Below are 56805 nucleotides of genomic sequence, written 5' to 3'. Positions count from 1 at the left end.
GGGACCCGGAAGCCCTCGGTGACCAGCTTGAAGTGGTGGATCAGGGCCTCCATCGAGGTGCCCATGATCTTCCGGATGTGGTCGAGCGAGTTGCCCATCCCGTCCGGGCCGACGGCCAGTTGGGCCGGCCAGGCGATCTTCTTGTCGGCCACCATGACCGGGCCCGGACGCAGCCGGTCCAGGCACTGCTCGACGATCCGCAGCGACTGCTTCATCTCCTCCAGGCGGATCAGGAAGCGGCCGTAGGAGTCGGCGCTGTCCGCGATCGCGACCTCGAAGTCGTAGTCCTCGTAACCGCAGTACGGGTCGGTCTTGCGCAGGTCGTGCGGCAGGCCGGTGGCGCGCAGGATCGGGCCGGTGGCGCCGAGGGCCAGGCAGCCGGGCAGGTCCAGGAAGCCGACGTCGACCAGGCGGGCCTTGAACACCGGGTTGCCGGTGGCGAGTTTGTCGTACTCGTGCATCCGGGAGCGGATCGTCCTGACCGCCTCGCGGATCTGGTCGACGGCGCCGGGCGGCAGGTCCTGGGCGAGACCGCCGGGGCGCACGTACGCGTGGTTCATGCGCAGGCCGGTGACCAGCTCGAAGACGTCCAGGATCAGTTCGCGGTCCCGGAAGCCGTAGATCATCAGGGTGGTGGAGCCGATCTCCATGCCGCCGGTGGCCAGGCAGACCAGGTGCGAGGAGATCCGGTTGAGCTCCATCATCATCACCCGGATGACGTTGGCCCGGTCCGGGATGTCGTCGGTGATGCCGAGCAGCTTCTCGACCGCCAGGCAGTAGGCGGTCTCGTTGAACAGCGGGGTCAGGTAGTCCATGCGGGTCACGAAGGTGGTGCCCTGGACCCAGTTGCGGAACTCCATGTTCTTCTCGATGCCGGTGTGCAGGTAGCCGATGCCGCAGCGGGCCTCCTTCACCGTCTCGCCGTCGATCTCCAGGATCAGCCGCAGCACGCCGTGGGTGGACGGGTGCTGGGGGCCCATGTTGACGATGATGCGCTCGTCGTCGGCCCGGCCGACCGCCTCGACCACCTCGCCCCAGTCGCCGCCGGTGACGGTGAAGACCCGGCCCTCGGTGGTCTCCCGGGCGTCTGCTTCCGCGGCTTCCCCGCGGCTGCCTTCGTAGTGCCGAGTGTTCATCAGCTGTACGACCTCCGCTGGTCGGGAGCCGGGATCTGGGCGCCCTTGTACTCGACGGGGATGCCGCCGAGCGGGTAGTCCTTGCGCTGCGGGTGGCCCAGCCAGTCGTCCGGCATCATGATCCGGGTGAGCGCCGGGTGGCCCTCGAAGACCAGGCCGAAGAAGTCGTAGACCTCGCGCTCGTGCCAGTCGTTGGTCGGGTAGACGCTCACCACGGAGGGGACGCGCGGGTCGGCGTCGGGCGCGGTGACCTCCACCCGGATCAGCCGGCCGTGGGTGATCGAGCGCAGGTGGTAGACCGCGTGCAGCTCGCGGCCCTTGTCACCCGGGTAGTGCACGCCGCTGACGCCCAGGCACAGTTCGAAGCGCAGCGCCGGGTCGTCGCGCAGGACCCGGACGGTCCTCAGCAGGTGGGCGCGGTCGATGTGGAAGGTGAGCTCGCCGCGGTCGACCACGGTCTTCTCGATCACCTCGACCGGGTCCAGGCCCTGCTCCTCCAGGGCTCCCTCCAACTCGTCGGCGACCTCGTCGAACCAACCGCCGTACGGGCGTTCGCTCGGACCGGGCAGCACCACCGGCGTCGCCAGACCGCCGAAACCGGAGGTGTCGCCGCTGCCCTGGGCGCCGAACATGCCCTGGCGGCGGCCGACCACCTCGACCGGGATCTCGCGGACCGGGTGCTCGCGGCGGGTCTCGGGTACCTGCTCGTTCATCGCAGCTGCCCCCGCATCTCGCTGATCGGGGTGGCCTGCAGGGCGAGCGCCTCGCCGAGCTCCTCGGCCCGGCGCCGGTTCACCCCGAGCGGCTCGTGCTGGATCTTGTCGTGCAGCTTCAGGATGGCGTCCATCAGCATCTCCGGACGGGGCGGACAACCGGGCAGGTAGATGTCCACCGGAACGATGTGGTCGACGCCCTGCACGATCGCGTAGTTGTTGAACATCCCGCCGGAGGAGGCGCAGACGCCCATCGAGATCACCCACTTGGGGTTGGGCATCTGGTCGTACACCTGGCGCAGCACCGGTGCCATCTTCTGGCTCACCCGGCCCGCCACGATCATCAGATCGGCCTGCCGGGGAGAACCCCGGAAGACCTCCATCCCGAACCGGGCCAGGTCGTAGCGGCCGGCACCGGTGGTCATCATCTCGATCGCGCAGCAGGCCAGACCGAAGGTGGCCGGGAAGAGTGACGCCTTGCGCACCCAGCCGGCGGCCGTCTCCACGGTCGTGAGCAGAAAGCCGCTCGGCAGCTTCTCCTCGATTCCCATCAGATCCCTCTCAATGCCCTCAAGTCCTCTGGTACGTCCGGCCCGTTCGGGCTTGTCCGCTCGTTCACAAGGGCGGCGGCCACCCCGCGCTCAGTCCCGTTCCGACAGTCCCGTTCCGAGGGCCGGCCCCACCGCTCCGGGGGTCGGCACCACCGTTCCGGGGTCGGTCCCGCCGGGCTCAGTCCCACTCCAGGCCGCCGCGGCGCCAGACGTAGGCGTACGCGACGAAGACCGTGGCGATGAAGAGCAGCATCTCGACCAACCCGAAGATCCCCAGGGCGTCGAAGGTCACCGCCCAGGGGTAGAGGAAGACGATCTCGATGTCGAAGACGATGAAGAGCATCGCCGTCAGGTAGTACTTGATCGGGAACCGACCGCCGCCCACGGGCTGCGGGGTCGGCTCGATGCCGCACTCGTACGCCTCCAACTTGGCCCGGTTGTAGCGCTTGGGGCCGGTGAGTGAGGCCATCACGACGGAGCCGACCGCGAACGCCGCCGCGATGGCACCGAGTACGAGGATCGGCGCGTAGGCATTCATAGCCCCCGCTCCCTCCGTCCAGTCGTCCTTGACTGCAGATCGGAACCGGCAGGTCACACTCAGGTGAACCCGCCCTCCGGTTCCCGGGATCCACCTCATGTGAGGCAGTTCACAAAGCCTGGAACGAGCGCATCTTATGCCCGTCCGCTTGTGATCTGCGACACGCAGTTCACCGCGATCTTTGTGATCTACGCCACCATGTGAATGATGGCGAATGTGAACATGCCCAGATTTGTCGACGCAAAGGAGTCAAATGATCACAACCAGTCGCATTTACTTGTGAAGCAGCTGGTCAGGGGCGTATTCCTATATCAACTATGCGTCGCCTCGGGCAAATTTAGAGGCGTCATGTTGACGTGTTATAGCGGCTCACTCGGAGGGGTGGCGGGACTCCGAACGCTCGCTTGACCCTTCGTTCACAAGCGCGCGGACTCGGCGTCGGACGGGGTTCGCCTGCGCCGCGGCGGCCGCCCTCCGCCTCCGGCTGCCAGCGGCTGGACGCGCGCCAGGGGGCGGGGGCGGCGAGCGCGGAGGCGGCGAGCGCGGAGGCGGCGAGCGCGGAGGCGGCGAGCGCGGAGGCGGGGGCGGGCGCGGGCGCGGGGCCGCGCTTGTGCGGCCTCCGCCCCGGGAGCTGTTCCCCTCGCCCTGGAGGTGGGGGCCTGTGGGTTGGGGCCTGTGGGTGGTCCTGTCGGTGGGACCTGTAGGTGGGCCTGTCAGCGGGTGCCGGCCGCCTGCTCCCACACCCAAGCCGCGATGCCCACCCGGTTACGGGCACCGAGCTTGCGCTGGATGCTGGCGAGGTGGTTCTTCACCGTCCCCGGTGAGATGAACAGCCCCGCGCCGATCTCGGCATTGGTCGCCCCGTCCGCCACCTGCTCGGCGATCTCCCTTTCCCGTGCGGTCAGTTCCTCCACCGGCCCGGCCGCCGGCGGCGGCCCGGAGGGCCCCGAGGCCGTTCCCGGGCCGGGCCCCGGCTCCCCTCCCGGAAGTGCCATGTGCCGCAGGAGCCGTACGGTGATCTGCGGGCTGATCAACGCGTCCCCGGCCATCGCCGCCCGGACCGCCTCGATCAGGAGCACCGGCCCCGAGCGCTTCAGCAGGAAGCCCGCCGCACCGTTCCGAAGCGCCGTGTGCACGTACTCGTCCAGGTCGAAGGTGGTCACCACGATCACCTTGTGCTGGCCCGCAAGTTGCCGGGTGACCTCCAGGCCGTCGAGCTTCGGCATCCGGATGTCCGCGAGCACCACGTCCGGTCTCAGCCTCCTCGCCTCCGCCACCGCCGCAGCGCCGTCCGCCGCCTCGGCCACCACCGTCATGTCCGGCTGGGCGTCCAGAATCATCCGGAACGCGCTGCGAACGTCCGCCTGGTCGTCCGCGATCAGGATCCGAACCGGCCCCGCGCCACTGCTCATCCCCGCACCTCCCCCGTGCCGACCCGCGTCGGCCCCTGTGATCGTTCCGATCCGGATCGCCCTGGCCCGGACCGCTCTGGCCCTGACCGCTCTGGCCCTGACCGCTCTGGCCCTGATCCTTCCGATCCGCTGACGGTCGCGTCCAGCGGCAGCACCGCCCGTACCCGCCACCCCTCCCCCGCGTACGGACCGGCCTCCAGCGAACCACCGAGGGCCTCCACCCGGGCTGCCAGCCCAGGGAGCCCACTCCCGCCGCCCCGGCGCGGACGTCCCTCCGGGGCCGGCGCCCCGCCGTCGTCCGTCACGGTCAGCTCCAGTCGTCCGTCGCTGCGGCGGGCCCGGATCTCGACAGTCCGCGCGGCCGGAGCGTGGCGCCGGACGTTGGTCAGGGACTCGACCGCGATCCGGTGGACGGTGCCCTCCACCTCGCGCGGCACCGGCCCCTCCGGCAGTTCCAGCCGGACCTCGGCGCCGCCCGATGCGGTGAACTGGTCCGCCACCTGGGCGAGTTCGGCGAGGCCTGGCTGCGGACTGCGGCCGCCCGCCTCCTCGCTGCGCAGCAGCTGCACGGTCCGGTCCAGCGAGGCCAGGGCCCGCTGCCCGGCCTGCTCTATCCGCTCGAACACCTCGGCCGCCCGTGCCGGGTCGATCGCCGCCATGTACGCCCCCGCCTGGGCCTGGGCGACCATGCCGCTGACGTCGTGTGCCACGAAGTCGTGCAGGTCGTGGGCCAGTTCGAGCCGCTGGGCCCGTCTGGCCTCGGCCACCGCGCGGGCCCGGCCGTCGTCGAGCCCCCGCAGGTAGAGCCCGATCAGCACCGTCGGCAGGGACAGCATCGATCCGAAGCCGAAGAGCGTGAGCGTGTCGGTCGGCCCCTCGATGTACAGGAAGCGGGACGGCCAGAGCGTGACCGCGCCGCACGCCGTCCACGCGGCCGCCGCGCACCGCGGGCCGTCCTGGGCGCGCAAGGTCAGCAGCACCGCCAGCAGCAGGGCCGCCACTTCGGCCAGCCCGACCGCCCCGGCCCAGCGATCGCCCTCCACCCAACGGCCGGTGAGCCAGAGGGTGACCGAGACCGCCACCGAGACCGCACCGAGCGCAGTCGTCACGAAGGCCGCTCCGTAGCGCCCGCGGACCGCCCAGGCCGGCAGCAGCAGGGCCGGGACAACCAGCGACAGGGTCTGATTCATCGTCACCACCTCTCTTCGACTGCCGTCACAGTACGACGTGGGTCCGGCGGTGCGCCTGTGCCGATCGGCATATTTCACAGGCGGGTTGAGCAGGGAGAACAGCCCGATCGGCACTGCCGCGAACCCCCGGCTGACCTCCAGTCTTGAGCCATCGCACCGGCCGAGGGGGCCGGGCCGGAGGGGAGTCCACCATGTCGAAGTTCGTGATCAACGCCCAGGGCACCACGCACCGAACCACCGAACGCCGGGCCTGCGCACACGGGACCACGAACCACCGGCCCACCGCGGCCGTTCCTCCCGCCCCGCGCTGGGCCCGGCTGGCCGCCAAGGCCGCCGCCCTGAGCACCGTCCCCTCGGGGGTGTGGCGGATCGCCTTCGGCTTCGGCGCCCCGCTCGGCTTCACCGGGGCCACGGCCGCCGCGTTCGCCGAGCACCAGCCGGGCTGGGGCACGGTCTACTGCGTGGCGCTGAGCGCCCTGGCCGAGGCCCTGTCCTTCCTGACCCTCGGCCTGGTCCGGCCCTGGGGGCAGGTGATGCCCCGCTGGATCCCTTGGCTCGGCGGCCGGCGGGTCCCGCCGCTCGCCGCGATCGTCCCGGCGCTGCTGGGCTCGGCGGTGCTCACCGTCCTCGGTATGGAGGGGCTGTTCGGCCGCTGGGCCGACAACCTGGCCACGCCCGACGCACCGCACGGTTTCGCCGCCCTGGTGATGACCGCCGCCTACCTGCCCCTGGTGGCCTGGGGCCCGCTGCTCGGCGCGGTCACCGTCGACTACGCCCGCCGCACCCTGCGGTGGCGCCGGTGACCACGCCGACGGATCACGCCGAGGCCGGCTCCTTCGTCGGCTCCCCGGCTCGCGCATCCACCCCGGCAGCCGTTCCGTTCCCGCCCCCGGCCGGGCGCGGCGAGGGGGCGGTACGGCGCCCCCACTCGGTCGCGGCCAGCACCAGGGCGCCTCCGAACAGGGCGAGCAGCCCCGGCCGGTTCCCGGCCACGGTGATGCCGAAGACGGTGGCCCACAGCGGCTCGGTTCCGAGCAGCAGGCTCACCCGGGAGGGCGAGGTGGCCCGCACCGCCCACATCTGGACGAAGAAGGCGAACAGCGTGCAGAACAGCGACAGATGCAGCAGCCAGACCCACTGGCCGACCCCGTACGAGCGGGCGACGGTCCACGGCGCCGGCCCCACGGACAGCGCGACGACGGCGAAGACGGCCGTTGCGACGGCGAGTTGGACCCAGGTCACGGCGAGCATGTCGGTGTCGCGCAGGGCCCGGCTCCTGGCCATGGCCAGGACGTACGCGGATCGGACGAGGGCGGCACCCAGCACCAGCAGGTCACCGAGCGAGGGAGCGCGCAGTCCGCCGTCGCCGGTGAGCAGGGCGACGCCGAGCACGGCCAGCCCGGCGGCCGCCAGGAAGGCCCGCGGTGGCGTGGTCCGCCCGAGGGCGCTCTCGCCGAGTGGGGTGAGCACCATCGCGAGGCTGATGATCAGCCCCGCGTTGGTCGCGGAGGTGTGCACGGCGCCGTAGGTCTCCAGCAGGAAGATCCCGCTCAGTACCACTCCCAGCGCGGCACCGCCGAGCCACTCCGCCCGGCTCAACCTCCGCAGGGCCCGCCAGGCGACCGCTCCGAGCAGCGGCAGCACCAGCCCGAACCGGAGCACCAGCATCGCCACGACCGTCCCCGGCTCGGCCACCCGCTGGACGGCGAGGAAACTCGACCCCCACACCACCGCCACGAGCAGCACCGGAAGATCACGAAGGACCGACGAGGACGAGCCCTTGGACAAGGAGGCAGGCATGACGAGGATCCCTCCGAGCGAACGGAACCGGCGGGCGCGAGTACCGTACGGCGTCGGACGGACCCAGCAGCCGGGCGGGAGACCCGGCGGTGGACAGGGCGAAGCGTGGAGCAAAGGGGCGCCAGTCTCGCGCACCGGACCACCGGTGATCAATGCCCGTCCGGACACCGGACGGTCGGCATGATCCGCTCGGTCGGCGCGGTCGAGTCGATCGGCGCGGCAGGCCCCGGTCCGGGCGCGGCAGCCCCCGGCCCGGGCGGCACCGGCGGTCAGCCGGCGAGCAGACCGTTCGCCGCGGCGATCGCCTCGATGTCGGCCGGCGTTCCGGACATGACCACACGAACGTGTTCGGTGACGAGCTCGACCGGCCAGTCCCACCAGGCCGCGCGGAGCAGGCGCTCGATGTCGGCGTCGTCGAAGCGGCGGCGGATCGGGCGGGCGGGGTTGCCACCGACGACGGTGTACGGCTCGACATCGGTGGTGACCATCGCACCGGCAGCGATGATCGCGCCGTCACCGATCCGGACCCCGGGCAGGACGGTGGCTCCAAAGCCGAACCAGACGTCGCTGCCGATCACCGTGTCCCCCCGGCTGGGCAGGCCGGTGACGATGTCGAGAGTCCGCTCGGTCCAGCTGCCGCCGAACATGGTGAACGGGAAGGTGGAGACGCCGACGGCCGGGTGGGCGGCACCGGCCATCAGGAAGCGGGTGCCGGTGGCGATCGCGCAGTACTTGCCGATCACCAGCCGCTCGGGGCCGTACGCGTAGAGGACGTTGCGCTCCTCGAAGCGGGTAGCACCGTCGGGGTCATCGAAATAGGTGTACTCGCCGACCTCGATCCGCGGGTCGGTGACGAGGGGCCGCAGCAGGACGACGCGGTCGTGACCGGCGAGCGGGTGGAGCACGGTGGGGTCGGGGATGGCGGTGGCGGTCACTCGGACTCCTCTCGTAATGCGACTCATGTCGCATTACGATGAGCATGGCACGCCACCACACCCACAGCAAGCCTTAATGCGACTGGAGTCGACTTTGACCGGAACCGCCAACCCCGCACCGCCGCCCCACACCCCGACCCCGCGTCCGGGCGGCCGCAGCGCCCGGGTCCGGGCGGACGTGGTCGCCGCCACGCTCGCCGAGGTCACCGAAAAGGGGTACGACGGCCTCACCGTGGAGGCGGTCGCCGCCCGCTCCGGCGTCCACAAGGCGACCCTCTACCGACGGTGGGGCGGCGTCGACGGCCTGGTCGCCGACGCGCTGACCGCCTCCGCCGACCAGCCCTGGCCCCTGCCCGACACCGGCGACCTCCAGCAGGACCTCCGCCGGATCACCCAGGAGGTGTTCGACGTCTTCACCGACCCCGAGCTGGGCCCCACACCGACCGCACTGATCTCCGCCGCCCAGCGCTCCGACGCCGGCGCGGCCGCCCTGCACGACTTCTTCGCGACCCGCCACCGCCAAGTCGCCGAGGTGGCCGAACGGGCGGTCACCCGGGGCGAGTTGCCGGTCGGAACGGACGGTGCCGAGGTGGTCCGGGCCGCCACCGCGCCGCTCTACTACCGCCTGTTCGTCTCCGGCGAGCCGCTGGACGCCCGCACCGCCGAGCGGGCCGCCGATGCCGCCGCCCTGGCCGCCCGCGCCGGGCTCTTCACCTCGGTCCCGGAAGCCCCCGACCACCCCTGACCCCTCCAGGCCACCCAGACCCCCCGGGGCCACCCGGGCCCGGCAACTCCCGCCGCACCGGCAAAACCGGCAGCACAGGCAACATCCGTAACACCGGCAACATCCGTAACAGGGGAGCCGTCGAGCCGGGCAGAACCGGCAGCCCCGACGGAAACCCGCGCCCCGGCGCTCACCTGACCGACCATCACACTCCCGAACCCTCGGGAGTCGCGGCCGCCCCGACCCCTACCGCATCCCCACCCGGCCGTGGATGATTCCTCCATGACAATCCAGCCGTCCACCACCCCCCGGAAGGCCCGTCACGTGAAGCGCACGCACTGGGCGCTGGTCGCCGCCGCCACCGTCCTCCCGCTCGTGGCCAGCACCGGCACCGCCGTCGCGGACACCTCCGCCGCCGCAGCCACCGCCGGCGCCGGCTGCACCTACACACCGGCCGTCCCGGCCGACAATTTCAAGGGCATCCCGGTCTTCAACGCCAAGAAGGCGGCCCAGCCCTACCGCGCGACTCTGCGTACGAGCCAGGGCCAGATCACCTTCGAGGCGCTGACCGACAAGGCGCCCTGCACCACGTTCTCGTTCCGCTTCCTCGCCGAGCACGACTACTTCGACCGCAGCCACTGCCACCGCCTCACCACCCAGCGGATCTACGTCCTCCAGTGCGGCGACCCGACCGGGACGGGCAGCGGCGGGCCCGGCTACTCCTTCCCGGACGAGAACCTGACCGGCGCCACCTACCCGGCCGGCACCGTGGCCATGGCCAACGCCGGTCCGAACACCAACGGCAGCCAGTTCTTCTTCGTCTGGAAGGACACCAAGCTCTCCCCCGCCTACACCCCGTTCGGCCGGATCACGGCGGGCCTGGACGTCCTGCAGAAGATCGCCGCCGGTGGCGAGGACGACCAGAACAACCCCGGCGACGGATTCCCCAACCTCCCGGTGAACATCCGCAACGTGAGGATCAGCACCCGCTGACCGAGCGGGCCGGGTCGCCCCGGGCGTCCCCGAGCGCCCGCTCCCGTACGGTGGCAGCACCGCCGACACCGCAGGGGAGCAGCGCCGTATGGACAGCCGGATCTGGGAGAGCGTCGATCACATGGTCGCCTGGCTCGACGGGGAGCGCACGCAGTCGCCCCAGGAGGAGCGCCTGCTGCGGATCCTGAAGCTCTCCGAGGAGGTCGGCGAGGTCGGTGCCGCGGTGATCGGTGCCACCGGTCAGAACCCGCGCAAGGGGGTGACCCACAGCTGGGAGGACGTCCAGCACGAGCTCTGCGACGTCGTCTTCACCGCCCTCGTCGCCCTGCGGACGCTCACCCCGGACGCGGCCCGGGTCTTCGCCGACCGTCTGGCCTACGTCGAACAGCGCTCCGCCGCCTCCCGGCGCCCGATCGACGGGCTCCCGGAGGCGGCGGAGAAGAACAGCGGCGCAAACAGCGGCGCAAACAGCACCGCGAACAGCGGCGCGAACGGCAACGCCAACGACGGCGGGGACGCCGCGCGCTAGGCGTTCGGCGCGACCCGGGCGAGCCCGTTGATCACGCGGTCCATCGCGTCGCCGCCCTGCGGGTCGGTCAGGTTGGCGAGCAGCTTGAGGGTGAAGCGCATCAGCAGCGGTCGGGGCAGGCCGTGCTGGGCGGCGAGCTGCATCACCTTCGCGTTGCCGATGAGCTTCACGAAGGCGCGGCCCAGCGTGTAGTAGCCGCCGTACACGTCCTTGAGGATGCGCGGGTAGGCGTGGAGGGCGCGCTCGCGGCCGCCGTCGGTGACCCTGGCGAGGGCCTGCACGATGACCCCGGCGGCGATCTGGCCGGATTCCATCGCGTAGGCGATGCCCTCGCCGTTGAACGGGTTGACCATGCCACCGGCGTCGCCGACGAGCAGCAGGCCGCGGGTGTAGTGCGGCTGCCGGTTGAAGGCCATCGGCAGGGCCGCGCCGCGGATCGGCTCGGTCATGTTCTCGGGGGTGTAGCCCCACTCCTCCGGCATGCCGGCGCACCAGGCCTTGAGGACCTCGCGCCAGTCGAGTTCGCCGAACGCGGGCGAGGAGTTGAGGATGCCGAGGCCGACGTTGGAGGTGCCGTCGCCCATGCCGAAGACCCAGCCGTAACCGGGCAGCAGCTTGCGCTGGCCGCCGCGGGTGTCCCACAGCTCCAGCCAGGACTCCAGGTAGTCGTCGTCGTGGCGGGGCGAGTTGAAGTAGGTGCGGTAGGCGACGCCCATCGGACGGTCCTCACGCCGGTGCAGGCCCATGGCGAGCGAGAGCCGGGTCGAGTTGCCGTCGGCGGCGACCACCAGCGGGGCGCGGAAGGTGACCGGCCGCTTCTCCTCGCCGAGCTTGGCGGTGACGCCGACGATCCGTCCGGTGCGGTCGTCCACGACAGGCCCGCTGACGTTGCAGCGCTCGTAGAGCCGGGCGCCGGCCTTCTCGGCCTGACGGGCCAGCAGCTCGTCGAAGTCGGCGCGCTTGCGGACCAGGCCGTAGTCGGGGAAGGAGGACAGCTCGGGCCAGTCCAGCTCCAGCCGGACGCCGCCGCCGATGATGCGCAGGCCCTTGTTGTGCAGCCAGCCGTTCTCGGTGGAGACGTCGATGCCCATGTCGACCAGCTGCTTGGTGGCACGCGGGGTCAGGCCGTCGCCGCAGACCTTCTCGCGCGGGAAGGCGGTCTTCTCCAGCAGCAGGACGTCCAGCCCGGCCTGGGCCAGGTAGTACGCCGTGGTGGAGCCGGCCGGGCCCGCACCGACCACGATGACGTCGGCCGTGCTCTCCACCGGGCTGTCCGGCTTCGTCAGATCGGCTGCGGTCTCGGACACGTGGACACACTCCTGGAGCTGCGGCGGGGGACGGCGGCTTTTGTCTCCGGCAGTCTAGTTCCGCTCACGCCACCGGAAGCGCCCGTCCCCCACCACGTCGACCGTCGCCCCGCCCCGCGACGAGAACGCGACGATCACGCGATCTTGTACGCCCGGTGCAGCGCGACGATCCCGCCGGTCAGGTTCCGCCAGGCGACCTTCGACCAGCCGTTGTCCTGCAGCTTGGCGGCCAGCCCCGGCTGGTCGGGCCAGGCGCGGATGGACTCGGCGAGGTAGACGTACGCGTCCGGGTTGCTGCTGACGGCCGTGGCGACCGGCGGCAGCGCGCGCATCAGGTACTCGGTGTAGACCGTCCGGAACGGCGTCCAGGTCGGCGTGGAGAACTCGCAGATCACCAGCTTGCCGCCGGGCTTGGTGACCCGCAGCATCTCGCGCAGCCCGGCGTCGGTGTCCTGGACGTTGCGCAGGGCGAAGGAGATGGTCACCGAGTCGAAGGTGTCGTCCGCGAACGGCAGCCGGGTGGCGTCGCCGGCGGTGAGCGCCAGCTCGGGGTGGCGGGCCTTGCCCTCGGTGAGCATGCCGACCGAGAAGTCGCACGGGACGACCTTGGCCCCGGCCTCGGCGAAGGGCAGCGAGGAGGTCCCGGTGCCGGCTCCGAGGTCGAGCACGAGGTCCCCCGGTCCGGCGGCCACCGCCTCTGCCACCGCCCGGCGCCAGGCGCGGGCCTGGCCGAGGGAGAGCACGTCGTTGGTCCGGTCGTACTTGGCCGCGACGTCGTCGAACATGGCGGCGACTTCGTGCGGCTGCTTGTCCAGAGAGGCTCGGGTCACGCCCCCCATTGTTCACCCTCGCACGGACACCCCGGCCAACGGGGCTCACCGGACCGCCGGCACACCCCACCGGAACGCCCACCCGACCACCCACCGGAACCCCGACCCGACCACCCGCCCGACCACCCACCCGACCGCCCACCGGGCCACCGGCGCGACCGCTCGCACAGCCACCCCGGGCCGGCCCCCGTCAGTGCTGCCCGCGCCGCCCGCCCGCGCGCCGCTTCCGGCGGGAGCGCTTGCCGTGGGTTATCGCGGGCATCCCGTCGGCCAGCGTCTCCGCGGCCAGGGCGAGGTTGGCGGCCAGCCGCCCCTGCCCGGCGCGGACGGCGACGGCCTTCCGGTGCCGGCGGATGCGCAGCACGCAGATCACGAAGAGCGCGACGGCGACCGGCACGCTGAACCGGGCCAGGCCCACGCCGACGGGCTGCGGGTAGGTGTCACCGCAGATCCGGACCGCGCCCGCGTCGTCGGCGGCGTGCTCCAGGCAGACCGCGTCGCCGAGCCTGGTGCCGTCCGCGAGCGGCAGCGCGGCCGCGGTGTGCGGCTGGCCGCCCACCCGGTAGGTGACGGCGCTGTAGGTGCCGCCGCCGGTCGGGAGCTGGGTGACGACGCCCTCGACTCTCACCGGGTGCGCCTCGATCCGGTCGGCCTGGTCGGCCTGGCGCCAACCCAGCAGGCACATGCCGACGGCCAGCACGGCGCTGAGCACGGCGGCGAGGTACCAACCACGGCCCAACCGCGGGATGCGCGGCGGGGGAACGGTCGCGGTCTGCATGGTTCCTGTCCTGGCTTGCCTTCGGGGCCGGGGACGCGGCCCCGCCGCCCGCGGGGGCGGGCGGTGGTGTGGTGAGGGTACGGAGTGAGCTGTCCGGGATCGTATCCGCTGGCGGGCCCTCAGGTCACGGCGAAGGGACAATCACTACCGGCCACCGGCACCGGAGTTCGGGTGCACACGAAGGAAGTCCGGTGCACCGCAAGGGAATCCGGCTACTGATGAGTACGTCACACCGGCGCCGCCGTTCCCGGCCGGTCCGCTCAGCGCCGGCGGTACACCAACCGCCCGCCCAGCACCGTGGCCAGGCACCCGCCCGACGCCGGTTCGGCGCGCCCCTCGGCCGCGGCCGCGAACACCGCGAAGTCCGCCCGGCCACCGGCCGCCACCCGCCCGTACACGGCCTCCGCGAACGGCAGCACGGCCAGCGGGTCCAACGGCCCCGCGCCCTCGGAGCCCGAAACCCCCACGGAACCCGCAGAACCTCCAGCACCCCCAGAACCCGCCAGCCCCGCCACCCCCGACCGCGCCACCGCCGTCCGAACCGAAGCCCGCTCGAACGGCCCGTTCACCGCCGTCACCCCGAACCCGAGCATCCGCTGCAGTCCGCGCCGCGCGCTCGCCCCGCAGCGCGCCTCGTCCGTGGACCCGGCCAGCCCGTCGGCCACCGGCTCGACGCCGATCTCCTCCCGCGGATCCGGGTGGTACGCGCGTTCCAGCAGCCAGTGCCCGTACGGATTGCGCAGCCCGGGTGCGAGCACTGCCCGGCCCCAGTCCCGCACCCGCGCCCCGGGGTGCGCCGCGGCGAGTTCGCCGTACGGTCCGACCGCCTCGACGCGGTCGCCGCGCACCACCACCGCCCCGTCCGGGATGGGCGGGGCGGTGGGATCGGCGGGGTCGGGCAGCACGAACGCGGCCCGGTGCAGGGTCAGCACGGCGCGGCGAGCGTGCTCAGTTGTCCAGGATCTTCAGCTCGGGGTGCGCGGTGCCGCCCTCGATCGCCGTGGAGGCGATGTGCGAGGCGACCCGCGGGTCGACCGGGTCGTTGGCCGGGTCGTCCAGCACCCGCAGGTGCTGGTAGGTGGTCGAGCGCTGCGCCGGCACGCGGTCGGCGGCCCGGATCAGGTGGATCAGCTCGGTGAGGTTGGAGCGGTGCTTGGCGCCGGCCGCCGAGACGACGTTCTCCTCCAGCATGACCGAGCCGAGGTCGTCCGCGCCGTAGTGCAGCGACAGCTGGCCGGCCTCCTTGCCGGTGGTGAGCCAGGAGCCCTGGATGTGGGCGATGTTGTCGAGGAACAGGCGGGCGATGGAGATCATCCGCAGGTACTCGAAGACGGTGGCCTGGGTCGAGCCCTTCAGGTGGTTGTTCTGCGGCTGGTAGGTGTACGGGATGAAGGCCCGGAAGCCGCCGGTGCGGTCCTGCACCTCGCGGATCATCCGCAGGTGCTCGATCCGCTCGGCGTTGGTCTCACCGGTGCCCATCAGCATGGTGGAGGTGGACTCCACGCCGAGGCCGTGCGCGACCTCCATGATCTCCAGCCAGCGCTCGCCGGACTCCTTCAGCGGGGCGATCGCCTTGCGCGGGCGCTCCGGGAGCAGCTCGGCGCCGGCTCCGGCGAAGGAGTCCAGGCCCGCCTTGTGGATCCGGGTGATGGCCTCCTCGACGGAGACGCCCGAGATCCGGGACATGTGCTCGACCTCGGAGGCGCCCAGCGAGTGGATCACCAGCTGCGGGAAGTCGGCCTTGATCGCCGAGAACGCGCGCTCGTAGTACTCCACACCGTAGTCCGGGTGGTGGCCGCCCTGGAACATGATCTGGGTGCCGCCCAGCTCGACGGTCTCCGCGCAGCGGCGCAGGATCTCGTCGAGCTCGCGGGACCAGCCCTTGTCGCTCTTCGGCGGCACGTAGAAGGCGCAGAACTTGCACGCCGTCACACAGACGTTCGTGTAGTTGATGTTGCGCTCGATGATGTACGTCGCGATGTGCTCGGTACCGGCGTAGCGACGGCGGCGCACCGCGTCGGCGGCGGAGCCGAGCGCGTGCAGCGGCGCCGAGCGGTAGAGCTCGAGCGCCTCCTCCGGGGTGATCCGGCCGCCGGCGGCGGCCCGGTCGAGCACGGCCTGCAGGTCGGTGCTGGACGCATCGAGGGTGGTCGCTGCGAGCTCGGTCACCTGGCGGCCTTCTCTCTCTCAAGTGCTACTGGGGTACGGCCGAACCAGCCTACGCCAGGCCTTTCGGACGTCCTCAGCCGACTCAGCCGACGTCTTCAGCCCGCCGCCCCGTTCACCTTGCGCAGGGTCCCGGCCGGGTTTCCGCCGGGCGGGTCGGCGGAGGTGAACCGGACCGTCCCGTCGGACTGCAGGGTGAGCGTCTCCGCGTTGGCGCCGCCGGTGCAGGCCCCGGGGATGGAGGAGCGGACCAGCCGGGACCGGAACACCAGCTTGGTGTCGGAGACCGAGGTGAGCGTCCAGGCGCCCTCGCAGCTGATCGGGATCAGCCCGGAGACGCCGTTGCGGCTGGAGGTGGCCTCCTGGCCGACCGCCGACGGGCGGACGGTGATCGTGGTGGTGCCGCCGGGCAGGCCCTTGTCGGTGACCATGTCCCCGCTCCAGGTGCCGAGGAACGCGGCCGGCACCGCGTTCGGCCCGCCCGTCGCGGACGGCGAGGACGCGGCCGAGGCGGCCCCGGACGGAGAAGCGGCACCGGAAGCCGAACCGGACGCGGACGGACCGCCCGGAACGAAGGCCCCCGGCGAGGCGACGGCGTCGCCCGGGTCCACGGACGGAACCGGCAGCGGACCCCCGGTCGCCCCGGTCGGCCCCGACACCACCGGACCGGCACCGGGCCGGTGCCACCACTCGTACAGCCCGTACCCCGCGCCCCCGAGCAGCGCGAGCGCCAGCACCGCCGCCGTCGCGAGCCCGACCGGCCGCTTCCACGGACTGACGGGCTTCGGCGGCTTCGTCCACTCCGGCGGGTAGTAGCCCCGGGGCGCGTAGGTCGGAGTCGGCACCGGCTCCTCCCCCTCGGCCGGGGACGCCTCGGCCGAGGACGCGCCCTCCGGCTCGTCCTCCAGGTCCAGCAGTTCCACCGCGCCGCGTCCCACCCCCGCCGCCAGCGCGGGCGGCAGGAAGGCCCAGAGCCGGGCGGTGCCCACGCCCTCCGGGTCCAGCCTGGCGGCCAGCTGCCGCGGGGTGGGCCGGGCGGCCGGGTCCTTGGCGAGGCAGTCGAGGACGACCGGCCGCAGCCGCTCGGGCAGCCCGGCCACGTCCGGTTCCTCGTGCAGCACCCGGTAGAGCAGGACGGCCGCGCTGACCCCCTCCCCGAAGGGGTGCACGCCGGTGGCGGCGAAGGCCAGCACCGCGCCGAGCGAGAAGACGTCCCCGGCCGGGCCGACCGGCTGTCCGTTCGCCTGCTCGGGTGACATGAAGCCCGGCGAGCCGACCACATAACCCGAACGAGTGAGGCCGCTGGCCGCGTCCAGCGCCCGGGCGATCCCGAAGTCGATCAGCCGCGGCCCGTCCAGGGTCAGCAGCACGTTGGACGGCTTGACGTCGCGGTGCACCAGGTCGAGTCCGTGCACGTGGGCGAGCGCCCCGGCGAGCCCGACCCCGAGGGCCCGGACGGCCGGTTCGGGCAGCGGCCCGTACTCCTGGACGGCCACGGTGAGCGCGGGGCCCGCCACGTAGCCGGTGGCGACCCAGGGCTGCTCGCCCTCGGTGTCCGCGTCCAGGACCGGCGCCGTCCAGGTGCCGCCGACCCGCCGGGCCGCGGTCACCTCCTGCCGGAACCGGGCGCGGAACTCGGCGTCGTCCGCCAGCTCCGGGCGCACCACCTTCACCGCGACGGTGCGCCCGCCCGCGGTCCGCCCGAGGTAGACCCGGCCCATCCCGCCCGAGCCGAGCCGCCGCAACAGCCGGTAGGCGCCCACCTGGCGCGGGTCGTCCGACCCCAGTGCCCGCATGCCCCGCACGCTCCCCTCGCACGCGCACGCGCGTCCCCGGGCGGGTGCCCGGCCGCGTGCGCCGCCGCCGGGGCGCCTCCCGCGGGCCACCGCCGGACGCGCCTCGGGAGCAGACCGTACCGGCCCGCCCCCGTCCGGCCCACCGACGGGACCGCCGCACCGCTCACCCGGGCCCCGACGGCACCGCCCGCACAGCTACCGCCACGGCCGCGAACACCGACGCCGACCACCAACCACCGGCACACCGGCACACCGGCACCGCCGACGCCGCGGCCGCGGCCGCGAACACCACCACCGCCAACCGGCAACCGGCAACCGCTCCCGCCTACAGCGGCAGCTCCGCCGGCTCCAGCAGCCGCACCGCCACGTCCGGCGCGAAGCCGCTGTCGTGCGCGACCCGTCGGGCGAACTCGGCGACGCCCGCGAGCTGCCGCTCGCCGAGCGAGAAGTCGAGCGCCTCGCTGAAGTACCGCTCCAGCACGTCCGCCCCGAAGGCCTCCCAGCGGGCGGCCTGCTCGGCGACCTTGGCGGCCTCCACCAGCGACAGGTCGCGGGACTCCAGGAAGGCCCGGTGCACCGCCGCGGTCAGCTCCGGACGGCGCTCGGCGAACTCCCGGCGCACCGCCCAGACCGCGAAGACGAACGGCAGGCCGGTCCACTCCTTCCACATCTCACCGAGGTCGTGGACGGTCAGCCCGAGATCGGCGGCCTGCCCGAGGTAGGCGCGCAGCGCCGGGTCGCCGATCAGGACGGCGGCGTCGGCCTCAGCGAGCATCGCACTGAGATCCGGCGGGCAGCTGAAGTACTCCGGGCGCACGCCCTCGCGCTCCTCCAGGAGCAGCCGGGCGAGCCGGACCGAGGTACGGCTGGTGGAGCCGAGGGCGACCCGGCGGCCGTCGAGGTCGGCGAGCGGCACCTTGCTCACGATCAGGCAGGACATCACCGGACCGTCGCTGCCGACCGCGATGTCGGGAAGGACCAGCAGGTCATCGGCGTTGCGGAGGTACTCCACGCAGGTGATCGGCCCGATGTCCAGGCCGCCGTCGACGAGCTGGTCGCTCAGCTTCTCCGGGGTGTCCTTGGTGAGGTCCAGATCGAGCAGATTGCCGGTCCTGGCGAGTCCCCAGTAGAGGGGCACGCAGTTCAGGAACTGAATATGGCCGACCCTGGGCCTGACCGGCGTGTTCTCCCCGGCCGGGGTGTTCCGGGGCTCCCGCGTTCGCGCGTCCGGTGTTTGTGCGTCCGGTGCTGCCACTGAGCCGCTCCTTGCTGTTCGTGCGCCTCCCCGCAGCGTATGCCCGCCGTTCACGACGGCTCGCACCGGCCGCCCGACACGCCACCACGCGCCCCCAACACGCCTTTCCGCGCCCGCTCCCGGCCTTACGACACGCGCCTTCCGTGCCGAAAGCGACCTCTGGTCGTCACAGCGGCCGCATGCTAGCGTTGCCCTCAGTTGCAGTTTGATTCCCCTTGCAGTACTTGAAGCCTGCGGAGCATGTAACCGCAGGCTTTTTGTAGTTTTTCAGCAATATCGAAAAACTTCGGACTCGTTCCGGAGGCAGGGCGATCAGCGCAGCGGACCGGGAGCCACACGGTGTGGTCCCCGACACGCATCGCAAGGAGAACGGCATGGCTCAGGGAACCGTCAAGTGGTTCAACGCTGAGAAGGGCTTCGGCTTCATCGCCCAGGAGGGCGGCGGCCCCGACGTCTTCGTTCACTACTCCGCCATCAACGCGAACGGCTTCCGTTCGCTGGAGGAGAACCAGACGGTCACCTTCGACGTCACCCAGGGCCCGAAGGGCCCGCAGGCGGAGAACGTCACCGCTGTCTGACCATCCTCTGATGATCTGATCGCTCGGGACCCCGACGGGTCCACCGGCGGCTCCCGACAGCCGTCACCATGAGCACAAGAGCAGTACCCAAGGGGGCCCGCCTTTCGGTGGGCCCCCTGCCTTTTCCGGACGGGTCTCCGCACGGACGGGTCTCCGCGCGGACACGCCCGGACGGAGACACGGACGGGCCCTCCCCCGTCACCGGGAGAGGGCCCTTCACCGCACGTCGGCCGGAACCGAGCCGAGCTCAGCGGGCCGAGAGACCAGCAGGCCGTCAGGCCGCAGCCGCCCCCTGGACGGCGACCTTCGGGGCGTCCGTGTCGTACAGGTCGCCCGAGGGGCTGTTGTACGCGGCGACGTCGAGGATCTTCTCCCGCGCGGCGACCACGACCGGCACCAGGACCTGGCCGGCGACGTTGGTCGCGGTGCGCATCATGTCCAGGATCGGGTCGATGGCGAGCAGCAGGCCGACGCCCTCCAGCGGCAGGCCCAGGGTGGACAGGGTGAGCGTCAGCATGACGATCGCGCCGGTGAGGCCCGCGGTGGCGGCCGAGCCGACCACCGAGACGAAGGCGATCAGGATGTAGTCCTTGATGCCGAGCTCGATGTTGTAGACCTGGGCGACGAAGATCGCGGCGATCGCCGGGTAGATCGCGGCGCAGCCGTCCATCTTGGTGGTCGCGCCGAACGGGACCGAGAACGACGCGTACTCGCTCGGGACGCCGAGGCGCTCGGTGACGCGGCGGGTGACCGGCAGGGTGCCGACCGAGGAGCGCGAGACGAAGGCCAGCTGGATCGCGGGCCAGGCGCCCTTGAAGAAGTGCAGCGGGTTGAGGCCCGCGGCGAAGCGCAGCAGCAGCGAGTAGACGACGAACAGCACCAGCGCGCAGCCGACGTAGATGTCGAGGGTCAGCGTGGCGAAGGGCTTGAGCAGGTCCCAGCCGTACTTGGCGACGGACTTGCCGATCAGGCCGAGGGTGCCGAGCGGGGAGAGCCGGATGACCCACCACAGGGCGGTCTGGGTCAGCTCCAGCACGGACTCGCTGAGCTTGAGGACCGGCTCGGCCTTGGCGCCGAGCTTGATGATCGCCGCGCCGACCACGACCGCCATGAAGACGATCTGCAGCACGTTCACCTTGGCGAAGGCGTCGACGACGTTGGTCGGGAAGATCCCGGTCAGGAAGTCGATCCAGGTGCCCTTGGAGTCGAGCGCCTTGAGGCCCTCGGTCTTCAGGTTGGTGCCCCGGCCGGGGTTGGTCAGCAGGCCCAGGCCCAGGCCGATGGCGACCGCGATCAGCGAGGTGATCATGAACCAGAGCAGCGTGCGGGTGGCCAGCCGGGCCGCGTTGGTGACGTTGCGCAGGTTGGCGACGCTCACCACGATCGCGGTGAACACCAGCGGCGGGACGGCCAGCTTGAGCAGTTGGACGAAGATCTTGCCGATGGTCTCCAGGGTGGTGGCCAGCCAGGAAATGTCGGCGGCCCGGGCCAGGTAGCCGAGGCCGACGCCGAGCACCAGGCCGGCGACGATCTGCACCCAGAACGGTGTCTTGCGGATACGGGCGAGCACGGACGGCGACGAGGTCGCCTCGGGCGCTGTGGACATGGGGGTGCGACTCCGGGGGAGGGCGTTGCTGAACGGTGAGGTGTGCGGTGGAGCGGGCGGCACGGCGCGGGGCCGGACGGGAGGGTCGGGGCCCCCGGTCAGGGGCGTGCCGCCGCGGTACAGCTCAGGTCGGTGCGGCTCAGGAGGGTGCAGCTCGGGGCGGTGCAGCTCATGGCGCGACAACGGCGCGGACGGTCCACGGCGCCGGTCAGAGCGCACGGGCGGGCGGCGTCGGGCAGCGTGCCCGGGCCGTGCGTCCGCAGTGCGTCTGAGGCTGTCATGGCCGATACGTTAGCAGTAAAGGTTTGAGATGTTCAAAGTACTTGTTTGAGATCGAGCCAACTCTCTCCGCATCCGCACGTCACCCCTGACCTTGACTCCGGGCACGAACGAAGCTGACGCCCCATCAGTCCGGATCGCAGGCCCGGTTGACCGCCGAGCAGTTATACGTATAACTTTGTTGACGTCCCCGCCCCCGCCTGCCCGACCGGAGAAGACACCGATGGGCTACCTCGCCCTGCTCCGCGCCCCGCACGTCACCCGTCTGCTCCTCGGCACCCTGCTCGGCCGCCTGCCCGCCGGCATGACCGCCCTGGTGATCGCCCTCGCCCTGCGCGAGGCCGGCGCGCCGTACGGGCGGATCGGGCTGGCCACCGCCGCGTACGCGATCGCCGCGGCTGTCGGCGGGCCGGTGCTCGGACGGATCGTGGACCGCACCGGGCAGCCGCGTGTGCTGCTCGCCTCGGCCCTGGTGGCCGGCGGCGGGTACGCGCTGCTCGCACTCGCCCCCGCCTCCCCGCTCGCCGCACCGGTCGGCGCCGCGATCGCCGGCCTCGCCATGCCTCCGCTGGAGCCCTGCCTGCGCTCGCTCTGGCCGGACGTCGTCGAGGAGGAGCAGCTCGACACCGCCTACGCCTTCGACTCCGCCTCGCAGCAGATCCTCTACGTCGCCGGACCGCTGGCCGTCGCCGGGATCGCCGGTCTGTTCAGCCCGGTCGCCGCGCTCTGGGTGGCCGCCGGGCTCGGCCTGGCCGGCGCGCTGATCGTGGCCACCGCCGCACCGGCCAAGGCCTGGCGCGCCCCGGTCCGCGCGCACTCCGCCGGGCTGCTCGGCCCGCTGCGCTCCCCCGGCCTGGTGCTGCTGCTGGTCGGACTGGCCGGGGGCGGCTGGGCGGTCGGCGCCCAGAACGTGCTGTTCATCGCCTACGCCGAGCACCACGAGGGCGGGCTGCCGGGCGGCGCGGGCACCCTGCTGGCGCTGGCCGCGCTCGGCGGACTGCTCGGCGCGCTCGCCTACGGCGCGGTCAAGTGGCGGCACACCACCGCCACCCGCACCTGGGTGATGGCGCTCGCGATGGCCGCCTCCTACCTGCCGCTGGTCGCGCTGCCCGGGCCGTACCCGATGGCCGCGCTGGCCTTCCTGTCCGGGGTCATGCTGGCGCCGCTGCTCGCGGCGGCGTTCGTCCTGGTCGCCGAGCTGGCGCCGACCGGCACGGTCACCGAGGCCTTCGCCTGGCTGGTGACGCTCTTCGCCACCGGCAACTCGCTCGGCTACGCGGTCTCCGGCAACCTCGCCGAGGACTCGCTGCGGCCGGTCGCGCTCTGCGCGGCGGGCGGCATCGCGCTCGGCGGGCTGCTGCTGTTCGGCGCCAGGCGCTGGTTCCGCGCGGCGCCCGTCACGCCCGTCGCCGTGGCCCGGCCCGTCCCGGTGGGCTGAGCCCGCCCCATGAACGACCGCGCCCACCGGTGGTCTGGCCGGTGGGCGCGGTCTCTTCCGTTCTGGCTACGGGCCTACGGGTGATCAGCTGTGGCGGCCCCGGCGGCCCCAGGCGATCACGGTGAACAGCACGCCGCAGCCGAGGACGGCGATGCCGAGCACGGCCGGCAGCCATCCGGCCCCACCCGTGCCGGGCAGCTCGCCACCGTGGCTCGGCGACGGGTGCGGGCCGTGCGTCGGTGACCAGGGCTCACCCGTGGTCGGGCTCCAGCTCGGCGACGGGCTGTGGGTCGGGCTGTGGGTCGGGCTGTGCCACGGGCTCCCCGTCGGCGACGGCGAGCCCGTCGGGGACGGCGACGAGGTCGGCGACGGCGAGCTCGTGGGCGACGGCGACGAGGTGGGCGAAGGCGAGCTCGTCGGTGAAGGCGAGGGCGAGTTCGTCGGCGAAGGCGACGGCGAACTCGCCAGGACCAGCCCCATGTCCAGATCCAGGTCCTGCTGCCCGCCCGCGAGCCGCACCGTCTGGGTGAGCCCGGTGGCCGGGTCGGCGTCCGAGTCCAGCGCCGGATCCGTCCCGGCGTGCTGCACGGTGACCTTCGCCCCCTTCGGGATGGTCGCCAGGTCGAAGCGCACCGCGTACTGCCCGTCCGGCAGCTTGTCGAACAGGTAGCGCCCGCCGCCGTCCGTCACCGTGGTGACGGGCTTGCCCATCTTGTCCCGGACCGGCTGCCCGGCCCCGTCCAGCAGCTCCACCCGGACACCGGGCACTCCCGGGTCGCCCGGCTTCTGGATGCCGCTGCCGTCGCGGTCGACCCAGACGAAGTCGCCGAGCGAGTTGTTCGGCGGCACCGGCGCCTGCACGCCGACGCCGACCTTGGCGGGCTCGGCGGGCAGCAGCGGACTGCCGGTGGAGTCGGTCGCGGTGTAGGCGAAGCTGTTCCAGGCGAAGTCGGCGTTGCCGGCGTCCACCGAGGCGACCATCGACCAGGTCAGGGTGAACAGCCCGCCGGCCGGCAGGGTGCCGGGGCGGCGGACCCGGAACCAGGTGGCGTTGCCCGGTCCGGGGAAGGCGGTGCTCCACTGCGCGCCGGCGTCGCACGGCCCGGGCACGGTGATCGCACCGGTCAGGCAGGGGTTCGGCGAGGTGGTGTACTCGATCACCACGGTCGGGTCGTTGGAGGTCAGCGGCTGGGTCAGCGAGGGCGTCCAGGCGGAGCCGCGCGGGACGTCGTTTCGCAGCACGTACGAGTCGCCCGGGGTGGGCAGCTTGTCGTACGCGATGAACTCGGTGACCGGGTCGGGCGAGTCGTTGCGGACGGTCAGCCGGTAGGAGATGCCGCCGCCGGGGGTGGTGGTGCCGGTGCTGGCGTAGTCCTTGTCGAGGTCGCCCTTGACCTCCTTGAAGGAGCGCAGCACGGCCGGGACCTGCACCTCGACCTGGGAGGAGGCGTGGCAGACGGTCTCGGTGGTGTCGCCGTTGCCGTTGACGTCGTTGCTGTCCGGCACTCCGCCGTCGGTGCCGAAGTAGAAGCAGGAGACCGGCGCGGTGGCGCCCTCGGTGGTGACGTACACGTCGTTGGTGAGGGTGCCGGGCTGGGCGCTGCCGGCCACCTGGACGTCGATCAGGGTGCGGTAGGCCCGGTGGTCGTTGAGGTACATCATGTCGGGCGCGCCGGCCGGCCAGGTCATCTTGAGCAGCTGGCGGCCGTTCGCTCCGGGCAGCACCTGGACGGACTGCGGGGCGACGGACTCCGCGTAGGCGGGGTTGCGGCGGGCGCTGCCGTCCACGTAGACGAGGCCGGGCGGCAGCAGGTCGTACAGGACGAGCGGGGTGGCCAGGGTACGGCCGGTGCGGTTGTAGGGGACGACCTCGAAGGTGGCGATGCCGCCGGGGGCGAGGACGGCGCCGGCGGTGGTGGTCTTGGCGGCGCCGAGGTTGGTGGTCGCGGTGACGGTGGTGTCGGCGCAGGCGCTCGCCGAGGAGGTCTCGCCCGCGGCGTCGGTGCCGGTCACGTCCACGCAGTTGTGCAGCGGGGTGGGCGCGGGGCGGCCGTCGTGGCCGGGGGTGACCACCTGGGCGTGGAGCCGGACGGCGTTGCCCGGGGTCCAACCGGTGGGGATCGGGCCGTTCCAGGCGAAGCGCAGCCCGTCCAGCCAGCGGCCGGCCGGAATGCCGATCACGTCGTTGACCGGGTCGCCGGCGCCCTCGGCGAAGGTGATCCAGCGGGAGGTGGAGCCGTTGAACGGGCCGCCGGGGGTGAAGGTCTGCCAGGCCGGGTCGCCGTTCAGCCGGTACTGCAGGGTGAGGACGATGCTGGCGGGGTTCCACTCCGACAGCTGGAGGGCCTGCGGGAACAGCCAGTCGTAGAGGCCCGGGGTGGTGCCGGAGCCGGGATCGGTCATCACCAGGCTGGTGGCGGGCCCGGCGGTGTTGCCGGGGTACAGGTTGATGGAGGCGATGTTGCCGGAGACGACCGTGCTGTCCCACTGCTTGGCCGCGGTGACCTGGATGCCGGTGGCGGGCGGCTGGAAGGTGTTGGTCTGCGCGGTGGCGGTGGACAGGTCGCGGATCGGCTCGGGGCCGAGCGGGTCGCCTTGCAGGACCACGGAGTTGGTGGAGGTGGTGCCGCTGGGGAAGGTCGGGTCGGGGTAGTTGACGACCAGCACGCCGGGGATGCGGCAGCCGGCCTGGCCGTTGCCGGACCGGAACGCGCCGATGTCGTAGGTCCAGCGGTCCGGGTTGTCCGGGTCCTGGGTCCAGCCGGGCGAGCGGCCGGCGTCGACGACCGCGCCGGGCGGCAGGGTGTCGACCAGCCGGCTGGCGTCCAGGTCGACGTTGGGGACGCCGGAGGTGGAGCAGGCGCTGAACTGGTAGGTGACCGAGCGGCCGTCCTGGCTGCTGGTCTGGACGCCCTTGGTGACCTTGTAGTCGGGCTGGACGACCGCGGTGGTGGTGGCCGAGCCGGTCTGCGGGGTCTCCCCGTCGGCGGTCAGCGTGGCCGAGTTGACGGTGCTGGTGTTGTTCGGGGTGGTGAAGTTGGGGAACTTGAGCACGACCTTGACGGTCGCGGTGGTGCCCGGGGTGAGGGTGAGCAGCTTGATGTCGAGGGTGCCGCCGACCGTCCCCGCGGCCGGCACGGTGGAGTCCGCGACGTCCACGGTGGACCCGTCCGGAACCCAGCCGACGAACTCCATCCCGGCGGGGAGGCTGTCGGTGATCCGGCCGTTGGTGCAGTCGGTCACCGAGCAGGTGTAGCGCAGGGTGTAGGTGACGTTCTCGCCGGGCGCCACGGTGGCCCGGTCCACCGTCTTGGTGAAGGTGACGGCGGCTTCGGCGGGCGGGGCGGTGAGGGTGCCGGTGAGCAGGGTGCCCACGAGGAGGCCGAAGGCCGCGGCCGTTCGGGCTGCTCTGGACAGGCGTGGGGTTCGTGGTCGGGACGTCCGCATGCCGGAATCTCACCGTCCGCTCGCGCCGGTGCACCGACGACGCGAGAAGGACTGACCGGTAATCACCTGTTCGAACTAATCCGACAGATGGACGCGGCCCCCGAGGGGTCCCACCGCCCGGAGGACCTGTGCCAAGCGGCCCTGTGCCGAGCGGCCCTGCGCCGAGCGGCCCCGCGCCGAGAGGCCTTACGCCGCGGCGGTGGAGGCCCGGAGCACCAGCGAGGTGGCCAGCGGCGCCACCGGCTCCACCCGTTCCCCCCGCAGCAGGCCCGCCAGCGCGGCGGCGCCCGCCCGGCCCAGCTCCTCGCCGGGCAGGTCGACGGTGGTCAGCGGCGGGGAGAGCAGCGCGGCCACCGCGACGTTGTCCATCCCGACCACGGAGAGGTCCTCCGGCACCCGCAGTCCCAGCGCGGCGGCGGCCTGGTAGACGCCGGAGGCGACCACGTCGTCGTCGCAGATCACCGCGCGCGGCCGGTCCGCCGGGGCGAGCAGCCGGTCGGCCACGGCCCGCGCGGCCCGGTGGCCCTCGTTCAGGCTCACGCCCAGCTCCACCACGTCCAGGCCGAGTCCGCGCACCGCCCGCTCGAAGGCGGCCTGTCGCACCCGGAAGGTGTACGCGGCGTGGGTGGAGCGCAGCCGGCCGATCCGGCGGTGGCCGAGGGCGGCCAGGTGCTCGACGGCGGCCCGCATCCCGCCGGCCACGTCCAACTCGACGGTCGGGCGGGCCCGGTCGGTGCCCGGGTCGGCGTCCAGGAAGACGGCGGGGGTGTCGGCGGGCAGCTCGCCGAGCTGGCTGTCGTCCGGGGAGCAGATCAGCAGGCCGTCGAAGCGGCCCGCGGTGGCGGCCTCGGCGAGGGTCGCACTGCCCCAGCCCGAACTGACCACCACGGCCAGCCCGTTGCGGCCGGCCTCCTGGTGGACGCCCTCCAGCACCCGGCCGAAGAACGGGCCCTGCAGGTTCGGCACGGCCAGCAGGATCATTCCGCTGCGGCCCAGTCGCAGCTGCCGGCCGGCCGCCTGCGGGCGGTAGCCGAGGCTGCGCGCGGCCTCCCGGACCCGCTCCCGGGTGGCCTCGGAGACCCGGCGGCCGGCCTCGGCGCCGGAGAAGACCAGCGACACGGTGGCCTGGGAGACCCCGGCCAGCCGGGCCACGTCCCGCCCGGTGGGCCGGCGGACGGGGGCCGGCCAGGTGCCGAGCGAGCTGTCCGCGGCGGACTGCCCGGGCGGCGCGGACTCCGGGGTCGCGGGCACCTCGGCGGGCAGGTCGGCGGGCACCTCGGCGGGCGCGTCGGCCGGGAGGTCGGCCGGAAGGTCGGCGGACACGGTGGCGGGGGCGCGGTGGGCGGGGCCGGGGATCAGTTCTGACCGGCGGACGCGGCGCGGGCGGCGTCGTCCGCGGCGTCCTCCATGGCGTCCCGCTCCGCGTTGCGCGTGCGCATCCCGGCGACCTTGCCGCTGATCTGCGCGGACATCTCGTCGCGCTGCTTGCTCAGCAGCGCGTAGCTGAGCGGCGCGGAGGCGACCGCGGCCAGCAGGAACAGGAAGATCATGCCCGTCTGACCGCTGACCGGGATGACCTGGAAGTGTCCGAGCAGCAGGGCGACCAGCAGGCAGCCGAGGAAGATGCTGACCCGCATGGAGGTGTAGCGGAGCGTGGCGTGCGACTTCGCCGGGCCGTTGCTGCTCACTGGGGACACATCCTTCTCGTTCGCGGCGGCGGGTCCTGCCGGGGTCGGTCCACCAGTCAAGCATGCCTGACGGCAGACGCGGGCCGGAGGTCACCCACCGCGGCCGTCCGCTCCCGTGACAGAAGCCGTCCGCTCCCGTCCGGGGCGGGGTCAGCGCAGGTCGAGCCACATCGTGATGTCGTCGCGGTCGTCCCCGGGAGCGACCCGGATCGCGCCCGGCACCCGGCCGACCTCCCGGTAGCCGCTGCGGGCGTAGAAGTCCTCCAGCCCCAGGCCCCCGCGTGCGGTGAGCCGCAGCGACTGCAGGCCCCACTGCCTGGCGATCCGCTCGGCCTCGGCGAGCAGCCGGGCGCCGTGGCCGAGGCCCTGGAAGTCGGGGTGCACCATGACCCGCTTGAGCAGCCGCCAGTGCTCCATCGGCCCGAACCGCATCGACGCGAAGAACAGCACGCCGACCAGCCGGCCGGTGTCGCCGTCTCGCGCGGCCAGCAGCCGGTCCGGGCCGTCCGGCCCGACCCCGGCGAACTGGTGGTCGGCGGTGTCCCACACCTCCTCCTCGGTGACCGGGGCCACGAAGCCGACCGCGCCGCCGGCATTGGTGACGTCGGTCCAGAGCCGGACGATCTCCGTCCGCAGGTCGGGGTCGAGCTTGGGGTCCAGGGTGAAGGTGAGCGCCATGAAACGGAGCCTAGACCTCCGCGGTGACGGCCTTCCCCTGAGCACCGGTGGCACTGGTGGCACCACCAGGACCGGCAGCACCGACGGCCCCCGGCCCGCCGGGCCGCCCGGTGCGCAGCGCCAGGCAGAGCCCGACCGCGACCGCGCACAGCCCGCCGGCGGCGTACCAGGTCAGGTCGTAGTTCCCCAGCGCGTCGCGGGCCAGACCGGCCAGCCCGGCGACGACGGCCGCGCCGATCTGGTGGCTGGCCAGCACCCAGCCGAAGACGATCGGGGCGTCCTCGCCGAAGTGCCGGCGGCAGAGCGCGACGGTCGGCGGCACGGTGGCGACCCAGTCCAGGCCGTAGAAGACCACGAAGGCGAGGATCGGCGGCTGCAGCGATCCGGCCATCAGCTGCGGCAGCAGGAGCAGGGACAGGCCGCGCAGCCCGTAGTAGACGGTCAGCAGCATCCGGGAGTCGACCCGGTCGGTGAGCCAGCCGCTGAAGACGGTGCCGACCACGTCGAAGACGCCGATCAGCGCGAGCAGGCTCGCGGCGGTGGTGACCGGCATGCCGTGGTCGTGCGCGGCCGGGATGAAGTGGGTGCCGACCAGCCCGGCGGTGGTGGCGCCGCAGATCGCGAAGGAGCCGGCCAGCAGCCAGAACGCCCGGGAACGGGCGGCGTCGCGCAGCACCCGCAGCGAGCGGGCCAGGGCGCGGCCGTCGGTGGCGGCGGCGGGCGGCTCCTCCTCGGTGGCGCCGTACGGGAGCAGGCCGAGGTCGGCGGGCCGTTCGCGCATCAGCAGCAGGACCGGGACGGCGACGGCGGTGGCGGCGAGCGAGACCACGACCACGGCCGAGCGCCAGCCGTGCTGTTCGACCAGCCAGGCGCCGACCGGGAGGAAGACCAGGTTGCCCGCCGCGCCGGCGGCGGTCAGCACCCCGGTGACCAGGCCCTGGCGGGCCCGGAACCAGCGGCCGGTGATGGTGGTGGCGAAGGCGCCGGCCATCGAGCCGCTGCCGAGGCCGACCAGCACGCCCCAGCAGAGCACCAGTTGCCAGGGTTCGCGCATCAGCATGGTGAGGCCGGAACCGACCGAGATGGTCAGCAGCGCGCAGACCACCACCAGGCGCACCCCGAACCGGTCCATCAGGGCGGCGGCGAAGGGGGCGGTGAGGCCGTAGAGGGTCAGGTTGACGGAGGTGGCGCTGGAGATCGTCCCGAGCGACCAGCCGAACTCGTTGTGCAGGGCGTCCATCATCAGGCTCGGCGTGGAGCGGAAGCCGGCCGAGCCGAGCAGGACGAGCAGGGAGACGCCGGCCACCACCCAGGCGTAGTGAACCCGGCGGCGCGGGGCGGGTGTGGCGGCGGGGGCGGGTGTGGCGGCGGGTGTGGCGGCGGCGACGGATGTGGAGGCGGGGGCGGGCGTGGGGGCGCTGCGTTCGGTCACCCGGACGAGTGTCCCGGTCCGCCCGGACCGGGACGAGTGGCCTGAACGACAGCTTTCGCAAGAATCAGGCCACGGCCCGGCGTACGCTGGCCCGGACCCACCGACACCCGAGGGGACGACATGGCGCACCTGGTCGCGGTACTCGCCCTGGAGGGCGCGATCGCCTTCGAACTCGGCATCCCGGCCCGCATCTTCGGCGGCGCCAAGGACCCGGACGGGCGGCCGTACTACGAGGTGGCCACCTGCACGCTGGACGGGCGGCCGATCGCCACCAGCGCCGACTTCCGGGTCATGGTCGACCACGGGCCCGAACTCCTGGCGCGGGCCGACACGGTGGTGGTCCCGGCCTCCGCCGACTCCGGCCCGGCCGTCGCCGACGCCTGCTTCACCCCCGAGCTGGCCGCCGCGCTGGCCCGGATCCGGCCCGGCACCCGGCTGATGTCGATCTGCACCGGCTCCTTCGTCCTGGCCGCGGCCGGCCTGCTGGACGGCCGCCCGGCCACCACCCACTGGCGCTACACCGAGCGCTTCGCCCGGCTGTTCCCCCGGGTACGGCTCGATCCGGACGTGCTCTACACCGACGACGGCGACGTCCTCACCTCCGGCGGGGTCGCGGCCGGCGTGGACCTCTGCCTGCACGTGGTGCGCCGGGACCACGGCAGCGCGGTGGCCAACGCGGTGGCCCGCAACTGCCTGGTGCCGCCGTGGCGGGAGGGCGGCCAGAAGCAGTACGTCGAGGCCCCGAGCCCGGTGGACGCCGGCGGTCCCGGCACCGCGGCCGTGCGCGCCTGGGCCCTGGAGCACCTGGACCAGCCGCTCGCGCTGAGCCGGCTCGCCGACCGGGCGGGCATGAGCGTACGGACCTTCACCCGGCGCTTCCGGGAGGAGACCGGCGCCAGCCCCGGCCAGTGGATCACCACCCAGCGCACCGAACGGGCCCGCCAGCTGCTGGAGCGGACCGATCTGTCGATCGACCAGATCGCGCGGGAGTCCGGCTTCGGCACCGCCGCCTCGCTCCGGCTCCAGCTGCGCGGACGGCTCGACGTGGCGCCGAGCGCCTACCGGCGCACCTTCCGCACCGCTCCCCGGTAGGGGGTCGCCGGTACGGCCGGCGCGGTCCGCGGCGACCGCCCGGATCGTTACGTCCCGGTGGCCGGATTCCGACGCTCCACGGCGACACATCGGATGGCGGCAGGCCGCGCGCGCGCCTAGCGCTGAGCCGCCTGCCGCCATCCGATCGCGACGCTCGGGCCCTGAACCCGCGCCGCGGCCCCCGCACTCGCCGAGGAGCGGCCCGTGACCGGCACTCGCGGCCCCCCTCGCTGACACGTACCCCCTGGACAGCGGCACCGCGGCGGTGGACGGACGACCCCTCGGCGTCCCCTCGCGACGGAGAGCCGCACCCAAGCGTGATCAGTCGGATACGTCACGTCAATGGGTAGTCGGAAATTCGGAATGGTTGCGTCACCTTTCGGCCGGTGATCGCCACGGATCCCCGGCCGTCGCGACAGCCGCTATTGCGCCAAAGCCGCCCAGTCCACGTCGGCCAGCGGATCGGCGGGCCGGGCGTCGGCGCCGATCTCGCACCAGACCCGCTTGCCCGAGCCGTCCGGGTACCAGCCCCAGCGCTCGCAGAGCAGCTCGACCAGCTCCAGGCCGCGCCCGTTGGTCGCGTCCTCGTCCGCCCCGGCGTGCCGCGGGGCGGGAGCGGTCTCGCTCGCGTCCGCGACCTCCACCCGCAGCGGAACGGCCGGTCCGCCCTCCGCCGGTCCCCCGGTCATCGGCAGGCAGAGTCTCAGCACGGCCGGACAGCCGGTGTGCACCACGGCGTTGGTCACCAGCTCGGAGACCACCAGCACCACCGTCTCGGCCATCGGCGCGTCCGGGTCCACCCCGTGGTTCAACAGCCGCGAGCGCACCCAGCGACGGGCCCGGCCGACCTCGGCGGGGTCCGCCTGCACCGCCAGCTGTACCTGAAGAACCTGCACCGCTCCACCACCCGCACTCGCAGTTCGGCCTAGTCCCGATCGGGCCGGATCCTCCGGCCGGCGGGCCCTCGCACTCCGCCCGGCGCCACCCGAGCCGCACCCGGGCGACCGCCCGGCCCGTCCACCGCGCCCACTCGCCGGCGCCGACCCGTCGGTCGCGCGACGGCCGCGACCCGAATACGCCTCAGGATGGGCGGGCGGACGGACCGCAGCAAGCGCTTCGGGCATATTCCAGCGATCGGGGGACAGGGCAGTGCATACTGCCCCGCTCACTCTCGCGAGCCTCGTACCGGCGATCGTCCGGCCCGGGCCGACCCGCCGGTCCCGCAGTCCGGAACCTACCGCCGCGCGCCCCCGGCGCCCCGCCCGCCACTCGCGAACCACCCGTGCGACATATGTCCAGGGGCTCTCGAACAGCGGCATCGGCGGACGGTCCCACCAGCGGACCGTCGCACCGTCCGACGACCCCGCCCGCGCCGCGATCCGCGAGGACGGATTCCGTTCTTGCCGGATTCCCTCCGCCGCGGAGCGACCGCAAGATACCGTTGGGTAAGCCAGCGACCCCGGGCAGGAGGGTGGTTCCCGATGGCCACCCCGGAGCGGCCCCCGCGCTGGGACGAGCAGGTGCAGCGCCGCCTCGCGCGCGGCGAGGAGACCGCGCTCGGCGAGCTCTACGACCAGCTCGCACCGATGGTGCACGGCCTGGCCGGACGGATACTGGCCGACCCGACCGCCGCCGCCCAGCTCACCCGGGAGATCTTCGCCCACGTCTGGGAGCACCCCGAGGACTTCGACCCCGCCCGGGGCACCCTGCGTTCCTGGCTCGGCGCGCTCACCCACCGCCGCGCCGTCGAACGGCTGCGGGCCCGGCGGGCCGCCGAGCACGGACCGGGCGAGGACGGCCGGGGCACCGAGGACGAGATCCGCGCGGTGGCCACCGCCGCACGCGTCCAGTACGTGGTCGACTCCCTGCCCCGATCCCTGCGGGAGACCATCGCCGTGACCTACTACGACGGCCGCACCTACCGGGAGACGGCCCGGCTGCTCGGCATCGGCGAACAGGCCGCCAAGCAGCGGATGCGGCTCGGACTGGAGCTGCTGGCCACCGAACTGGCCGAGGAACGCGCCCGCCAGGACGAGGCCGGGAACGGGGAGACGTGAGCAGCACTGAGGAGCGGCACGACGCCCTGCGCTCGCTGCTCGGCGCCTGGGCCCTCAGCGCCTGCCCGGCCGGCGAGGCCGCCGAGCTGGAGCAGCACCTGAGCGCCTGCCCGGAGTGCGCCGAGGAGGCGGCCCGGCTGCGCGACGCGGCCGGCTGGCTCTCCCTGGACGAGCCGCTGGACCAGCCCGGCCCGCTGCGCCAGCAGGTGCTCGACTGGTGCCTGGGCCGCCGCCCGGCCGAACTGCCCGTCCCCTCCTGGGGCATGCCGTACACCGCGGAGACCGCCAAGCTCGACGCGCTGCTGCGCGACCTGGGCCCGGAGGAGTGGCAGGAGGTGGCCGAACTGCCGTGGCACGGCGGCACCGAGCGGCTGCGCCCGGCCGAGGTGATCGGCCGGCTGACCGCCGTGGACGGCTTCCTGGCGCTCGCCCTCGGCCTGCCCGACCCGGTGCCGGCCGCTCCCGGCGAGGCCTTCGCGGCCGCCGCGGCCACCGGACGGCGGGTGCCGCCGCAGGACCCGGCGCCCTCGGCCCCGGTGCCGCGCGTCCCGCCGCAGGGCGGCCCGTACGGCGCGATCACCGCGCGCACCGCCCGGCTGCTCGCCGACCAGGGCGCCCTGCCGCCGCAGTCGGTGCGCTCCCGGTGGCGGCGGCAGACCCACGACCTGGTGCGCGGCGCCGCGCTCGCCCCGCAGGGCAACACCCCGGTCGACTACGGCTGCGGCGTGCTGCCGCTGCGCGACGCCTTCGTGGACCGCGCCCTGGAGTGCTACGTGCACGGCGAGGACGTGGCCCGCGCGGTCGCCTACCCGTACGACCCGCCGTCGCCGCAGCACCTGCGGCAGATGGTGGAGCTGGTGGTCCGGATGCTCCCCCGGGCGCTGGCCGGACTGCGCGCCGCCCGCCCCGAGCACGCCGGGGCGCCGGGCGCACCGGCCGGCGCGGGCCCGGCCGGGCGTCGGCGGCTGCGGCTGGTCGTCGACGGCCCGGCGAGCGGCGAGTGGCTGGTCCCGCTGGACGGCGGCGGCCCGGACGGCGTGGACGGCCCGGCCGGCCCGGAGGCGGGGCGGGCCGGCGGGGAGCCGGTGGCCTCGATGGTGCTGGACGGCCTGGAGCTCTGCCAGTTGGCTGCCGCGCACCGCGACCCCGACCGGCTGCCGGTCGGCGAGCACGGTGACCGGGCCGCGGTCCGCGAGGTGCTGCACGCGCTCCCGCTGCTGTCGCGGCCGTAACCGCGGGCAGGGGTTCGAAGACCGGCCGGGCCCCGGAGCGGCCGCTACGCGAAGACGACCGTCCGGGTGCCGTCCAGCAGCACCCGGTGCTCGCTGTGCCACTTCACCGCGCGGGCCAGCGCCTGGCACTCGACGTCCCGGCCGAGCGCGACCAGCTGGTCCGGGCTGACGTCGTGGGTGACCCGGGCCACCTCCTGCTCGATGATCGGGCCCTCGTCCAGGTCGGCGGTGACGTAGTGGGCGGTGGCGCCGATCAGCTTCACGCCGCGGGCGTGGGCCTGGTGGTACGGCTTGGCGCCCTTGAAGCTCGGCAGGAAGGAGTGGTGGATGTTGATCACGCGGCCGGACAGCTCGGTGCACAGCTGGTCGGAGAGCACCTGCATGTAGCGGGCCAGCACGACCAGTTCGACGTCCTCCTTGGCGACCAGGTCCAGCAGCCGCCGCTCGGCCTCCGCCTTGGTGTCCCTGGTGACCGGGATGTGGTGGAACGGGATCCCGTAGCTCTCGGTCAGGTCCTGGAGGTCGGTGTGGTTGGAGACCACCGCGACGATCTCCACCGGCAGGGCGCCGATCCGGGTGCGGTAGAGCAGGTCGTTCAGGCAGTGCCCGAACTTGCTGACCATCAGGACGATCCGCATCCGCTCCTCGGTCGGGTGGATCTGCCACTCCATCCCGAAGGAGGCGCCGATCGCCGCGAAGCTGGCCCGCAGCTTGTCGGCGGTGACCGGCTCGGCCGCGGAGAAGTGCACCCGCATGAAGAACAGCCCGGTGCCGGCGTCCCCGAACTGCTGGCTGTCCATGATGTTGCAGCCGGTCATGAAGAGGTAGCTGGAGACAGCGTGGACGATGCCCTGCTTGTCGGGGCACGACAGCGTGAGGACGTACTGGGCGCTGGCCGGCTGCTGTTCCACTGGGGGTATCCCGTTCTGAGCTCGTGACGTGCGTGGACGGCCCAGCGTGTCACATCCTGGACAGCCGCCGCCGCGCTGCCCGTACTGCGGGACGGGCCGTCCCGGCCGGCCGGGACGGCCCCGCACGACGGGGGCGGCCCGGCACGACGAGGCGGCCCCGGGTATCAGACCTGGGTGAGGATGCGCAGCACGTCCAGCGACTTGGGCGCCGCGTCCGGGTCGTCCCCGTCGTTGGCGGCCAGCAGCGCGTGCGCCTCGCGGGCGGCCCGGACGGTCTCCGGCCAGCCGGGGTGGCCGAGGTAGGCGGAGGCCGGGGCGTCGGCGCCGACCTCGTGCAGCATCTGCACGGCCCGCAGCACCGCGACGTCGACCAGCGCGGCCTCGGCGGAGTCGCGGAAGATCGTTCCCACGTACTTCTCGGCGGACCAGCGGTCCAGCCAGGTGTCCTCGACCAGCCGGTAGACGGCGTCGGTCACGTCGCCGTACCCCTCCCGGCCGGTCAGCCAGGCCTCCTGCTGGAAACCGGGGTCGGACAGCATGTGCAGCGCCGAGCGCAGTCGGGCTCGCCAGCGCCACCAGGGCAGGTCGTTGTGCGGCATGCCGCCCATGGTGCTGGAGCGGTGGCCCGGACGAGAAGGGTTTCGGGCGGACCGATGCGAAGAATCTGTGCTGGCGGACATGGTGAACGATCGTACGTTCCCCGTCTGTTCGTACTCCACTCGCGATCTACACGCGTACCGATCCGGAGTTCAGCCGTCGTTTGCCGACCGTTCGCATTTCTGCCCTCTCGGCTTGTGGCACCAGGGCTTGGCTGTTTCCGGTGCGCCGGAGTGCGCCCCAGAGAGGGAAGGTCGATGACCAGCCGAAGGGACTCGTTCCGGGCCCGCCCAACGATCGGGCGGCGTGCCCGCCGCCGTCCGATCGCCGCCGCCGCCACCGCCGCGGCGCTGCTCCCCACCCTCTTCTCGGCCTCCGCGTGCGGCGGACCGGCCGATGCTTCCACCAGCGGCAGCGAGCTGACCGTGATGACCTGGGCCCCGTCCGGCACCGGCTCGGCCGACCGGCCGGGCATGACCGCGCTCGCCTCCGCCGTCGGCCAGGACGTCAACATCAAGGGCGGACTGAACGGGCACCGGCTGCGGGTGCTCACCTGCAACGAGCACAACAGCGCCGACGGCGCCCGGGCCTGCGCCCAGCAGGCGGTGGACGCCAAGGTGGTCGCCGTGATCGGCTCCTACAGCCAGTGGGGCGACGCCTTCATGCCGGTGCTGGAACGGGCCGGCATCCCGCTGATCGGCGGGTACGGACTCTCCCAGCCCGAGTTCGCCAGCCCGCTGTCCTACCCGGTCGACGGCGGCATGCCCGCGCTGATCGCCGGCAACGGCCGCCAGCTGGTGGACGCCGGCTGCAAGACCGTGGCGCTGGTCCGCCCGGACACCCCGGCCGGCGACAACCTGCTCGGCTACCTCGGCACCGCGCTGCGGCCGGCCGGGATCAAGCTGCAGGACGTCAAGGCGCCCGAGCAGTCCTCGGACTACACCGCGGTGGCCCGCAAGGCGCTCGGCAAGGACGAACCGGGCAACTGCGTCACCAGCGCGCTGGCCGCCGAGCCGACCGGCAACCTGCTGGACTCCTACCGGCGGCTGACCCCGAAGAACACCCGGATCGCCTCGGTGATCGGCAGCGTGCAGCAGTCGGTGGTCGACTCCACCGGCGGCGACTCCGGCCCGCTCAGCGGCGCCTACGTCACCAGCTGGTACCCGCCGGAGTCGGCGAAGATCTGGGACGGGCTGCGCTCGGTGGTGCGCGCCGACACCACCGGCGGGAACACCATCGACGTCTCCGACCCCGGGGTGCAGACCACCTGGGTCGCCTACGAGGTGTTCCGGCTGGTGGCGCAGAAGCTGTCGGAGGCCGGCAAACCGGTCACGTCGAAGTCGATCACCACGCTGCTGGACGCCGGCGAGGGCATCGACGTCGGGCTCACCCCGCCGCTGAACTGGGGCACCACCAACATGCTGCCCAGCACCGCCTCGCCCCGGCTGGTGAACACCTGGGTCACCTACCAGGTGGTCAAGAACGGCCGGATGACCCTGCAGCAGCCGGGTTTCGTGGACGTCCGCTGGGTGCTCACCGGAGGCCGCCCGCCGGCCTGACGAGCGGGGGCGGGCTGTTACTCGCCCGCTCGCCTCCGGGCGCTCGGGATCCGGTGCCGACGGTCGGCGCTCCGGCGCTCGTCCCTCGCTTGTCGCTTCTCCCTTTCGGCACCGGCGCGCCCTTCGGCTCGGGGCGGGCCGGTGCGGGGCGGGCCGCCACGGCCCGCCCCTTCGCGTCAGAGGTCGCCGTCGCCCCGGTTGGGCAGGCCGGTCTGGCCGGCGATGGTGTTCCAGAGCGTCGAGGCCTGCTTCTTCGCGTTGGTCGCGGTGCCACTGGCCTGGACGGCGTTCTTGTAGTGCTGGTTGTCCTGCTTCTTGGCGTCGCAGGAGGCCTGCGCGTCCTGTGCCCAGGCCGCGTACTCGTCGTCGGCCTGGGCCGAGGCGGTCCAGGCCGCGTTCAGCTGCTCGACCAGCTGCTGCCCGCCCGGCAGCTTGTCCGTCTTCAGCTGGCCCAGCTTGGTCTGCAGCTCGCGGCGCTTGCCGGCCGCGGCGGTGAGGGCCTGCTGGGACTCGGGCAGCTTGTCGCACTTCTGCACCGAGGCGACCGCGGAGACGACCGAGCTGCGGCTGTCGCTCGCGGTGCCCAGCAGGTCCGACAGCGGCTGCGCCTGCGCCTTGACGTCCGGGTCGACGGCGGCGCCGGAGCCGCTCGCGCTCGCCGTGCCGGTCGCCGCGCCGGTGGTGGTGGCGGCGGCCACCGGGGTGGTCTTCTTGGGGTCCTTGGTGTCGCCGCCGCTCATCAGGACGGCGACCAGGATGCCGGCCGCCGCGCAGCCCGCCACCACCCCGCCGATGATCAGCTTGCTGGACGGGCGGCCGCCGCGGGCGGACCCGCCCCCCTGGGTCGCGTCGGCGTCGTAGCCGCGCTCCGGGGCGTAGCCCTGCCCGTACTCCTGCGCCGACTGGTAGCCCGGCTGCGGCTGCGCGGCCGGCGGGTACGCCTGGTAGCCGGGCGCGGGCTGCTGCTGCGGGAAGCCGGGCTGGGCCTGCGGCGCCGGGTAGCCGGCCGCCTGCGGGTCGGCGACCGGGTACGGCGGCAGGTACTGGGTCTCCGGGGCCTGCTCGGGCTGCGGACCGCCGTACCCGGGCTGCGGCGCACCCCAGGGGGCGCCCGCCATCGGCTGGCCCGCCAGGGACTGGCCGGGCATCGGCTGGCCCGGCATCGGCTGCTCGGGCATGGCCTGGGTCGGCAGCGCGTGCCCGCCCTCGCCGAGGTACTCCGGCTGCCCGGACGGCTGCCCGACCGGCGGCACCGCCGAGTGCCCCTGCGGGTGGCCCGGCTGTCCGTGCTGGCCGGGCTGTCCGTGCTGCCCCGGGAACGGGTGCTGGGGCTGGGGCTGGGCCGGCTGGCCCTGCTGCTGGCCGGGTTCGGGGCGGAACAGGTCGTCCAGGTTGAAGTCACCCGAGTTGGGGTACGAGCGGCGCTGACTCAACGCGATTCCTCACCTGTGCAGGACCGCGCACTGACGGCGGACCACATCTCGTCGGTTCTTGGGAGCATCACAGTTCCTTGGACGTCGCGCCCACGCTACCGGTTCACCTCACCGGGTGACCACGTGGGCGGGACATCCGTCACGCTCCCCTCACCGACGGTACGGGCCCGCCCCCGGTCAGGCGGCCTCCGCGTCCGCCCTGGCGTGGAACTCCCGGACCACCCGCTGCTCCCGGTACGGCTCCAGCCGGCGCCGGAACTCGTCCAGGTACTCCACGCCCCGGTTGGAGCGCAGCCCGCTCAGCAGCCGGACCGCCTGGGTGCCCGTCTCGCAGGCGCGTTCCAGGTCCCGCTGCTGCAACTGCGCGGTGGCCAGCAGCACCAGGTCCACCGCGCGGCGCCGGACCCGGGTCGGCGGGTGCAGGTCGAGCGCCCGGCGGGCGTAGTGCTCGGCCTGGCCGGCCTGTTCCAGGTCCCGGTGGCAGTGGGCCAGCTCGTCCGCGAGGTAGGCGTCGTCGAAGTGGGCGATCCAGTCCGGATCGTCCTCCGCGCGGCGCTTCTCCATCATCTCCAGCGCCCTGGCCGCCACCGTCTCGCAGGAGCGGGCGTCGCCGAGCAGGGCGTGGCCGCGGGCCTCGGCGGCGTAGAACATCGCCATCGCCGTCGGGGTGGCGACCGACCGGGCGCCCTCCTGTGCGGCGCGGGCGAGTTGGGCGATCTCCCGCGGGTTGCCGAGGGTGGCCGCCAGGTGGCTCATCGAGGCGGCCAGCACGTAGCCGCCGTAGCCGCGGTCGTCGGCCGCCTGGGCGAGCCGCAGCGCCTGGATGTAGTAGCGCTGGGCCAGCCCGGGCTGCCCGGTGTCCACCGCCATGTAGCCGGCCAGCTCAGTCAACCGGGCGACCGCGGCGAAGAGTTGGCGACCGGTCTCCTCCCGGTAGGCGCCGCCGAGCAGGCCGGAGACCACCGAGTTGAGGTAGTGCACCACGACCGGGCGCACGTGCCCGCTGCCGAAGCGATGGTCCAGGTCGACCAGCATCGCGGTGGTCGCCTTGATCGCGGCCACGTCGGTCGGGCCGACCCGGGGCCCGCCGGTGCGCGCGACCACCGGGTCCGGCGGGGTGATCAGCCAGTCCCGGCTGGGCTCCACCAACGCGGAGGCGGCGACCGTCGCCCCGGTCAGGAAGTCCCGCCGGCCGACGTCACTGCGCCAGAGTTCGCAGACCTGCTCCAGGGCGGCGCCCAGGGTCGGCGCGAACTGCAGCCCGATGCCGGAGCTGAGGTTCTTGCCGTCCGCCATGCCGATCTCCTCGACCGACACGCTGCGGCCGAGTTTGCGGCCCAGGGCCTCGGCGATCACGGCCGGCGCCTGCCCGCGCGGCTGCTGACCACGCAGCCAGCGGGCGACGGAGGTCTTGTCGTACCGCAGGTCCAGGCCGTGCTCGGCGCCGCAGAGGTTGACCCTCCGGGCCAGGCCGGCGTTGGAGCAGCTGGCCTCCTGGATCAGTTGCTGCAGACGCTCGTTGGGCTGTCGTGCGACGAGTGGTCTCGCGGCCATTGGGCTTCGCCTCCCCACACCCTCCGGTCCCGGCCGGTGGGCGACGATTCTGCTGATCTGTTGCCGACTGTCCGACCGTCCAAGGAATCTGACACCAGGTTAGCGATCAGCAACGCCAGCGGGATACCCACGGTGACGATCCGCACCCCCCTTGCGCCCTGGGAAATGCTCCCGTGCGCCCCCGCTGCGCCCGCCCCCGGCCGCACCAACTCGGTCGAGTAACCGGAACGGGTGACATTGCCGGGATGCGCCCAACCGGGCACCGCCGGGCCGTAACCAGCCTCACGCACGGTAGTTGAGCAGCCCGTGGAAGACATCCCCGACGCCCCCGGCCAGGACAAGAACGCCGGTCTGCCCCCGCTGCTCATCGAAGCCGTCGGCTACGCCGAGAACCGCCACTGGGAGGTGGCCCCGGGCGCCTGGCTGATCGACGGCGACGGACCCTCCCGCTGCTCCTGCGGCGACCCGCGCTGCACGCTGCCGGGCGCCCACCCGCTGGACGCGGACTGGGCCCGCAAGGCGAGCGCCGGGCCCGGCGCGGTGCGGCGCTGGTGGACCGAGCGGCCCCAGGCCTCGATCCTGCTGCCCACCGGACGGTCCTTCGACGTCCTGGACGTGCCGGAGACGGCCGGCTGCCTGGCGCTGGCCCGGATGGAACGGATGGACCTCCAGCTCGGCCCGGTGGCGGTGCTGCCGGCCGCGCCCGGACGGATCGGCCGGCGGCTGCACTTCCTGGTGCTGCCCGGCGTCGCGGCCAAGCTCCCGGAGATGCTCCGCAAGCTCGGCTGGCCGCCCGGCCGGCTGGACCTGGTCGCCCGCGGCGAGGGCGACTGGACGGTCGCCCCGCCCTCCCGGATCGGCTCCACCGGGTACGCCCAGTGGGCCCGCTCCCCCTCCGCGCTCAACCGCTGGCTGCCGGACGCCGCGGAGCTGATCAGCCCGCTCGCGTACGCCTGCGGCCGCGAGGCGCCCGCCCACCACGCCCCCCAGGCCGCCCAGCCGACGCCGGTGGGCTGAACCGGCCTCCCCGCCGAACGCCCTCCCGGAACGGCCGCCCCCGCCTACCGGGCCGGGGCGCGCACCGCGCGACACCACGCGCGCGAGTGACGGGCTCCGCCTCCCACCGGAGGCGGGGCCCGTCATACGCACGTCCGGATGCACGGGGTCCCGATCTTGCTGGCCCGGGGCGCGCAGGTCCCGATCACGCACGTCCGGATCGCGCACGTCCGGATAAGGCTTCGGTCTACCCGCTGGTCAACCGGGAAAGCCCCTCGTACGAGTGACAGCACTCAAGGATTGCCATGATCGGCCGAGGGGAGGAATTGCGGTGTGAGGGGGTCGCCGGAGGGCCGCTCGGACGGGGAAGCCGAGCGGGGCGGCGGAGGGGAGCCGGGAGGGACAGGGAGGGAGCGGAGGGGAGCAGGGAGGGACGGGGAGGACGAGTGGGGCCCGCTGCAAGGGGAGCAGCGGGCCCACTCGGCCGTCCGGAGCCGCAGTGCCTCAGATGGAGCCGCAGTACCTCGGGCGGTGACTCAGGGCTGGGCGACGAAGACGTGCTGGGCGATGTCCTTGCCCAGCTCGGCCGCGTTCTCCCCGGTGCCGACCAGCACGCCCCCGACGCCGACACCCGCGTTCACCTTGACCGTGGAGCCCGGCCGGACGCCGGCCCGGCGCAGGGTGCTCATCAACGCGCTGTCGGTCTGGATCGGCTCGCCGATCCGGCGGACCACCACGTCGGCCCCGGCCTCGCCCGGCTTGACGGTGTCCAGCGGGACGAGCCCGGCGTCGAAGCCCTCGCCCTCCGCCTTGGTGTCGCCCAGCTCGTCCAGGCCCGGGATCGGGTTGCCGTACGGGGACTGGGTGGGGTGCCCGAGCATGGCGAGCACCTTGCGCTCGACCGTCTCGCTCATCACGTGCTCCCAGCGGCAGGCCTCCTCGTGCACCTGCTCCCACTCCAGCCCGATCACGTCGACGAGCAGGCACTCGGCGATGCGGTGCTTGCGCATGACGCGCACCGCGAGCTTCCGGCCGTCCTCGGTGAGTTCGAGGTGGCGGTCCCCGGCGACCTGGAGCAGGCCGTCGCGCTCCATCCGGCCGACCGTCTGGCTGACCGTCGGACCGCTCTGTTCCAGGCGCTCCGCGATCCGGGCGCGCATCGGGACGATGCCCTCCTCCTCCAGTTCCAGGATGGTGCGAAGGTACATCTCAGTGGTGTCGATCAGCCCAGACATCGCCGCTGGCTCCGTTCTTCGGTGTCCTCACCGCCAATTCTGACGTACCCGGGCGACAACCGGGTCCGCGCCGGGGCCCCGGGGACGGGATTTCGTTGCTGTTGACAGCGGTACCACCGGAGCGCGACCGTGCTCGCCGTAGCTTTCTCCACCGGCGGTCTGGACCACCCGGACCGTCCCACCCGGCCGGCTCCCTCACCGGCAGAGAGCGGAGGCACCCGATGAACGACCTGGTCGGCAGGTACTTCGACGCCGCGATCGCCCACCTCCAGCGGGTCCGCGAGGAGGAGGCCGACACCATCGAGGCCGCCGCCGCGCTGCTGGCGGAGGCGATGGCCGACGGCCGCCGGGTGTTCACCTTCGGTGCCGGGCACTCCGCGCTGCCGGCCCAGGACGTGGTCTACCGGGCCGGCGGACTGGTCCCGATGAACCTGCTGAACGTACCGGGGGTGACCGGGGTGACGGTGATGCCCGCCCCGCTGTCGAGCGCCCTGGAGCGGGTCTCCGGACTCGCCACCGCGACCCTGGACCTCACCCCGGCGACCACCGGCGACCTGCTGTTCGTGATCTCGCTCTCCGGCCGTCAGGTCATGCCGGTCGAGCTGGCCCGGTACGCCCGGGACCGCGGCCTGAAGGTGATCGGGGTGACCTCGCTGGCCTACCCGGCGGAGGTGGCCTCGGCGCACCCGTCCGGCACCTATCTGAAGGACCACTGCGACGTGGTGCTGGACAGCAAGATCGCGGTCGGCGACGGCGAGCTCACCCACCCGGGCGCCGAGACCACCTTCGGCCCGGTCTCCACCATCGTGACCAGCGCGCTGATGCAGGCCGTGGTCGCCTCGGCGGTCGGCCGGCTGGCCGACCGGGCGGCCGCCGGGGACGCCCCCGCCCCGCCGCTGTTCCGCTCCGGCAACGTCCCCGGCGGCACCGAGTGGAACGCCCGGCAGATGGCCGACAACGCCGACCGGGTCCTCTACACCTACTGAGGCACCTACTGAGGCACCCGCCGGGGGCCCACCGCGACACCCGCCGGCCCCCGGGGTGTCGCGCACGCTAGGTACCGGACCGAACACGGGGAGTACCGGACAATCCACCGGACCTTCCCGGCCAATGCGGGCCGCCCCGGGCCGCGCCAGGCGTACCGGGAAGCCGCCCGGGGCAGGAGAGCGGTGCGACCGGAGCGACGGGTGGGGGCCGAACATGGCGTCTGGTGCGGAACGGACCGGATGGGTGCGCGAGCGGGACCTGCTGCCCGAGCTCTTCTGGGCCGCCGACGCGGCCTCGCTGCACGGGCAGCGGCGCTCCGTCCTGCTCTCCGCCTGGGAACTGGTCCTGCTGGTGGTCGCGGCCGCCACCGGCTCGGCCGACGGCGAGCCCTGGGCCTGGCCGGCCGCCGTCGCCTACCTCGGCGCGGTCGCGCTCGCGGTGGTGATCAGCCGGCAGAACCCGCAGGGCCTCTGGTACGAGGGCCGGGCGGCCGCCGAGTCGGTGAAGACCCTCGCCTGGAAGTACGCCGTCCGGGCCGACGCCTACCAGCCGCCGCCGCGCGCCCTGCCGGACGCCGAGGGCCTGTACCGCTTCCAGCTCGGCCGGGTGCTCGGCGCCTTCCGGGACAGCCCGGTGGCCGTCCCGGGCAACGGGGTGGGGATCACCGCGGCCATGCGCGACCTGCGCGAGCAGCCGCTGGCGGTGCGCCGCGAGGTGTACCTGGGCGAGCGGATCCGGCTGCAGCACGACTGGTACCGCGCCAAGGCCCGCTACTGCGCCAGGGCCGGGTACTGGGCCGGGGTGCTGGGCGTGCTGCTGCCCGCGCTCGGGCTGGTGCTCGCGCTGCTGCGGGCGCTCGGCGCGTTCAGCTACGACGCGCTGGGTACCGTCTCGGCGGTGGCCGCCTCGGTCACCGCCTGGGCGCAGCTGCGCCAGTACCGGCCGCTGGCGGCCGCGTACGGGCTGGCCGCCGAGGAGCTGGCGCAGATCCTGCGCCAGCTCGCCGACCTGGACGTGGACTCGCCGGAGGCCGAGGAGATCTGGGCCCGCCTGGCCCGGGACGCCGAGGACGCGATCTCCCGCGAGCACACCACCTGGCAGGCCCGCCGGGAGGTGCGCACCACCGCCGACCGGGAGCAGGAGGAGAGCCGGGAGCAGGACGGGGGCCCGGAGCAGGACGAGAGCCGGGAGCAGCAGAGCGACCGGGACGGAGGGACCGGCCCGGCACAGGAGACCCACCCGGCGCGGGCGACCGACCGGGACCACGGAAGCGACCCGGGGCACCGAACCGACCGGGAGCACTGAGGAGGCCGCAGGTGTCGTTACGGATGGTCAAGACCGCGGACGACCGCGCCCTCGCGGTCGAGTCCCTCGGCGACCCGCGCGGCCGGCCGGTGTTCCTGCTGCACGGCATGCCGGGCAGCAGGGTCGGCCCGCACCCGCGCAGCACCGTGCTGTACCGGCTCGGCGTCCGGCTGATCTCGTACGACCGGCCCGGCTACGGCGACTCGACCCGGCTGTTCGGCCGCAGGGTGAGCGCGGCGGCGGCCGACGTGCGGACCATCGCGGACGAGTTCGGGCTGGACAGCTTCGCGGTGCTGGGCCGCTCGGGCGGCGGCCCGCACGCGCTGGCCTGCGCGGCGCTGCTGCCGGAGCGGGTCAGCCGGGCCGCGGTGCTGGTGGGCCTGGCGCCGCGGGACGCGGCCGGCCTGGACTGGTACGCCGGGATGACCCCGTCCAACGTCCGCGCGTACCAGGAGGCCGAGCGCGGGCACGGCCGGATCGCCGACGCGATGGAGTTCCGCTCCCGGCAGATCAAGGACGACCCGGTCCGGCTGCTGAACGGCCTGCGCACCGAACTCTCCCCCGCCGACCGGGAGGTGGTGGCCGACAGCGGGCTGCGGCGGATGCTGCAGAGCAACTACCGGGAGGCGTTCCGGCACGGCGCGGACGGCTGGATCGACGACGTGCTGGCCTTCACCGCCCACTGGGGCTTCGAGGTCGGCTCCATCCGGGTGCCGACCTGGCTCTGGCACGGCGCCGACGACCAGTTCTCCCCGGTCGACCACTCACGCTGGCTGGCCGACCACATCCCCCGCGCCGAACTCTTCCTGGAACCCGGCGCCGCACACTTCGGCGCGTTCCGGGTGATGACCACCGCCCTGGCCTGGGCGGCGGGTTGACCGCAAGCCGGACCTACTTCTGAGTACGCGTACTCAGGTGCGGGGTGGGCCCGCTCGGCGAGCATGGGCGGATGAGCAACTGGCGCCGTGTGCCGGCGAAGGTGATGCAGGTCCTGGGGTTGGTCGTGCTCCTCTTCTTCGTCGCTGGAAAGGCGGTGTTCGCCTCCGGTGTGCCGGCGACGTGGCGGCTGCGGCGGGTCGTCCGTTCGAAGGCCGTCCGGCAGGCCCGCGAGGAGGCCGAGGAACAGCTGCGGGCGCGGCTGTCGGAGCTCGCGCGGACCCACGAACTCCGGCCCGTCCTCAGTCAGGCGATCGACAGCTGTCGGCGGGGTTCACGGCTGGGCTTCATCCAGCTCCCCCACGCGACTCCCGGGATCGAGCTCGCGCTGACCGGGCACCTGCGGATCATCGCCTACTTCGCGCCGTCGGCGCCCATCGAGCAGGCGGTTCCCGAACTGATCGAGCGCCTGCCGACCCAGCCGTCGCACCACCGGGACGGGTTCGAACCCAAACCGGATCCCGTCAGCCCCGGTCCCCACCGCGTCCACGACGGGCAGGGCTACGGCGAACTCGACTGGGACATTCCGGGCGACCGTCTGATGACCGCCTGGCAGATGCCCCGGAAGGGCCGGCGGAACCTGCGCGAGCACGTCTCGACCGACCCGGCCGGCACGACTCTGGAGCAGGCGCGGGAGGTCCACGGCCCCCTCGTCGCCTGGATCCTCACCGCCACGTACTACGAGCAGCCGAAGACCCGGTAGCCCCGGCCCTCAGGCCCGGACCGCCCTCAGGGCTTCACCGGCGTCAGCGGCTCGCCGCCGCCGAGCACCGCGAGGACGTTGTCCACCGCGAGGCCGCCCATCGCCTGCCGGGTGGCCACGGTGGCGCTGCCCAGGTGGGGGGCCAGCACCGCGCGCTCCTGGGCGAGCAGCGCGGACGGGACGGCGGGCTCGTGCTCGAAGTTGTCCACGGCGGCGGCGAACAGCGCGCCGGACTCCAGCGCGGCGGCCAGCGCCTCCTCGTCCACCACCCCGGCGGTCATGCTGACCACCACGGCGCCGGGCGGCAGCAGCGCCAGCCGGCGGGCGTCCAGCAGGTGCCGGGTGGCCTCGCTCAGCGGGCAGGTGACGACCAGCACGGTGGAGGTGGCGAGCAGTTCCTCCAGCGGCTTCCAGTCGGCGTCCGCGGCCTGCTCGGGCGGCAGGGCGCGGCGGTTGTGGTAGCTGACCGGCATGTCGAAAGCGCGGGCCCGGCGGGCCACCGCCTGCCCGATCCGGCCCATGCCGAGCACGCCCAGCGGGGTGCCGGCCAGTTCCAGGCCGAGCAGGAAGTTGGGCGCCCAGGTCCAGGCGGCGCCGGAGCGCAGCAGCCGCTCGCCCTCGCCGAGCCGGCGGGTGGCGGACAGCAGCAGCGCCCAGGCCATGTCGGCGGTGGCGGTGGTGAGCACGCCGGGGGTGTGGGAGACCAGCACGCCGCGCTCGGCGCAGGCGGCCAGGTCGATGTTGTGGTAGCCGACGGCGTGGTTGGCGACGATCCGCAGCCCGGGGCCGGCCGCGTCCAGGAACTCGCCGTCCACCCGGTCGTCCAGGGTGGTGAGCACGGCCCGCCGGCCGCGGACGGCGGCGAGCAGCTCGGCCCGGTCCATCGCCAGGTCGGAGTCGTGGCAGGTGACGGCGTGGTGCGCGGTGAGGCGTTCGATGACACCGGGCGCGAGGCGCCGGGTGACCAGGACCGGGGGCGGGGTGTTGGCCATGGCTCGGCAGCGTACCCCGCCCCCGCGGTCACACGGGCTGCGGTTCCAGGTCGCGGTTGATCCGCTTCCAGCCGCGCGCCGACACCGTGTTGGGGTGTTCCTCGCCGAACTGCCGGATCAGCTCGGCGATCGACCGCGAGCGCAGTTCGGCGGCCTGGGTGTGCCGGCTCGCCGTGCGCAGGGTGACCGCCAGGTTGGCCTCGCAGGCCACCGCGTCCGGGTGCTGCGGCGAGTAGCGCGCGCACAGGCCCTGGTGGGCGGCCCGGCCGAGCTGTTCGGCGAGCGCCAGCTGCCCGTCGTCGCCGTACGCGTTGGCCAGGTTGATCATCGCGTTGAGGGTGTACGGGTGCTCCGGCCCGACCGAACGGGTGAGCCCTTCGACGGTGAGCCGGCCGCGCTCGATGGCGCCCTGGACGTCGCCACTGCCGCGCAGGTAGATGCCGAGGTTGTTGGCGCAGGCCAGGGTGAAGGGGTGTTCGTCGCCGAACAGCCGGCGGTGGCCCTCGAAGACGGTGGAGCAGAGGTCGCGGGCGGCCTCCTTGTCACCGGAGGCGCTGTGGTCGGCGGCCAGGTTGAGCGCGCAGGCCAGCGCGTCCGGGGCGTCGGCGCCGTAGCGCTCCAGGTAGCGCTCGTAGGTCTCCTTGGTGATCCGGCGGGCCTCGGCGAGCTGCCCGATCCGGCGCAGTGAGACGGCCAGCGACTTGGCGTTGCGCAGATTCTCCGGCAGGTCCGGGTCGAGGACGTCGCCGAGGTCGGAGGTGACCTCCTGCAGCAGGTCCACCGAGCCCCGGTAGTCGCCGAGTTCGCGCAGGTCGCGGGCCAGGTTGGACTTGGTGGACAGGGTGTAGGGGTGCTTGGGGCCGAGCACGGCGGTGCGCCGGTCGAGGGTCTCCTGGTCGAGTTCGCGGGCGGCCTCGCTGTCGCCGACCAGCCGGTAGTCGATCGCCAGGTTGTTCGCCATGGAGAGCGTGCGCGGGTTGTCGTCGCCGAACAACTCGCGGAACTGGTCGAGGATTTCGCGGTCGAGGTCGAGCGCGGCCTGGAACCGGCCGAGTGCCCGGCGGTCGGCGCCGAGCGAGCCGGCCGTCATCAGGGTGTACGGGTGGTGCTCGCCGAGCAGGGCCCGCTGGCGCTCCAGGGTGGACTCGTCCAGCGCCAGGGCCTCGGCGTAATTGCCCTGGGAGCGCAGCACGTTGGCGAGCTGGAAGCGCAGCAGCAGGGTCTGCCGGTCGTCCTCGCCGAGCTTGCTGGTCCACTCGGCGTCGAGGGCGTGGCCGAGGTCGCGGGCGCGGTCGAGCTCGCCGCGCTTCCACAGGTAGCGGACCCGGTCGATGAGCAGCTGCCGGGTGTCCGCCTCGTCGCAGTTGTGCGCCTTGGACGGCGACAGGTGCGGCCAGATCTCGTCGAAGGCGGGCCAGTTGGCCGGGTCGTCGGTGTCGCCGAGGACGGGCCGGGCGCCGGTGAGGATGCGGTGCACCTCGTGGACGGCGATCTCCTGCTCGTCGGCGGTCATCCCCGCCCGGATCACCGCCTGGACCAGGCGGTGCACCTGGAAGCTGTTGCTGCCCGCGTCGACCTTGGCCAGCGCGTACCGGCCGATCGCCTGGATCACCTTGCCCAGCATGAACTTGTCGCTGAGGTCGGCGTCGTACTTCACCAGCGCCCGGATCATCTGGTCGCTGTAGAAGAGGTTCATCGAGATCGGCTCGGGCGCGAAGAACGCGCACAGCTGCAGCAGCCGCACGGCCGCCGGGGACTGCTGGCGCAGCCGGCCGATGGAGACGTTCCAGGTCGCGGCGACCGGCGTCGGGTAGTCGGCGGGGCGGCCGACGGCCAGGGCGCGGGCCGCCTCGGCGTGCAGCTGGGCGACGTAGGTCTCGACCGGGGTGCCGGTGGTGTCCAGCCAGGCGGCGGCCACCTCGACGGCCAGCGGCAGGTCGCCGACGGCTTCGGCGACCCGGTCGGCGTCCGGCCGGGAGAGGCTGCGGGCGCGCCGGCACAGGTGCTCGACGCTCTCGCCGCGGGTGAAGACGTCGACCTCCAGCGCCTCGGCGTGCCCGGTCCAGGCCTGGTTGCGGGAGGTGACCAGGATGTGGCCGGAGCCGCCGGGGAAGAAGCGGCGGATCTCGGCCGGCTCGTCGGCGTTGTCGAAGATCAGCAGCCAGCGCGAGGTGGGCACGCCGCGGCGCAGCGCCTCCCGGGCGGCCTCGGCGGCCTCGGTCACCGAGTCGCCGACCCGCAGGCCGAGCCGGCGGGCGAGTTCGGCGAGCGCCGGGGCGACCAGCTCGGTCTGCTCGGCGTCGATCCACCAGACCAGGTCGTAGTCGGACATGAAGCGGTGGGCGTACTCCAGCGCCACCTGGGTCTTGCCGACGCCGCCGAGCCCGTACAGGGTCTGCGGGGTGGGCAGCACGGCCGCCATGCCGCCGCGCAGCTGGTTGCGCAGCTGTTCCAGGACGGCGGAGCGGCCGGTGAAGGACGGGTTGCGCGGCGGGACGTCCCAGACCGACGGCTTGCTGCCGGGGAACCGCGGCCCGCCGTTGGGCGCGTCCTCGAGCGCGACGTCGCCGCGGCCGAGTGCGCGCAGCAGGCTCTGGATCGACTGCGTCTCGTCGCGGCCGACCAGGTCGACCGGGTTGCGGTTGCTGAACGGCGCGGTGAGCCGGACGTCCCCGACCCGGACGGGCAGCAGCTGGCGCCTCGTCCCGGACGGGTCGGAGCTGACCACCGACTCCCACAGCGCCCGGGCCTGCGGGGAGCGCTGGTAGGCGGGCGAGAGCACGGCGACCGTCCGGAACGCCGAGTCGATGCCGCGCTCGGTCTCCTCGCGCGGGTCGGTGCCGGCGCTGAGGTCGCGGGGCAGCACCCGGAAGCCGGCCCGGGTGAGGACGGACTCGATCCAGTCCGCCCACATCCGGTCCTCGGGGACGTAGGAGAGGTAGAGGTCGGCGGGGACGGACGGGCGGCGGCGGGTGAACGCGTCCACGTAGCGCAGCCGGACCGCCTCGTCCATCGGCGGCAGGCCGGGGGCCCGGCCGTCGGTGAGCATCGAGGTCAGCCGCTCGCAGGCGGCCAGCATCGAGGTGGGGGTGCCGGTCTGGTCGCCGAAGGTCGCGAGGATCTCCTCGTAGGCGTAGAACGGCCGGTACGGGATCTCCACCGAGCCCCAGTACTGGGCGAGTTCCTCACCGTTGAGGCCGGAGGGCAGGCCGTCGAAGCGGACCCGGGCGAGCGCCCGGCCGGCGTCCGCCTTCTCCTTCTCGCCCTCGTCGATGCGCATCGGGACGGGCAGGATGCGAATGCCGCGCTCGCGGTAGCGGTCGTGGATGTGCTGGGCGATCCGGGAGGCGCCGTCGATCGACTGGTCGCTCAGGGTGAAGCAGACCACCAGGTCGTCGGGCATCTGGACGGTGCAGATCTCGGCGATGTCGGACAGGCCGGTGCGGGAGTCGATCAGCACGTAGTCGTAGCGCTTGGCCATGTCGGCCTTGAGGGCGTCGAAGAACTGCCCGCCGTCGAAGCGGTCGTAGAAGATGTCCCAGTCGAGGTGGGTGACGGCCTCGGAGTAGTCCCGGTTGAACTGGCCCGCGGAGAGGAAGTCCAGGCTGCCGGTGGACGGGAAGTGCGGCCAGGTGAGCGACAGCGCGTGCGGGTGCACCCGGGCGAAGTCCAGGTGCCAGCCCTCGGCGTGCTCGACCGGGCGCAGCGCCTCCTCGCGGTACTCGGCGATCAGGTCCATCATCCCGGTGGTGCCGGCCAGGGAGGCCGGGTCGAGGAAGGGGTGGAAGAACTTGGCGAGGCCCGGCGCCTCCAGGTCCCAGTCCACGGTGAGCACCCGGAAGCCGTTGGCGGCCAGGATCCAGGCGGTGTTGGCGAGCGCCATGGTGCGGCCGGTGCCGCCCTTGTAGGAGTAGAAGGTGATGATCCGGCCGTTGCGGTCCTGCTCCGCGGCCTGCCGCTCGGCCGCGCGCTGGGCGGCCAGGTCGGCGGCGGTGAGGCCCCCGAGGCGGAGGTTCCTGGTGCGGTTGTCGGTCATCGGTTTCCTCGTCCTCCCAGGGGCGCCATCCCGTCATCGGGGTCATCGCCGTCGTCGCGGTGCGGGTCGTGCTCGCGGTACGGGTCGTCGCGGTTTCCGTTGTCGTGGCCGTTGCCGTGGCCCTGGCCGTATGCGCCCCGGCCGTTGGCGACTTGGCCGCCTCGGCCGTTCCCGTTGGCGGCTTGGCCGCCCTGGCCGCCCTGGCCGCCTTGGCCGCCGCCCGGGTCCTGCCCCTGGTCCTCGTCGAAGGGGTCCGGCCCGGATCCGTCCGGTCCGTACCCTCCCCCGCCGCGCCGGAAGGCGTCCCGCAGGCTCGGCCGGGGCGGCGGCGGTTCCTCCGGCTCGGCCCTGGTGCGGCCCTCGAAGGCGTACTTGGCCTTCATCGCGGCCCTGGGCAGCGCGTCGTCGAAGTCCTCCAGCGAGTGCAGCCCGGTCGGGCCGGTGGCGCCGAGGAAGCTGGGGCGGCTCGCGCGCCGGGTGATGCGCAGGGCGTCGTCGCTCAGTTCGCCCAGCTCACCGGCGTGTTCCTCGCACTCCGGGTCGTCGGCGTTCCACGGCTCCAGGACGCTCACCCAGGTGGCGTCCGACCGGTCGAAGCGCCGTACCAGTTCGCGCCGGCGCGGGTCGCGCAGCGCCCACCGGTCGAGCAGCAGCAGGCCGGGGGCCTCGGCGTTGCCGTCGATGATCGACTCGACCTCGTCGTCGAACTCGTGCACCGTCGGCTGGAACCCCAACTGCCGTGCCAGCCGCACCGCGTGCTGCGCGATGGGCGAACCGACCGGCCGGTACGGGTGCCAGTCGGTGCGCCGCTCACCGTAGTAGTCGGGATTGCGCTCCTCCGGAAGTTCGCCCCGGTGGTAGGCGAGCACCGAGATCCGCAGCTGCTTGGTCGGGGCGGTGACGTTGAAGGCGCTGGGGAGGCCGTTGAACTCCAGCCGCCGCCCGATCGGGATCACCGTCTCCTCCGCCACCTGCACGATCCGGGCCGCCAGGCGGTGCACGGCCAGCTCGTACGCGGAACGGAAGTAGCTGAGCTTCATCAGCGCGTACAGACCCTCGGTGGCGTAGTCGGGCCCGAAACTCGCGTGGTTGAACTGGAGTTCGCCGGCCACCTTGGGCAGCCGGTAGCGGCTCATCGGCGCCCAGAGCACCGGGACGATGCCGCTGGTGCGCTCGGAGTCCAGGTTCGCCGGGTAGACCGGTCGCCGGGTGAAGGCGTGCCACTCCTGCCCGCACGGCACGCTGTTGAAGTACCGGGGGGAGTAGAGCGGAACGAAGACCCGGCAGCTGGCCAGTTCGTCGGACAGCCGGTCGGCCCACAACTCGCCCTGGTGCATGGACTCGTCCATGAAGCCGACCGGTACCCCGTCGGGGACGGTGGTGAGTTGGAGCACCGCCTCGCAGAGGTCCCGGTACAGCTGCCGGACCCAGTGGTTGGGGTCGCCGGCGCCCCGCGCACCGGCTTTCGGGGTGTGCGCGTAGGAGAGGAAGAAGTACGGCCGGGTGTCGTCCTCGTCCCAGCCCCGGTCAGTCACACGCGCCTCCCCCGGGCCCGTCGGCAACCTGCCTCCCGCAGCCCCCGTGCGGCGGGGCTTCAGTGTAGGAACGACTGACACCCCAATGGAATAGCACAACGCCTCGCACGAATTGACATGACCGAAACGATGACGCCTCCGGTGCTCTCGGGGCAGTACCCTCATCCCGGCCGCCGCACACGATCAGGAGGGCACCCGTGGAACACCTCGAGTGGCAGAAGTCGAGCCTGGGCTCGGACACGGCCGACTATCTGGAAATCGCCTCCGACGGCGAGTTCGTCTACATCCGCGAGTCGAACGACCCCACCCACATCGTCACCACCACCCGCACCAAGTTCCTGGCCTGGGTCCGCGGCGCGAAGGCCGGCGAGTTCGACCACTTCGTCGCCTGAGCCCGGCCTGGTTCCGGCCTGGGTCCGGCCCGAGCCCGGCCTGGGCCCGGCCCGGGCCCGGCCTGAGCCCGCCCTCGGATCACGCGCGGTAGCGGTCGGCCAACGCCCGTACCGTCCCGGCGACGCGGTCGCGGAGTTCGGCCGGTTCCAAGACCTCGACCTCGGCGCCGAGCCGCAGGAACTCCCCGTGCGCGTGGTCCACCGACTCGATGGGCACCCGGGCCTCCGTCCAGCCCTCGCCCGCGGACGCCACGCCGAGCCGCCGGGCGCCTTCCGGGGTGAGCCGGACCAGCGCCTCCCCGGTGTGCAGCCGGGCCCGGAAGTCGTCCAGGCTGCCGGCCCAGTGCGCGCCCAGGTCGAAGCCGTCCGGCACCGCGAACTCCTCTCCCGTGTCGCGCAGTTCGATGATCTGGTCGACCCGGTACGTCCGCGTCCCGGTCGGCCCTCCGGCGACCAGGTACCAGCGCCCGGCCTTGAGCACCAGCCCGTACGGCTCCACCCGCCGCTCGATCTCCTCCGGCGCCCGCCAGCGCCGGTACCGCAGCACCACCGTCCGTCGCGCCCACACCGCCGCGGCGACGGCCGCCAGGTACGGGGTGTGGTCCGCCTCGCCGTACCAGCCCGGGGCGTCGAGCAGGAAGCGCTCCTGGATCCGCCCGGCCTGCTCGCGCAGCTCGGCCGGGAGGGCGGCGCTCAGTTTCAGCCGGGCGGTGGCGAGCGCCTCGCCGAGACCGAGCTCGGCGGCGGCGCCCGGGAGCGCGGCGAGGAAGGCGGCCTGCGCCTCGTCGGCGGTCAGCCCGGTGAGCCGGGTCCGGATGTCAGGGGACCTCCCCTAACCTGCGGCGCATGATCGTCGAGCTACGGCAGTACACCCTGCACCCCGGCGCGCGGGAGACGTTGATCGAGCTGTTCGAGCGCGAGTTCGTGACCGGGCAGGAGCGGGTCGGCATCACCGTCGGCGGCCGCTTCCGCGACCTGGACGACCCGGACCGCTTCGTCTGGCTGCGCGCCTTCCCCTCCATGGCCGAGCGCCGCCGCGCGCTGGAGGCCTTCTACGGCGGGCCGGTCTGGCAGGCGCACCGCGACGCGGCCAACGCCACCATGGTCGACAGCGACGACGTCCTGCTGCTGCGAGGGCCGGGCTTCACCCCGCCCGCCGCTGCCCGCGAGGTGCTCGCCACCGTCTGCCACCCCGCCGACGCGACCGCCTTCGACGCCTACGCCGCCCGGCACCTCGGCCCGGCCCACGCCTTGCACCGCACCGAACACGCCGAGAACGACTTCCCCCGGCTGCCCGTCCGCACCGGCGAGGACGTCCGGGTCTGGTTCGGGCCCGCCGAGTCGGCCGCCTGGCCGGTCCAGCAGCTGCGGCTGGCGCCCATATAGCGTTCACTCACAGCCCATTGCAATGAACAACCCTCGTGACGTTGCATTAGATCTAGAGCCAGTGCAACGATTTACCGGCAACTACCTGCAGGAACAGTATTTCTGCGCAACGAGTACGTTGCCTGATTCTCGAACGCAACGTAGCTTTTCCATCGTCAGAAACGGCGGGGGCAGCGAGCCCCCGCCACCTCACGAAGGAGAGCACGATGCAGAAGTTCGACACCGCCGCCGCGATCACCGCCGTCCTCGACATCCCGGCCGGGCGCGTCCAGCTGATCGCCGCCGACCGCGCCGACACCACCGTCGAGGTCCGCCCCGCGAACGCCGCGAAGAACCGCGACGTCCAGGCCGCCGAGCAGACCACCGTCACCTACACCGACGGAGTCCTGACCGTCCGGGTCCCCGAGGGCAAGAGCCGGCTCTCCGGCGCCGGCTCGGTGGAGGTCACCGTCCAGCTGCCGGCCGGCTCCGCCGTCGAGGGCAAGGCCGCCGCCACCGAGCTGCGCGTCGTCGGCCGCCTCGGCGACCTCGCCTTCGACGGCGCCTACCGGCAGATCAAGATCGACGAGGCCGACGGCGTCCGCCTCACCGCCGTCGACGGCGACGTCGAGATCGGCCGGCTGAACGGCCCCGCCGGGATCAGCACGACCCGCGGCACCATCCGGATCGCCCAGGCCTCGCGCGGCACCGTCGTCCTCGGCACCCAGCTCGGCGACATCACCGTCGGCGCCGCCCCCGGCGTCTCCGCCACCCTGGACGCCGCCACCGGCTACGGCCGCATCAGCAACGCCCTGCGCAACGACGGCACCGCCGCCCTCGACATCCGCGCCACCACCACCCAGGGCGACATCACCGCCCGCAGCATCTGACACCCCCACACACGTCCCCGGAAGGGCACACCTTGAGCATCGCCATCCAGTCCTCCGTCTGGACCGGCCCGGTGTCGGTCGACGACACCGCCCTCGCCGTCACCGACACCGGTGGCCCCGGCATCCCGGTCGTCTACCTCAACGGCTCGTACGCCGACCGGTCGCACTGGAAACACGTCATCGCCGCCCTGGGGCCCGGCTACCGGCACATCACCTACGACGAACGCGCCCGCGGCGAGTCCGGGACCTCCTCCGACTACTCCTTCGAGGCGTCCGTCCGCAGCCTCGACGCCGTCCTCGCCGCCCGGGGCATCGAGCGGGCCGTCCTGGTCGGCTGGTCCTACGGCGCCATGCTCGCGCTCCACTGGACCGCCCGGAACCCGGACCGCGTGCTGGGGACGGTCGCCGTGGACGGCGCGATGGCACACGAGTGGCTCGACGACGCCACCAAGGCCCAGGTCCGCAAGCTGTTCCGCCGCCTGAGCCCGCTCTTCCCGCTCTGCCGCCGCCTCGGCCTGGCCGCCCGGATGAGCGCCGCCCAGCACGCCGAGATCAACATCGAGCTCAACGAACTCTGCGCGCCCGCCCTCCTCGACCCGGTCTTCGACCGCATCACCGTACCGACCCGGTACGTCCTCGCCACCGGCGGCAACCTGGGCGGCGACCCCGAGGTGATGGAAGGCATCCGCGCCGGCCTCGCCCCGGTGCTCACCCGCAACCCGAACATCAAGGTCAGCGCCAAGGTCCCGAGCAACCACTCCAAGATCCTGCGCAAGGACTTCACCGCCGTCGCCGCCGCCGTCCGCGAACTCGGCTGACACCCCAGCCTTTGGCGCTTACGAGGGCGCCACTGACCAGGACTCGCGCCCGGAGTGCCAGGTTCAGCGCCAGGCACCGGACTTCGACGACGAGGGGTCGAGCTGCCGCCGGGCGTCCGGCGGCAACTGCGTCGGAGGGACATTCCCCTCCGGCAAGGGCGAATCCGAGAAGTAGCCGATCCGCTGTGGGGCACCTCCCGGGCTTGCCGCAGGTGCCGCCGCCAGCGCCAGGCCGACGGTTGCGAGCGCCCCGATCATCATCAGCTTCCGCACCACTGTCCTCAATCTTCAGAACAACACCGAGCACGCAGAGTAATGCAAGCTATACCTTGCGCTCCGATTCCGCCTCCAGCGCACAAGCCGTTCGTCGGCCCGCGCCCA

General features: G+C 73.2%; 52 protein-coding genes (1 of these 52 only partly in view). 20 read left to right on the top strand and 32 right to left on the bottom strand.

Going from position 1 to position 56805, the window contains the following annotated elements:
• From IE332_RS24220 to IE332_RS24195, 6 genes are all read right to left on the bottom strand, one after another.
• Positions 1 to 1136, bottom strand: partial view of an NADH-quinone oxidoreductase subunit D gene (locus tag IE332_RS24220; RefSeq protein WP_189920061.1) — the 5' portion only. Its footprint begins 217 nt before the window's first position; 1136 of the gene's 1353 nt are visible here — the first part of the coding sequence; it begins with the start codon at positions 1134 to 1136; its stop codon lies beyond the left edge, outside the window.
• Positions 1136 to 1849 carry an NADH-quinone oxidoreductase subunit C gene (locus tag IE332_RS24215; protein ID WP_189920059.1) on the bottom strand — a complete coding sequence of 238 codons (714 nt, stop codon included), beginning with the start codon at positions 1847 to 1849 and terminating at the stop codon, positions 1136 to 1138. Before IE332_RS24215 ends, IE332_RS24220 begins: the two co-directional genes overlap by 1 nt.
• Complete coding sequence (locus IE332_RS24210; protein ID WP_030060101.1) at positions 1846 to 2400, bottom strand: NuoB/complex I 20 kDa subunit family protein; 555 nt, start codon at positions 2398 to 2400, stop codon at positions 1846 to 1848. The genes IE332_RS24215 and IE332_RS24210 overlap by 4 nt, the downstream gene beginning before the upstream one ends.
• Before the next feature lie 178 nt (positions 2401 to 2578).
• Positions 2579 to 2938 carry an NADH-quinone oxidoreductase subunit A gene (locus IE332_RS24205; RefSeq protein WP_030060100.1) on the bottom strand — a complete coding sequence of 120 codons (360 nt, stop codon included), beginning with the start codon at positions 2936 to 2938 and terminating at the stop codon, positions 2579 to 2581.
• 713 nt (positions 2939 to 3651) lie between these two features.
• Entirely contained in the window at positions 3652 to 4350 is a 699-nt protein-coding gene (locus tag IE332_RS24200; RefSeq protein WP_189920057.1) for a response regulator, read from the bottom strand.
• On the bottom strand, positions 4347 to 5540 hold the full coding sequence (locus IE332_RS24195; protein ID WP_189920055.1) for a sensor histidine kinase: 1194 nt from the start codon (positions 5538 to 5540) through the stop codon (positions 4347 to 4349). The genes IE332_RS24200 and IE332_RS24195 overlap by 4 nt, the downstream gene beginning before the upstream one ends.
• A 191-nt stretch (positions 5541 to 5731) precedes the next feature.
• Between IE332_RS24195 and IE332_RS24190 the strand changes: the two genes are divergently transcribed.
• Complete coding sequence (locus IE332_RS24190; protein ID WP_229928866.1) at positions 5732 to 6343, top strand: hypothetical protein; 612 nt, start codon at positions 5732 to 5734, stop codon at positions 6341 to 6343.
• Positions 6344 to 6356: 13 nt separating this feature from the next.
• On the opposite strand, the gene IE332_RS24185 is transcribed toward IE332_RS24190, so the two are convergent.
• Together IE332_RS24185 and IE332_RS24180 are read right to left on the bottom strand one after the other, a co-directional pair.
• Complete coding sequence (locus IE332_RS24185; RefSeq protein WP_189920053.1) at positions 6357 to 7340, bottom strand: DMT family transporter; 984 nt, start codon at positions 7338 to 7340, stop codon at positions 6357 to 6359.
• A 269-nt stretch (positions 7341 to 7609) separates the two neighbouring features.
• Positions 7610 to 8275 (bottom strand): CatB-related O-acetyltransferase, encoded by a 666-nt coding sequence (locus IE332_RS24180; RefSeq protein WP_373313816.1) that lies wholly within the window; start codon positions 8273 to 8275, stop codon positions 7610 to 7612.
• 94 nt (positions 8276 to 8369) lie between these two features.
• Between IE332_RS24180 and IE332_RS24175 the strand changes: the two genes are divergently transcribed.
• From IE332_RS24175 to IE332_RS24165, 3 genes are all read left to right on the top strand, one after another.
• Positions 8370 to 9020: a TetR/AcrR family transcriptional regulator gene (locus IE332_RS24175; protein ID WP_229928865.1), complete on the top strand. Its 651-nt coding sequence runs from the start codon at positions 8370 to 8372 to the stop codon at positions 9018 to 9020.
• Between the two features lie 261 nt (positions 9021 to 9281).
• Positions 9282 to 9992: a peptidylprolyl isomerase gene (locus IE332_RS24170; protein ID WP_189920047.1), complete on the top strand. Its 711-nt coding sequence runs from the start codon at positions 9282 to 9284 to the stop codon at positions 9990 to 9992.
• An 88-nt stretch (positions 9993 to 10080) separates the two neighbouring features.
• Complete coding sequence (locus tag IE332_RS24165; protein ID WP_373313815.1) at positions 10081 to 10521, top strand: MazG-like family protein; 441 nt, start codon at positions 10081 to 10083, stop codon at positions 10519 to 10521.
• Here the strand turns inward: IE332_RS24165 and IE332_RS24160 are convergent.
• The 7 genes from IE332_RS24160 to IE332_RS24130 form a co-directional block, all read right to left on the bottom strand.
• Positions 10518 to 11828 (bottom strand): geranylgeranyl reductase family protein, encoded by a 1311-nt coding sequence (locus IE332_RS24160; protein ID WP_189920045.1) that lies wholly within the window; start codon positions 11826 to 11828, stop codon positions 10518 to 10520. The two genes, IE332_RS24165 and IE332_RS24160, sit on opposite strands and share 4 nt — an antisense overlap.
• Before the next feature lie 134 nt (positions 11829 to 11962).
• Complete coding sequence (locus IE332_RS24155; RefSeq protein ID WP_189920043.1) at positions 11963 to 12658, bottom strand: demethylmenaquinone methyltransferase; 696 nt, start codon at positions 12656 to 12658, stop codon at positions 11963 to 11965.
• Positions 12659 to 12848: 190 nt separating this feature from the next.
• Complete coding sequence (locus IE332_RS24150) at positions 12849 to 13436, bottom strand: hypothetical protein (protein ID WP_189920041.1); 588 nt, start codon at positions 13434 to 13436, stop codon at positions 12849 to 12851.
• 260 nt (positions 13437 to 13696) lie between these two features.
• A complete protein-coding gene (locus IE332_RS24145; RefSeq protein ID WP_189920039.1) occupies positions 13697 to 14368 on the bottom strand; it encodes an amidohydrolase family protein in 672 nt (223 codons plus the stop codon).
• 16 nt (positions 14369 to 14384) lie between these two features.
• Entirely contained in the window at positions 14385 to 15605 is a 1221-nt protein-coding gene (gene mqnC, locus IE332_RS24140; RefSeq protein WP_189920037.1) for a cyclic dehypoxanthinyl futalosine synthase, read from the bottom strand.
• Positions 15606 to 15700: 95 nt separating this feature from the next.
• Positions 15701 to 17398, bottom strand: a complete 1698-nt coding sequence (locus tag IE332_RS24135) for a serine/threonine-protein kinase (protein WP_189920035.1) — start codon at positions 17396 to 17398, stop codon at positions 15701 to 15703.
• A 325-nt stretch (positions 17399 to 17723) separates the two neighbouring features.
• A complete protein-coding gene (locus IE332_RS24130; protein WP_189920033.1) occupies positions 17724 to 18653 on the bottom strand; it encodes a menaquinone biosynthetic enzyme MqnA/MqnD family protein in 930 nt (309 codons plus the stop codon).
• Between the two features lie 374 nt (positions 18654 to 19027).
• Here IE332_RS24130 and IE332_RS24125 point away from each other — a divergent pair, with 374 nt between their 5' ends.
• Positions 19028 to 19231, top strand: coding sequence for a cold-shock protein (locus IE332_RS24125; protein ID WP_189920031.1), 204 nt, complete (start codon positions 19028 to 19030; stop codon positions 19229 to 19231).
• A gap of 274 nt (positions 19232 to 19505) precedes the next feature.
• On the opposite strand, the gene IE332_RS24120 is transcribed toward IE332_RS24125, so the two are convergent.
• On the bottom strand, positions 19506 to 20837 hold the full coding sequence (locus IE332_RS24120) for a dicarboxylate/amino acid:cation symporter (RefSeq protein ID WP_189920029.1): 1332 nt from the start codon (positions 20835 to 20837) through the stop codon (positions 19506 to 19508).
• A gap of 98 nt (positions 20838 to 20935) precedes the next feature.
• Positions 20936 to 21118, bottom strand: coding sequence for a hypothetical protein (locus IE332_RS24115; RefSeq protein ID WP_189920026.1), 183 nt, complete (start codon positions 21116 to 21118; stop codon positions 20936 to 20938).
• A 221-nt stretch (positions 21119 to 21339) separates the two neighbouring features.
• On the opposite strand from IE332_RS24115, the gene IE332_RS24110 reads away from it, so the two are divergent.
• On the top strand, positions 21340 to 22554 hold the full coding sequence (locus tag IE332_RS24110; protein WP_189920024.1) for an MFS transporter: 1215 nt from the start codon (positions 21340 to 21342) through the stop codon (positions 22552 to 22554).
• An 84-nt stretch (positions 22555 to 22638) separates the two neighbouring features.
• Here IE332_RS24110 and IE332_RS24105 read toward each other — a convergent pair whose 3' ends face one another.
• From IE332_RS24105 to IE332_RS24085, 5 genes are all read right to left on the bottom strand, one after another.
• Positions 22639 to 25929 (bottom strand): SdrD B-like domain-containing protein, encoded by a 3291-nt coding sequence (locus tag IE332_RS24105; RefSeq protein WP_189920022.1) that lies wholly within the window; start codon positions 25927 to 25929, stop codon positions 22639 to 22641.
• Positions 25930 to 26187: 258 nt separating this feature from the next.
• The gene (locus tag IE332_RS24100) at positions 26188 to 27324 is read right to left on the bottom strand and encodes a LacI family DNA-binding transcriptional regulator (RefSeq protein ID WP_189920020.1); all 1137 of its coding nucleotides are present in this window, start codon (positions 27322 to 27324) and stop codon (positions 26188 to 26190) included.
• 32 nt (positions 27325 to 27356) lie between these two features.
• Positions 27357 to 27689, bottom strand: coding sequence for a DUF4229 domain-containing protein (locus IE332_RS24095; protein ID WP_229928864.1), 333 nt, complete (start codon positions 27687 to 27689; stop codon positions 27357 to 27359).
• Positions 27690 to 27839: 150 nt separating this feature from the next.
• Positions 27840 to 28367: a GNAT family N-acetyltransferase gene (locus tag IE332_RS24090; RefSeq protein ID WP_189920018.1), complete on the bottom strand. Its 528-nt coding sequence runs from the start codon at positions 28365 to 28367 to the stop codon at positions 27840 to 27842.
• A gap of 10 nt (positions 28368 to 28377) precedes the next feature.
• A complete protein-coding gene (locus IE332_RS24085; RefSeq protein WP_189920016.1) occupies positions 28378 to 29799 on the bottom strand; it encodes an MFS transporter in 1422 nt (473 codons plus the stop codon).
• Positions 29800 to 29919: 120 nt separating this feature from the next.
• Here IE332_RS24085 and IE332_RS24080 point away from each other — a divergent pair, with 120 nt between their 5' ends.
• Positions 29920 to 30891, top strand: coding sequence for a GlxA family transcriptional regulator (locus IE332_RS24080; protein WP_189920014.1), 972 nt, complete (start codon positions 29920 to 29922; stop codon positions 30889 to 30891).
• A 422-nt stretch (positions 30892 to 31313) separates the two neighbouring features.
• On the opposite strand, the gene IE332_RS24075 is transcribed toward IE332_RS24080, so the two are convergent.
• Positions 31314 to 31787 carry an ATP-binding protein gene (locus tag IE332_RS24075; RefSeq protein WP_189920012.1) on the bottom strand — a complete coding sequence of 158 codons (474 nt, stop codon included), beginning with the start codon at positions 31785 to 31787 and terminating at the stop codon, positions 31314 to 31316.
• A 585-nt stretch (positions 31788 to 32372) separates the two neighbouring features.
• On the opposite strand from IE332_RS24075, the gene IE332_RS24070 reads away from it, so the two are divergent.
• Positions 32373 to 32948 carry a sigma-70 family RNA polymerase sigma factor gene (locus IE332_RS24070; RefSeq protein WP_189920009.1) on the top strand — a complete coding sequence of 192 codons (576 nt, stop codon included), beginning with the start codon at positions 32373 to 32375 and terminating at the stop codon, positions 32946 to 32948.
• The gene (locus tag IE332_RS24065) at positions 32945 to 34180 is read left to right on the top strand and encodes a zf-HC2 domain-containing protein (protein ID WP_189920008.1); all 1236 of its coding nucleotides are present in this window, start codon (positions 32945 to 32947) and stop codon (positions 34178 to 34180) included. Before IE332_RS24070 ends, IE332_RS24065 begins: the two co-directional genes overlap by 4 nt.
• Positions 34181 to 34224: 44 nt before the next feature.
• Here IE332_RS24065 and purU read toward each other — a convergent pair whose 3' ends face one another.
• On the bottom strand, positions 34225 to 35091 hold the full coding sequence (gene purU, locus IE332_RS24060; RefSeq protein ID WP_229928863.1) for a formyltetrahydrofolate deformylase: 867 nt from the start codon (positions 35089 to 35091) through the stop codon (positions 34225 to 34227).
• 164 nt (positions 35092 to 35255) lie between these two features.
• Positions 35256 to 35690, bottom strand: a complete 435-nt coding sequence (locus IE332_RS24055) for an SCO4402 family protein (protein ID WP_444542944.1) — start codon at positions 35688 to 35690, stop codon at positions 35256 to 35258.
• 255 nt (positions 35691 to 35945) lie between these two features.
• Here IE332_RS24055 and IE332_RS24050 point away from each other — a divergent pair, with 255 nt between their 5' ends.
• A complete protein-coding gene (locus IE332_RS24050; RefSeq protein ID WP_189920004.1) occupies positions 35946 to 37247 on the top strand; it encodes an ABC transporter substrate-binding protein in 1302 nt (433 codons plus the stop codon).
• A 176-nt stretch (positions 37248 to 37423) separates the two neighbouring features.
• Here the strand turns inward: IE332_RS24050 and IE332_RS24045 are convergent, their stop codons facing one another.
• Positions 37424 to 38680 (bottom strand): hypothetical protein, encoded by a 1257-nt coding sequence (locus tag IE332_RS24045; RefSeq protein ID WP_189920002.1) that lies wholly within the window; start codon positions 38678 to 38680, stop codon positions 37424 to 37426.
• Between the two features lie 177 nt (positions 38681 to 38857).
• A complete protein-coding gene (locus IE332_RS24040) occupies positions 38858 to 40234 on the bottom strand; it encodes an NsdA family TPR-like regulatory protein (protein WP_189920000.1) in 1377 nt (458 codons plus the stop codon).
• Positions 40235 to 40540: 306 nt separating this feature from the next.
• On the opposite strand from IE332_RS24040, the gene IE332_RS24035 reads away from it, so the two are divergent.
• Complete coding sequence (locus IE332_RS24035) at positions 40541 to 41251, top strand: bifunctional DNA primase/polymerase (RefSeq protein WP_189919998.1); 711 nt, start codon at positions 40541 to 40543, stop codon at positions 41249 to 41251.
• A 515-nt stretch (positions 41252 to 41766) separates the two neighbouring features.
• Here IE332_RS24035 and IE332_RS24030 read toward each other — a convergent pair.
• Entirely contained in the window at positions 41767 to 42465 is a 699-nt protein-coding gene (locus IE332_RS24030; protein WP_189919996.1) for an iron-dependent transcriptional repressor DtxR, read from the bottom strand.
• Between the two features lie 221 nt (positions 42466 to 42686).
• Here IE332_RS24030 and IE332_RS24025 point away from each other — a divergent pair, with 221 nt between their 5' ends.
• From IE332_RS24025 to IE332_RS24010, 4 genes are all read left to right on the top strand, one after another.
• On the top strand, positions 42687 to 43451 hold the full coding sequence (locus tag IE332_RS24025) for an SIS domain-containing protein (protein ID WP_189919994.1): 765 nt from the start codon (positions 42687 to 42689) through the stop codon (positions 43449 to 43451).
• A gap of 244 nt (positions 43452 to 43695) precedes the next feature.
• On the top strand, positions 43696 to 44757 hold the full coding sequence (locus IE332_RS24020; RefSeq protein WP_189919992.1) for a DUF4231 domain-containing protein: 1062 nt from the start codon (positions 43696 to 43698) through the stop codon (positions 44755 to 44757).
• A gap of 23 nt (positions 44758 to 44780) precedes the next feature.
• Positions 44781 to 45635 (top strand): alpha/beta fold hydrolase, encoded by an 855-nt coding sequence (locus IE332_RS24015; protein WP_189920136.1) that lies wholly within the window; start codon positions 44781 to 44783, stop codon positions 45633 to 45635.
• Positions 45636 to 45706: 71 nt separating this feature from the next.
• Positions 45707 to 46396, top strand: a complete 690-nt coding sequence (locus IE332_RS24010) for a hypothetical protein (protein WP_189919990.1) — start codon at positions 45707 to 45709, stop codon at positions 46394 to 46396.
• 26 nt (positions 46397 to 46422) lie between these two features.
• On the opposite strand, the gene IE332_RS24005 is transcribed toward IE332_RS24010, so the two are convergent.
• Genes IE332_RS24005 through IE332_RS23995 form a run of 3 tightly spaced genes read right to left on the bottom strand, consistent with a single transcriptional unit; the run spans position 46423 to position 52959 of the window.
• A complete protein-coding gene (locus tag IE332_RS24005) occupies positions 46423 to 47388 on the bottom strand; it encodes a 2-hydroxyacid dehydrogenase (protein WP_189919988.1) in 966 nt (321 codons plus the stop codon).
• A gap of 28 nt (positions 47389 to 47416) precedes the next feature.
• On the bottom strand, positions 47417 to 51424 hold the full coding sequence (gene fxsT / locus IE332_RS24000; protein ID WP_189919986.1) for an FxSxx-COOH system tetratricopeptide repeat protein: 4008 nt from the start codon (positions 51422 to 51424) through the stop codon (positions 47417 to 47419).
• A complete protein-coding gene (locus IE332_RS23995) occupies positions 51421 to 52959 on the bottom strand; it encodes a TIR-like protein FxsC (protein WP_189919984.1) in 1539 nt (512 codons plus the stop codon). Before IE332_RS23995 ends, fxsT begins: the two co-directional genes overlap by 4 nt.
• 197 nt (positions 52960 to 53156) lie before the next feature.
• On the opposite strand from IE332_RS23995, the gene IE332_RS23990 reads away from it, so the two are divergent.
• A complete protein-coding gene (locus IE332_RS23990) occupies positions 53157 to 53351 on the top strand; it encodes a DUF397 domain-containing protein (RefSeq protein ID WP_189919982.1) in 195 nt (64 codons plus the stop codon).
• A 79-nt stretch (positions 53352 to 53430) separates the two neighbouring features.
• Here the strand turns inward: IE332_RS23990 and IE332_RS23985 are convergent, their stop codons facing one another.
• On the bottom strand, positions 53431 to 53940 hold the full coding sequence (locus tag IE332_RS23985) for a helix-turn-helix transcriptional regulator (protein WP_308437600.1): 510 nt from the start codon (positions 53938 to 53940) through the stop codon (positions 53431 to 53433).
• A 9-nt stretch (positions 53941 to 53949) separates the two neighbouring features.
• Here IE332_RS23985 and IE332_RS42255 point away from each other — a divergent pair, with 9 nt between their 5' ends.
• The 4 genes from IE332_RS42255 (at position 53950) to IE332_RS23970 (ending at position 56424) form a co-directional block, all read left to right on the top strand.
• A complete protein-coding gene (locus tag IE332_RS42255; RefSeq protein WP_308437598.1) occupies positions 53950 to 54201 on the top strand; it encodes a hypothetical protein in 252 nt (83 codons plus the stop codon).
• Positions 54198 to 54737, top strand: a complete 540-nt coding sequence (locus tag IE332_RS23980) for an NIPSNAP family protein (RefSeq protein ID WP_189919980.1) — start codon at positions 54198 to 54200, stop codon at positions 54735 to 54737. Before IE332_RS42255 ends, IE332_RS23980 begins: the two co-directional genes overlap by 4 nt.
• 206 nt (positions 54738 to 54943) lie before the next feature.
• Entirely contained in the window at positions 54944 to 55606 is a 663-nt protein-coding gene (locus IE332_RS23975) for a DUF4097 family beta strand repeat-containing protein (RefSeq protein ID WP_189919978.1), read from the top strand.
• A gap of 32 nt (positions 55607 to 55638) precedes the next feature.
• Positions 55639 to 56424 carry an alpha/beta fold hydrolase gene (locus IE332_RS23970; protein ID WP_229928862.1) on the top strand — a complete coding sequence of 262 codons (786 nt, stop codon included), beginning with the start codon at positions 55639 to 55641 and terminating at the stop codon, positions 56422 to 56424.
• Positions 56425 to 56805 lie beyond the last annotated feature (381 nt).

Source organism: Kitasatospora xanthocidica, assembly GCF_014656195.1.
GTDB classification, from domain to species: Bacteria; Actinomycetota; Actinomycetes; order Streptomycetales; family Streptomycetaceae; genus Kitasatospora; species Kitasatospora xanthocidica.
Note: the sequence above shows the minus strand (reverse complement) of the source record. Positions and strands in the feature narration are given on the sequence as shown.

Bases quoted from the DNA above. Each gene is read 5' to 3' on its own strand.
- IE332_RS24215 (WP_189920059.1), bottom strand. From the start codon at position 1,849: ATGAACGAGCAGGTACCCGAGACCCGCCGCGAGCACCCGGTCCGCGAG.
- IE332_RS24210 (WP_030060101.1), bottom strand. From the start codon at position 2,400: ATGGGAATCGAGGAGAAGCTGCCGAGCGGCTTTCTGCTCACGACCGTG.
- IE332_RS24205 (WP_030060100.1), bottom strand. From the start codon at position 2,938: ATGAATGCCTACGCGCCGATCCTCGTACTCGGTGCCATCGCGGCGGCG.
- IE332_RS24200 (WP_189920057.1), bottom strand. From the start codon at position 4,350: ATGAGCAGTGGCGCGGGGCCGGTTCGGATCCTGATCGCGGACGACCAG.
- IE332_RS24195 (WP_189920055.1), bottom strand. From the start codon at position 5,540: ATGAATCAGACCCTGTCGCTGGTTGTCCCGGCCCTGCTGCTGCCGGCC.
- IE332_RS24190 (WP_229928866.1), top strand. From the start codon at position 5,732: ATGTCGAAGTTCGTGATCAACGCCCAGGGCACCACGCACCGAACCACC.
- IE332_RS24185 (WP_189920053.1), bottom strand. From the start codon at position 7,340: ATGCCTGCCTCCTTGTCCAAGGGCTCGTCCTCGTCGGTCCTTCGTGAT.
- IE332_RS24170 (WP_189920047.1), top strand. From the start codon at position 9,282: ATGACAATCCAGCCGTCCACCACCCCCCGGAAGGCCCGTCACGTGAAG.
- IE332_RS24165 (WP_373313815.1), top strand. From the start codon at position 10,081: ATGGACAGCCGGATCTGGGAGAGCGTCGATCACATGGTCGCCTGGCTC.
- IE332_RS24150 (WP_189920041.1), bottom strand. From the start codon at position 13,436: ATGCAGACCGCGACCGTTCCCCCGCCGCGCATCCCGCGGTTGGGCCGT.
- IE332_RS24135 (WP_189920035.1), bottom strand. From the start codon at position 17,398: ATGCGGGCACTGGGGTCGGACGACCCGCGCCAGGTGGGCGCCTACCGG.
- IE332_RS24125 (WP_189920031.1), top strand. From the start codon at position 19,028: ATGGCTCAGGGAACCGTCAAGTGGTTCAACGCTGAGAAGGGCTTCGGC.
- IE332_RS24120 (WP_189920029.1), bottom strand. From the start codon at position 20,837: ATGTCCACAGCGCCCGAGGCGACCTCGTCGCCGTCCGTGCTCGCCCGT.
- IE332_RS24115 (WP_189920026.1), bottom strand. From the start codon at position 21,118: ATGACAGCCTCAGACGCACTGCGGACGCACGGCCCGGGCACGCTGCCC.
- IE332_RS24110 (WP_189920024.1), top strand. From the start codon at position 21,340: ATGGGCTACCTCGCCCTGCTCCGCGCCCCGCACGTCACCCGTCTGCTC.
- IE332_RS24090 (WP_189920018.1), bottom strand. From the start codon at position 28,367: ATGGCGCTCACCTTCACCCTGGACCCCAAGCTCGACCCCGACCTGCGG.
- IE332_RS24080 (WP_189920014.1), top strand. From the start codon at position 29,920: ATGGCGCACCTGGTCGCGGTACTCGCCCTGGAGGGCGCGATCGCCTTC.
- IE332_RS24070 (WP_189920009.1), top strand. From the start codon at position 32,373: ATGGCCACCCCGGAGCGGCCCCCGCGCTGGGACGAGCAGGTGCAGCGC.
- IE332_RS24055 (WP_444542944.1), bottom strand. From the start codon at position 35,690: ATGCCGCACAACGACCTGCCCTGGTGGCGCTGGCGAGCCCGACTGCGC.
- IE332_RS24050 (WP_189920004.1), top strand. From the start codon at position 35,946: ATGACCAGCCGAAGGGACTCGTTCCGGGCCCGCCCAACGATCGGGCGG.
- IE332_RS24040 (WP_189920000.1), bottom strand. From the start codon at position 40,234: ATGGCCGCGAGACCACTCGTCGCACGACAGCCCAACGAGCGTCTGCAG.
- IE332_RS24030 (WP_189919996.1), bottom strand. From the start codon at position 42,465: ATGTCTGGGCTGATCGACACCACTGAGATGTACCTTCGCACCATCCTG.
- IE332_RS24025 (WP_189919994.1), top strand. From the start codon at position 42,687: ATGAACGACCTGGTCGGCAGGTACTTCGACGCCGCGATCGCCCACCTC.
- IE332_RS24015 (WP_189920136.1), top strand. From the start codon at position 44,781: ATGGTCAAGACCGCGGACGACCGCGCCCTCGCGGTCGAGTCCCTCGGC.
- IE332_RS24010 (WP_189919990.1), top strand. From the start codon at position 45,707: ATGAGCAACTGGCGCCGTGTGCCGGCGAAGGTGATGCAGGTCCTGGGG.
- IE332_RS24005 (WP_189919988.1), bottom strand. From the start codon at position 47,388: ATGGCCAACACCCCGCCCCCGGTCCTGGTCACCCGGCGCCTCGCGCCC.
- fxsT (WP_189919986.1), bottom strand. From the start codon at position 51,424: ATGACCGACAACCGCACCAGGAACCTCCGCCTCGGGGGCCTCACCGCC.
- IE332_RS23980 (WP_189919980.1), top strand. From the start codon at position 54,198: ATGATCGTCGAGCTACGGCAGTACACCCTGCACCCCGGCGCGCGGGAG.
- IE332_RS23975 (WP_189919978.1), top strand. From the start codon at position 54,944: ATGCAGAAGTTCGACACCGCCGCCGCGATCACCGCCGTCCTCGACATC.